The organism is Cupriavidus mimosae (assembly GCF_023952485.1).
Classification (GTDB): Bacteria; Pseudomonadota; Gammaproteobacteria; order Burkholderiales; family Burkholderiaceae; genus Cupriavidus; species Cupriavidus taiwanensis_C.
Window position 1 is genome coordinate 57,672 of sequence record NZ_JALHRY010000008.1, and the last position, 57,167, is coordinate 114,838.

General features: G+C 68.0%; 48 protein-coding genes and 1 tRNA gene (2 of these 49 cut by a window edge). 23 read left to right on the forward strand and 26 right to left on the reverse strand.

What is annotated here, in order from left to right; genetic code table 11:
- From MKD50_RS16310 to MKD50_RS16360, 11 genes are all read right to left on the reverse strand, one after another.
- Window positions 1–96, reverse strand: the start of a protein-coding gene (locus MKD50_RS16310) for a patatin-like phospholipase family protein (protein WP_252667735.1). It extends 801 nt beyond the left edge of the window; only the first 96 of its 897 coding nucleotides appear in the window; its start codon is at window positions 94–96; its stop codon lies beyond the left edge, outside the window.
- Between the two features lie 18 nt (window positions 97–114).
- Window positions 115–528 carry a PaaI family thioesterase gene (locus MKD50_RS16315; protein WP_115702774.1) on the reverse strand — a complete coding sequence of 138 codons (414 nt, stop codon included), beginning with the start codon at window positions 526–528 and terminating at the stop codon, window positions 115–117.
- 50 nt (window positions 529–578) lie between these two features.
- Window positions 579–1,637 carry an AbrB family transcriptional regulator gene (locus MKD50_RS16320; RefSeq protein WP_115702772.1) on the reverse strand — a complete coding sequence of 353 codons (1,059 nt, stop codon included), beginning with the start codon at window positions 1,635–1,637 and terminating at the stop codon, window positions 579–581.
- Between the two features lie 113 nt (window positions 1,638–1,750).
- Window positions 1,751–3,265, reverse strand: coding sequence for a tripartite tricarboxylate transporter permease (locus MKD50_RS16325; protein WP_115702770.1), 1,515 nt, complete (start codon window positions 3,263–3,265; stop codon window positions 1,751–1,753).
- A 28-nt stretch (window positions 3,266–3,293) separates the two neighbouring features.
- A complete protein-coding gene (locus MKD50_RS16330; protein WP_115702768.1) occupies window positions 3,294–3,767 on the reverse strand; it encodes a tripartite tricarboxylate transporter TctB family protein in 474 nt (157 codons plus the stop codon).
- A 248-nt stretch (window positions 3,768–4,015) separates the two neighbouring features.
- A complete protein-coding gene (locus tag MKD50_RS16335) occupies window positions 4,016–4,984 on the reverse strand; it encodes a tripartite tricarboxylate transporter substrate binding protein (RefSeq protein ID WP_115703055.1) in 969 nt (322 codons plus the stop codon).
- Between the two features lie 351 nt (window positions 4,985–5,335).
- On the reverse strand, window positions 5,336–6,175 hold the full coding sequence (locus tag MKD50_RS16340) for a ChaN family lipoprotein (protein ID WP_252667737.1): 840 nt from the start codon (window positions 6,173–6,175) through the stop codon (window positions 5,336–5,338).
- A gap of 10 nt (window positions 6,176–6,185) precedes the next feature.
- Window positions 6,186–6,533, reverse strand: a complete 348-nt coding sequence (locus MKD50_RS16345) for a DUF2149 domain-containing protein (protein WP_252667739.1) — start codon at window positions 6,531–6,533, stop codon at window positions 6,186–6,188.
- On the reverse strand, window positions 6,530–7,039 hold the full coding sequence (locus MKD50_RS16350) for a MotA/TolQ/ExbB proton channel family protein (protein ID WP_115678988.1): 510 nt from the start codon (window positions 7,037–7,039) through the stop codon (window positions 6,530–6,532). The genes MKD50_RS16345 and MKD50_RS16350 overlap by 4 nt, the downstream gene beginning before the upstream one ends.
- A 38-nt stretch (window positions 7,040–7,077) precedes the next feature.
- Complete coding sequence (gene cobN, locus MKD50_RS16355) at window positions 7,078–11,073, reverse strand: cobaltochelatase subunit CobN (protein ID WP_252667741.1); 3,996 nt, start codon at window positions 11,071–11,073, stop codon at window positions 7,078–7,080.
- 26 nt (window positions 11,074–11,099) lie between these two features.
- Entirely contained in the window at window positions 11,100–13,364 is a 2,265-nt protein-coding gene (locus MKD50_RS16360) for a TonB-dependent hemoglobin/transferrin/lactoferrin family receptor (RefSeq protein ID WP_252667743.1), read from the reverse strand.
- Window positions 13,365–13,650: 286 nt separating this feature from the next.
- On the opposite strand from MKD50_RS16360, the gene MKD50_RS16365 reads away from it, so the two are divergent.
- Both MKD50_RS16365 and MKD50_RS16370 read left to right on the forward strand, forming a co-directional pair.
- Window positions 13,651–13,908, forward strand: a complete 258-nt coding sequence (locus tag MKD50_RS16365; RefSeq protein WP_252667745.1) for a type II toxin-antitoxin system RelE family toxin — start codon at window positions 13,651–13,653, stop codon at window positions 13,906–13,908.
- The gene (locus MKD50_RS16370) at window positions 13,905–14,282 is read left to right on the forward strand and encodes a helix-turn-helix domain-containing protein (protein ID WP_240073178.1); all 378 of its coding nucleotides are present in this window, start codon (window positions 13,905–13,907) and stop codon (window positions 14,280–14,282) included. The genes MKD50_RS16365 and MKD50_RS16370 overlap by 4 nt, the downstream gene beginning before the upstream one ends.
- 21 nt (window positions 14,283–14,303) lie before the next feature.
- Here MKD50_RS16370 and MKD50_RS16375 read toward each other — a convergent pair whose 3' ends face one another.
- The 5 genes from MKD50_RS16375 to MKD50_RS16395 all read right to left on the reverse strand — a co-directional run bounded on the left by MKD50_RS16375 (window position 14,304) and on the right by MKD50_RS16395 (window position 22,152).
- Complete coding sequence (locus tag MKD50_RS16375) at window positions 14,304–17,501, reverse strand: efflux RND transporter permease subunit (protein ID WP_240073176.1); 3,198 nt, start codon at window positions 17,499–17,501, stop codon at window positions 14,304–14,306.
- A 3-nt stretch (window positions 17,502–17,504) separates the two neighbouring features.
- Window positions 17,505–18,740, reverse strand: coding sequence for an efflux RND transporter periplasmic adaptor subunit (locus tag MKD50_RS16380; RefSeq protein ID WP_252667747.1), 1,236 nt, complete (start codon window positions 18,738–18,740; stop codon window positions 17,505–17,507).
- Between the two features lie 261 nt (window positions 18,741–19,001).
- Entirely contained in the window at window positions 19,002–19,640 is a 639-nt protein-coding gene (locus MKD50_RS16385; RefSeq protein WP_252667749.1) for an MOSC domain-containing protein, read from the reverse strand.
- Between the two features lie 152 nt (window positions 19,641–19,792).
- A complete protein-coding gene (locus MKD50_RS16390; protein ID WP_240073172.1) occupies window positions 19,793–20,965 on the reverse strand; it encodes an MFS transporter in 1,173 nt (390 codons plus the stop codon).
- A 161-nt stretch (window positions 20,966–21,126) separates the two neighbouring features.
- The gene (locus tag MKD50_RS16395; RefSeq protein WP_115702750.1) at window positions 21,127–22,152 is read right to left on the reverse strand and encodes a D-2-hydroxyacid dehydrogenase family protein; all 1,026 of its coding nucleotides are present in this window, start codon (window positions 22,150–22,152) and stop codon (window positions 21,127–21,129) included.
- Window positions 22,153–22,690: 538 nt separating this feature from the next.
- Between MKD50_RS16395 and MKD50_RS16400 the strand changes: the two genes are divergently transcribed.
- Entirely contained in the window at window positions 22,691–24,547 is a 1,857-nt protein-coding gene (locus MKD50_RS16400; RefSeq protein WP_252667750.1) for a phosphoenolpyruvate carboxykinase (GTP), read from the forward strand.
- A gap of 129 nt (window positions 24,548–24,676) precedes the next feature.
- On the opposite strand, the gene MKD50_RS16405 is transcribed toward MKD50_RS16400, so the two are convergent.
- Window positions 24,677–25,366 (reverse strand): response regulator, encoded by a 690-nt coding sequence (locus MKD50_RS16405; protein ID WP_115702746.1) that lies wholly within the window; start codon window positions 25,364–25,366, stop codon window positions 24,677–24,679.
- The gene (locus tag MKD50_RS16410; RefSeq protein WP_115702744.1) at window positions 25,363–26,769 is read right to left on the reverse strand and encodes a cache domain-containing protein; all 1,407 of its coding nucleotides are present in this window, start codon (window positions 26,767–26,769) and stop codon (window positions 25,363–25,365) included. The genes MKD50_RS16405 and MKD50_RS16410 overlap by 4 nt, the downstream gene beginning before the upstream one ends.
- A gap of 405 nt (window positions 26,770–27,174) precedes the next feature.
- Here MKD50_RS16410 and MKD50_RS16415 point away from each other — a divergent pair, with 405 nt between their 5' ends.
- The 3 genes from MKD50_RS16415 (at window position 27,175) to MKD50_RS16425 (ending at window position 30,150) form a co-directional block, all read left to right on the forward strand.
- Entirely contained in the window at window positions 27,175–29,247 is a 2,073-nt protein-coding gene (locus MKD50_RS16415; protein WP_115702742.1) for a carbon starvation CstA family protein, read from the forward strand.
- 24 nt (window positions 29,248–29,271) lie between these two features.
- Complete coding sequence (locus tag MKD50_RS16420) at window positions 29,272–29,466, forward strand: YbdD/YjiX family protein (RefSeq protein WP_012354346.1); 195 nt, start codon at window positions 29,272–29,274, stop codon at window positions 29,464–29,466.
- 225 nt (window positions 29,467–29,691) lie between these two features.
- Entirely contained in the window at window positions 29,692–30,150 is a 459-nt protein-coding gene (locus MKD50_RS16425) for a hypothetical protein (protein WP_115678975.1), read from the forward strand.
- 257 nt (window positions 30,151–30,407) lie between these two features.
- Here the strand turns inward: MKD50_RS16425 and MKD50_RS16430 are convergent, their stop codons facing one another.
- Window positions 30,408–30,698: a hypothetical protein gene (locus MKD50_RS16430; RefSeq protein ID WP_115702740.1), complete on the reverse strand. Its 291-nt coding sequence runs from the start codon at window positions 30,696–30,698 to the stop codon at window positions 30,408–30,410.
- 200 nt (window positions 30,699–30,898) lie between these two features.
- Here MKD50_RS16430 and MKD50_RS16435 point away from each other — a divergent pair, with 200 nt between their 5' ends.
- On the forward strand, window positions 30,899–31,840 hold the full coding sequence (locus tag MKD50_RS16435) for a LysR family transcriptional regulator (protein ID WP_252667751.1): 942 nt from the start codon (window positions 30,899–30,901) through the stop codon (window positions 31,838–31,840).
- A 76-nt stretch (window positions 31,841–31,916) separates the two neighbouring features.
- Here MKD50_RS16435 and MKD50_RS16440 read toward each other — a convergent pair whose 3' ends face one another.
- The 4 genes from MKD50_RS16440 to MKD50_RS16455 all read right to left on the reverse strand — a co-directional run bounded on the left by MKD50_RS16440 (window position 31,917) and on the right by MKD50_RS16455 (window position 37,615).
- On the reverse strand, window positions 31,917–34,595 hold the full coding sequence (locus MKD50_RS16440; protein WP_252667752.1) for a DNA topoisomerase III: 2,679 nt from the start codon (window positions 34,593–34,595) through the stop codon (window positions 31,917–31,919).
- Window positions 34,596–34,753: 158 nt separating this feature from the next.
- Window positions 34,754–35,158, reverse strand: coding sequence for a thioredoxin family protein (locus MKD50_RS16445; RefSeq protein ID WP_252667753.1), 405 nt, complete (start codon window positions 35,156–35,158; stop codon window positions 34,754–34,756).
- Between the two features lie 80 nt (window positions 35,159–35,238).
- A complete protein-coding gene (gene dprA, locus MKD50_RS16450; RefSeq protein WP_252667754.1) occupies window positions 35,239–36,429 on the reverse strand; it encodes a DNA-processing protein DprA in 1,191 nt (396 codons plus the stop codon).
- Between the two features lie 7 nt (window positions 36,430–36,436).
- Window positions 36,437–37,615, reverse strand: coding sequence for a LysM peptidoglycan-binding domain-containing protein (locus MKD50_RS16455; RefSeq protein ID WP_252667755.1), 1,179 nt, complete (start codon window positions 37,613–37,615; stop codon window positions 36,437–36,439).
- A gap of 160 nt (window positions 37,616–37,775) precedes the next feature.
- Here MKD50_RS16455 and def point away from each other — a divergent pair, with 160 nt between their 5' ends.
- From def to MKD50_RS16515, 12 genes are all read left to right on the forward strand, one after another.
- On the forward strand, window positions 37,776–38,282 hold the full coding sequence (gene def / locus MKD50_RS16460; RefSeq protein WP_018005004.1) for a peptide deformylase: 507 nt from the start codon (window positions 37,776–37,778) through the stop codon (window positions 38,280–38,282).
- Window positions 38,283–38,436: 154 nt separating this feature from the next.
- The gene (gene fmt / locus MKD50_RS16465) at window positions 38,437–39,450 is read left to right on the forward strand and encodes a methionyl-tRNA formyltransferase (RefSeq protein WP_252667757.1); all 1,014 of its coding nucleotides are present in this window, start codon (window positions 38,437–38,439) and stop codon (window positions 39,448–39,450) included.
- A 181-nt stretch (window positions 39,451–39,631) separates the two neighbouring features.
- Complete coding sequence (gene htpX, locus MKD50_RS16470; RefSeq protein ID WP_115702727.1) at window positions 39,632–40,492, forward strand: zinc metalloprotease HtpX; 861 nt, start codon at window positions 39,632–39,634, stop codon at window positions 40,490–40,492.
- 141 nt (window positions 40,493–40,633) lie between these two features.
- Entirely contained in the window at window positions 40,634–42,064 is a 1,431-nt protein-coding gene (gene rsmB, locus MKD50_RS16475) for a 16S rRNA (cytosine(967)-C(5))-methyltransferase RsmB (protein ID WP_252667759.1), read from the forward strand.
- A gap of 9 nt (window positions 42,065–42,073) precedes the next feature.
- Window positions 42,074–42,919 (forward strand): DUF4390 domain-containing protein, encoded by an 846-nt coding sequence (locus MKD50_RS16480; protein WP_115702723.1) that lies wholly within the window; start codon window positions 42,074–42,076, stop codon window positions 42,917–42,919.
- On the forward strand, window positions 42,916–45,348 hold the full coding sequence (locus MKD50_RS16485) for a sensor histidine kinase (protein ID WP_115702721.1): 2,433 nt from the start codon (window positions 42,916–42,918) through the stop codon (window positions 45,346–45,348). Before MKD50_RS16480 ends, MKD50_RS16485 begins: the two co-directional genes overlap by 4 nt.
- Before the next feature lie 52 nt (window positions 45,349–45,400).
- Complete coding sequence (locus MKD50_RS16490; RefSeq protein WP_115702719.1) at window positions 45,401–46,111, forward strand: response regulator; 711 nt, start codon at window positions 45,401–45,403, stop codon at window positions 46,109–46,111.
- A 60-nt stretch (window positions 46,112–46,171) separates the two neighbouring features.
- Window positions 46,172–46,247 (forward strand) — tRNA-Phe (locus MKD50_RS16495).
- A 287-nt stretch (window positions 46,248–46,534) separates the two neighbouring features.
- Complete coding sequence (locus MKD50_RS16500; RefSeq protein ID WP_062795920.1) at window positions 46,535–46,822, forward strand: BrnT family toxin; 288 nt, start codon at window positions 46,535–46,537, stop codon at window positions 46,820–46,822.
- Complete coding sequence (locus MKD50_RS16505; protein ID WP_115702717.1) at window positions 46,788–47,138, forward strand: BrnA antitoxin family protein; 351 nt, start codon at window positions 46,788–46,790, stop codon at window positions 47,136–47,138. The genes MKD50_RS16500 and MKD50_RS16505 overlap by 35 nt, the downstream gene beginning before the upstream one ends.
- A gap of 201 nt (window positions 47,139–47,339) precedes the next feature.
- Window positions 47,340–47,831: a hypothetical protein gene (locus MKD50_RS16510; protein ID WP_115702715.1), complete on the forward strand. Its 492-nt coding sequence runs from the start codon at window positions 47,340–47,342 to the stop codon at window positions 47,829–47,831.
- Window positions 47,832–48,128: 297 nt separating this feature from the next.
- Window positions 48,129–48,845, forward strand: coding sequence for an aquaporin (locus tag MKD50_RS16515; protein WP_252667761.1), 717 nt, complete (start codon window positions 48,129–48,131; stop codon window positions 48,843–48,845).
- Here the strand turns inward: MKD50_RS16515 and MKD50_RS16520 are convergent.
- On the reverse strand, window positions 48,829–50,511 hold the full coding sequence (locus tag MKD50_RS16520) for a carbohydrate porin (RefSeq protein WP_252667763.1): 1,683 nt from the start codon (window positions 50,509–50,511) through the stop codon (window positions 48,829–48,831). The two genes, MKD50_RS16515 and MKD50_RS16520, sit on opposite strands and share 17 nt — an antisense overlap.
- A gap of 468 nt (window positions 50,512–50,979) precedes the next feature.
- On the opposite strand from MKD50_RS16520, the gene MKD50_RS16525 reads away from it, so the two are divergent.
- The 3 genes from MKD50_RS16525 (at window position 50,980) to dinB (ending at window position 54,312) form a co-directional block, all read left to right on the forward strand.
- The gene (locus tag MKD50_RS16525; RefSeq protein WP_018005015.1) at window positions 50,980–52,116 is read left to right on the forward strand and encodes a TRAP transporter substrate-binding protein; all 1,137 of its coding nucleotides are present in this window, start codon (window positions 50,980–50,982) and stop codon (window positions 52,114–52,116) included.
- 147 nt (window positions 52,117–52,263) lie between these two features.
- Window positions 52,264–53,169, forward strand: a complete 906-nt coding sequence (gene rarD / locus MKD50_RS16530; protein WP_115678956.1) for an EamA family transporter RarD — start codon at window positions 52,264–52,266, stop codon at window positions 53,167–53,169.
- Window positions 53,170–53,232: 63 nt separating this feature from the next.
- Window positions 53,233–54,312 carry a DNA polymerase IV gene (gene dinB, locus MKD50_RS16535; protein ID WP_252667765.1) on the forward strand — a complete coding sequence of 360 codons (1,080 nt, stop codon included), beginning with the start codon at window positions 53,233–53,235 and terminating at the stop codon, window positions 54,310–54,312.
- A 75-nt stretch (window positions 54,313–54,387) separates the two neighbouring features.
- On the opposite strand, the gene MKD50_RS16540 is transcribed toward dinB, so the two are convergent.
- Together MKD50_RS16540 and MKD50_RS16545 are read right to left on the reverse strand one after the other, a co-directional pair.
- A complete protein-coding gene (locus MKD50_RS16540) occupies window positions 54,388–55,398 on the reverse strand; it encodes a DUF2272 domain-containing protein (protein WP_115703051.1) in 1,011 nt (336 codons plus the stop codon).
- A gap of 239 nt (window positions 55,399–55,637) precedes the next feature.
- Window positions 55,638–55,916, reverse strand: a complete 279-nt coding sequence (locus tag MKD50_RS16545) for an HU family DNA-binding protein (protein ID WP_012354324.1) — start codon at window positions 55,914–55,916, stop codon at window positions 55,638–55,640.
- Between the two features lie 1,165 nt (window positions 55,917–57,081).
- On the opposite strand from MKD50_RS16545, the gene MKD50_RS16550 reads away from it, so the two are divergent.
- Window positions 57,082–57,167, forward strand: the beginning of a protein-coding gene (locus MKD50_RS16550; RefSeq protein ID WP_012354323.1) for an SET domain-containing protein. The gene runs 430 nt beyond the window's last position; 86 of the gene's 516 nt are visible here — the first part of the coding sequence; it begins with the start codon at window positions 57,082–57,084; the stop codon falls past the right edge of the window.

The window sequence follows — 57,167 nt, forward strand, 5'->3', positions numbered from 1 at the left end:
CGCGACCGTGTCCCACCAGCCCGCCTGCCACCAGCAGCGGTTGCCGCCGCCGGCAAACACGACCTGGTCGAAGGGATTGGCGTCACCGCTAGCCATGGGGAGATCCGGAGCGCGTCAGAGCAGGGCGTAGGTGGTGGTGGCCTGCACCGCCAGCTTGCCGTCGGTGCCGGTCAGCTCGATCTCGCCGAACACCACGGTCTTGCCCAGGCGCAGCACATTGGCGCGCACCAGCACGTCACCGTCGATCACCGGGCGCATGAAGTTGGTGGTCAGCGACACCGTGGTCATGGGCCGGAACGCGCCCAGCGCGCTGGCCACGGCGACGATCATGGCAGTATCCGCGGCGGACATCAGCACCTGGCCGCAGACCACGCCGCCCGCATGGCGGAACGATTCGCTGAACGGCAGACGCAGCGTCACGCCGCGCTCATCGACGGCTTCGGCGCGCAGGCCGAGCTGGCGCACCCACGGCGCCAGCACGCGCTCGAGCGTGGCGTCGATGTCGGCAAGGGTCATGGCTTCGGGCATGGTGTTCCTTGTTCTGTCGGGCCGCACCATGGCGATCCTGTGGCGGACCGCTATTCCGTCTCCTCCGGCGCGACGCGATGTTTGAGGCAATGATACAGGGGCCCGGTGGCCAGCACCACGAACGCCATCCGGATCACGTGGAAGGCGGTCACCAGCGGCACCCCGACCTCCAGCACCTTGGCGGTGATGCACATCTCGGCGATGCCGCCAGGGGTGGTGCCCAGGATCACGGTGGCCGGGTGCGCGCCCGACAGCGCCGCCAGCCCCCAGCCGAACAGCGCCGACACCACCAGCGCCAGCACGGTGTACAGCGCCACCCCGGACAGGAAGCGCGGCGCGGTATGCAGGAACTCGCGCGAGAAACGCACCCCCAGCGACACCCCGATCAGCAGCTGTCCGGCCCGGCTCATCCAGGTGGGAATCGCCGACAGCTCGATGCCGCAGGCGGTCAGCACCGCGGCCGCCAGCAGCGTGCCGATCACGAACGGGTTGGGCATGTTCAGCCGCTTCACCACCAGCGCCACGCCGAGCGTGATCGCCACCAGCGCCACCAGCCCGGGTCCGCTGACCACGCGCGGGCCCGGAATATAGGGGTCGAGTCCGTGGATGCCGCCGTACTGGAAGATCGCCGGCACCGTCACCACCACCATCAGCACCCGCAGCGAATGCGCGGCCGCCACCTGGTCGATGCGCGCGCCGTTACGCTCAGCCAGGTTGGCCATCTCCGAGGCACCGCCGATCGCGGTGGAGAAGAATGCGGTCTTGAAGGCGACTCCGGTGGTCCGCCGCAGCAGGAGCGCGCCGCCCACGCCCAGCGCCAGCGCGAACAGCGAGCCGGCGACGATGTACGGCAGGTATTCCACCAGCCGCGCCACCACGTCCGGCGTGAAATACAGCCCGAGCGAGGCGCCGATCACCCATTGGCCGGCGTTGCGCGCCTGCGCCGGCGCGCGCAGGTCGGCGCCGGCCATGCGCGCGGCGGCGACAGCCAGCAGCGGCCCGATCATCCACGGCAGCGGCGTATGCAGGAGGGTGCAGAGCAGGGCGGCGGCCAGCCCGAGCGCCAGCGTGGGCAGCGCGGACAGCCAGCGGTTGGCGGCAAGCGGCATCGGTCAGCGGCCTGGCGCGGGGCGCCGGCGCTTGTTGTTGTGACGAAGGAAAGCAAAGAGGCCCGCGCGCCATGGCGCCGGGCCCCGGAGAGACTATCGCATGCTAACGCGAATCACGCGGCGTTGTCTGCCTGCGCATGCGCGCTGCCGCGCCCGGCGTGCCAGCGCAGCAGGCGCGGGATCACCACCACCGCCACCGTCAGCGCCAGGATCGAGGCCGAGATCGGCTGGCGCAGGAACAGGCTCCAGTCGCCCTGGCCGATCGACAGCGCGTTGCGCAGCTGCTTCTCCGCCATCGGCCCGAGGATCATGCCGACGATCACGGGTGCGGTGGGGAAGTCGAAGCGGCGCATCACCATGCCCAGCAGGCCGATCAGGAACAGCAGCAGCAGGTCGAACCACGACTGGCGGATGCCGTACGCGCCCAGTCCCGCGAAGATCAGGATGCCGCCGTACAGCAGCGGCGTCGGCACGCGCAGCATGCGCACCCACAGGCCGATCGCGGGCAGGTTCAGCACCAGCAGCATGACGTTGCCGATATACAGCGACGCCAGCAGGCCCCACACCAGGTCGCCCGAGGTCTGGAACAGCATCGGCCCCGGCTGCAGGTTGTAGTTCTGGAACGCGGCCAGCAGGATCGCGGTGGTGTTCGAGGTGGGGATGCCCAGCGTCAGCAGCGGCGCCAGCGTCGCGGTCACGGCCGAGTTGTTGGCGGCCTCGGGGCCGGCCACGCCTTCGATCGCGCCGACCTTGCCGAACTCGTCCTTGTGGTCCGACAGCTTCTTCTCGGTGGCGTAGGACAGGAAGGTCGGGATCTCGGCGCCGCCCGCCGGGATCAGGCCGAACGGGAAGCCGATGAAGGTGCCGCGCAGCCACGCCGGCAGCGAGCGCTTCCAGTCCGACCGGTTCATATGGGTCGAGCTGAGCTTGTTGTAGGTGCTGGGCGGCTGCGGGAAGAAGGCGTTGAAGAGCGCCTCGCCCACCGCGAACAGGCCGACGGCGACCACCACGATATCGATGCCGTCGTACAGCTCCTGCACGTTCATCGAATAGCGGGTCTGCCCCGACAGCGAGTCCATGCCGATCAGGCCGATGCCCAGGCCCAGGAACAGCGCGGTCATGCCGCGCAGCAGCGACGAGCCCAGCACCGCCGAGACCGTGGTGAAGGCCAGCAGCATGATCATGAAGTACTCGCCCGGGCCGAACTGCAGCGCCACGTCGGCCGCCACCGGCGCGAACAGCGACAGCATCACGGTGGCAATGGTGCCGGCCACGAACGAGCCGATCGCCGCGGTTGCCAGCGCCGGGCCGGCGCGCCCGTTCTTGGCCATCAGGTTGCCTTCCATGGCGGTGACCATGGTGGAGGACTCGCCCGGCGTGTTCATCAGGATCGAGGTGGTCGAGCCGCCGTACATCGCGCCGTAGTAGATGCCGGCAAACATGATCAGCGCCGCGGTGGGCTCGACCTTGGCGGTCAGCGGCAGCAGCATCGCCACCGTCAGCGCGGGGCCGATGCCCGGCAGCACGCCGATGGCGGTGCCGAGGAAGCAGCCGACCAGGGCCCACATCAGGTTGATCGGCGTGATTGCGACGGCAAAACCGTGCATCAGCTGGTTCAGGGTATCCATGCGAAGACTCCTTGCGGGACGGGCGGGCTCAGAAGCCGGCGATGGGCAGCAGCGGCAGGTTGATGCCGAGCAGGAATTCGAACAGCGCCCACATCGGCACCGTGATGCACAGCCCGATGATCGCGTCGCGCACGATGCGGCGGCTGCCATAGCCGCGCGCCACGCAGACCATCAGCAGCGTAGACGCGAGCACGAAGCCAAGCGTGCCGATCAGCGCCATGTTCAGCACCAGGCCCGCGGCGACCCAGATGAAACCGCCGAAATTGTGCGGCGCGTTGGGCAGCTCCGCGTCCTCTTCCGGCATGTTGCGGAAACCGCCGCGCACGCCCTGCCAGGTCAGCAGCGCGCCGCACACCGCCAGGCCGATCGCCACCAGCGTGGGCACGAAGCGCGGCGACAGGCCCGCATAGCCCTCGTCGCCGGTGATGCCGGACAGCCCGAGGAAGAAGAACAGCGAAATCGCCAGCACGGCGATGCCGATAGCGAGGTGCGAGGGTTTCATGGAGACTCCTTGGCCATGGTCACACAGCCCCGGGGGGCTGCGTGCGCGACGCTGGCGGATGCGACCCGCGCGGCGGCGGAGCCCGGTGACAGATGTTGTTGTCTTCGGTATCGCAGGTGGACACCGGGCCCCGCGCCGTGTTTCCGGCCGCCGGGATCACCGGCGGCGTCGGCAGGCACGACAGGTAAAGCGAGAGGTTGCGTTAAGGCGGCATGCAGGGCGCTGCAGCCCTGCATGCCAGCATAGTGTTACTTGGCCACGCCCAGTTCACGCAGCGTCGCGCCCAGGCGGGTCGATTCGCTGTCGACGAACTTGCCGAACTCGTCGCCGGTCAGCAGGAACGGGGTCCAGTCGTTCTTCTGCAGCGTGTCCTTCCAGGCCTTGCTCTCGGTGGCCTTGACCACCGCGTCGATCATGGCCTTGCGCTGCTCCGGCGTGGTGCCCGGCGCGCCGTACACGCCGCGCCAGTTGTAGATCTCGACATTGACGCCTTGCTCCTTCAGCGTCGGGATGTCGGCAACGCGGTCCTTGGACGTGACCGCCAGGGCGCGCATCTTGCCGCTCTTGATAAAGGGCAGGAACTCCGACACGCCGGCGATGCCCACCGTCACGTGCCCGCCCATGATCGAGGCCGAGGCTTCGCCGCCGCCCTGGAACGGCACGTAGTTGACCTTCTTCGGGTCGACGCCGCTTTCCTTGGCGACCAGGCCGGCCAGGATATGGTCGATCGAGCCCTTGGAGCCGCCGCCCCAGCTGACGCTGCCCGGATTGGCCTTCAGTTGCGTGGTCAGGTCCTTGATCGACTTGATCGGCGAGCTGGCCGGCACGGTGATGACCATGGTGTCGGCGAACAGGCGCGCGATCGGGGTGGCGTTCTTGAGCGTGACCGGCGGCTTGTTGGTCTCGATCGCGCCGACCATCACCGCGCCCACCACCATCAGCGCATTGGGGTTGCCCTTGTCGGTGTTGACGAACTGGGTCAGGGCGATGGTGCCGCCGGCGCCGCCCTTGTTGTCGTACGAAGCGGCCTTGGCCTGGCCCGCGGCGATCATGGCCGCGCCCAGCGAGCGGCCGGTCTGGTCGAAGCCGCCGCCGGGGTTGGCGCCGATCATGACCTTGACGTTGTCCAGCGCGAACGCCGGCGCGGCCACGGCAGCGGCGGCGAGGGTGGCGGATGCCATCACTGCATGGGCGAAGCGGAAATAGGTACGGCGCATGGCGGTCTCCTTGGTAATACCGGTGATCGCTTGCCAGTCGATGGCGGCCGCGATCCGACCCGGGGTTCCGGCGGCCACGGCGTTGCGGGACGGGATGGCGCCCGGGGCGTGCGCATTAGCGCGGCCTCGGACTTGTCTCCTGTCCGGCGCGGCGGGGGCTGGCCGGGACTGTTCTTGGATTCTGGTGAACGTCAGGCCGGATCTTCCGGCCTTGGGGCGGATTCTAGGCGGGGGAAACTGTCAAAAGGCTGTCAAATCGGGGGAAAGGGGGGTGGGGTTTACGTGGATGGGGACAGGTGGGTATGCGGAGGGCGCGACTTCGTTGAGGCTCCGGCCCTCTGACAATCCACCTCACCCCGCCGGCTTCGCCTGCAGGCAAGGATCCTTGCGCTCGACCGCCGGCACCACCACCGCCCTATCGAACTTACCCTCTTCCGGCGCGTTTTCCACATAGCCGATGCTGAGCGCCTGCCCGGCGTCACCGCCCAGCCAGCGCGGCACCCCCACATCGCGCCGCACGTGACCGTTCCCCGCGATCAGCACCGCGCCGCGTCCGGCATAAGGCCGCAACGCCTGCGCCATCACCGCGTCGCGCGCGGCCTGTGCCGCCAGCATGCCGGGCAGCATCGCCTTGGGGAAATTGCCGCAGTGCCCGCGGTCGAGCACCGCGGTCTGCGCCGCCACCAGGTCCGGCGGCAACGCACCGGTCAGGCCCAGTTGCTGCCGCTCGTCCGCGGAAAACAGCCGGTCCAGCCCGCCGCGCACGATCTTGGCCGCATCGGCGCGCGACAGGTTGGCGGCGACCAGCGGCAAGTCATACTGCAGCGCCAGCGCCACCACCGGCTGGTACAGCGGCCACTGCCACGCGCCGCCGCCGGCCTGCGCGATCAGGTAGTCGGCATCGCGCGGGCGCTCGCGCCGGGCCCGGTCGATGTCGGCCTGGCGCTCGCGGTCGAACTGCTCCATGGCGATGGCCGGGCGCCAGCCTTGCTCGATCGCGCGCGTCAGCGCCTCCAGCCGCTGCTGCTGGCCAGCGGCGTTGTCGTGGACCTCGCCCAGCAACACGTAGGACTTGCCGGCGAAGGCGGCGCTGAGCGCGGATGGCGCCGGCCCCGGGGCCGCACAGCCGGCGCTCAGCACGGCAACGGCAGCGGCCAGCGTCGAGGCCGCGCACAAACGCAATGAGATCACGCGGTCTCCCTTATCTCGTTTCAGGGGCCGGCACCGACGCCTGCGGCGCCGGCTGCTCCGGCACGTACACCATCGATCCGTCCTGCATCCGGTACGCCACGCCGGCCTTGATGCCGTCGCCGCTGCCGACCTGGCCGCTGGCCTGGTAGCGCACCACCTTCTCGCCCTGGCGCGACACGATCTCCATGTTCGGCTTGCCGGGATTCCTGATGATGGTGACGTCATCATGGGTGAACGGGTTGGCCGGGTTCTGCGCGATCGCCACCAGCAGCGCGGCGATCACCACCAGGAACACGTCGATCAGGTTCACCACCGACAGTATCGGGTCGTCGGTCTCGCTCTCTTCCAGGAACTTCATTCGTCCACCTCCCACTGCGGCCGCGACTGCGCCAGCCACACCAGTTCCTCGGCCAGCCAGCGCCGGCGCACGTTGACCACCCAGAACGTGATGCTGGCCGCGATCAGCGCCAGGATCACCGCGGAGAAGGCGATGGTGAGATTCTCGCCCACATTGGCCAGGTTGCCACCCGACAGCCCCTTCAGCGCCGGCCCCATGGGGATCATGGTCGCCACCAGCCCCAGCATCGGCGCCACGCGCGTGGCAATGCGCGGGCGCTCCAGCAGGCGGTGCGCGGCGACGTCGAGCGCGTCGGCATCGGCCACCTTGTGCCTGCGCGCCCAGGCCACCAGCACGTAGCCGCGCCCGCTGGCGACCGGATGGCGCGCGCGTAGCCAGGCCTGCATGGCGAACTCGCCGAGCGCCCAGAAGGCGTAGAGAAACAGCAGCGCGATCAGCGCCAGCGTCGGGATCAGGAACAGCTGGCCGACGTCGTACATCAGGGTTTCGAGCAGGGTGGGTGTCATGTCTGGTCTCGTTGAATGCGATGGATATCCTGGTGGCCTCAGCGCCGTTCCGGCAGCCAGCTGCCGGATGCAGCGACCTGGCGCCGCCGCGCGCTGAGCGCGCCGCCCGCGATCGCCGCCGCCAGCGCGATGCCGCCGGCCAGCCACGACAGCGCCGGCACGATCTCGGCCGCGGGCGGCTTGCGCTCCACCAGCTTCATGCCTTGCACGGGCTGCGGCGGGTTCGGCGCGGGTACGGGTGCCGGAGCGGGTGCCGCGGCGGCAGGCTGCGGCGGCGTTGGCGCCGGCGCCGGACGCGGCGCCGCAGCGCGCGGCTGCAGGCCATAGCCCGGCGCGGCAGCCCGGGCCTGCTGCTCGCGATACTGGTTGAACGCGCGGTTGTGGCTGACGATGTCGTGCCGCTGCGCCAGGTCCTGATAGCGCTGCGCCAGCGTCTGCAGCAACTTGCTGTCGGCTTTCCAGTAGCCCTTGCGCGCGGCCTCGAGCATGCGTTCGATCACCTGTGCCTGGGCCTGCGGCGCGTTCGTTTCGAACCACTCGTTGAGGCCGAGCTTGTGCTTGTCGTTGACATAGACCTCGGCAAACTCGGTCCACTGGTCGTCGCGCACGATCTCGGGCGAGACCGCGGTCCAGCCCCAGAAGTTGTTGACGGTGTCGAGCACGTTCAGCGCGCCGCTGTAGCCCTCGGCCTTCATGCCCTCGATCCAGCCGGGATGGAAGTAGCGCGTGCGCAGCTCGCTGGCAAGGAAGCCGGCGGCGGTCTCTGTGCGCGCCTGGCTGGCATCGCGCAGGTTGGAGATCAGCAGCTCCGGCGCCTTGCCGGTCAGGTGGCGCACCGCCAGGCCGATGCCGCCGAGGTACTGGAACGGGTCGTCGGTGGTCAGCATGCCGTACAGGTTGGAACTGCGCGCCAGCAGCGCGCCGTCGACGCCCTTGAGGTTCTCGGCATACAGGTTGACCTGCGGCAGCGCCTCGCCCCAGTGCTGCTCGTCCGGGCCGTAGGCGTACTGCATGCGCGCCAGATAAAGCCTGGCCAGCTTGTCATCGGCCTGGCGGCCGCTGCCGAAGGTGTCGGTCGCCAGCGCCGCATCGTTCAGGCCGGTGCCATAGTTGCCCGATTCGCTGGCAAAGATGCGCGTCACAGCGAGCGCGTCGAGGCGGTCGGCGGGGACATTCAGCTTGCTTAGCCGTTCACGGACTGCGCGCGTATTTGCCGCGACGACGTTGCCTGCTTCCGCTTGCGCGGCGGCAAGCTTCACCGCCTCGGCCAGCCACTTCATCAGATTGGGGAAGTGATCGCGATACAGACCGGTGGCCGACAGCACCACGTCCACGCGCGGCCGCGCCAGTTCCGCGGCGGCAATCGGCTCGACACCGACCACACGGCCGCCGTCGTCCCACTTCGGCCGCACGCCGAGCGCCGCCATCGCCTGCGCTTCGAGCATGCCCTGGTGGCGCATGGTCTCGACGCTCCACAGCGAGAACGCCAGCTTGTCGGGATAACGTCCATGGCGCTTGCGCCAGTCGGCGATCATCGCCTCGGCCGCGGCCTGGCCGGCCTTCCAGGCTTCGCGGCTAGGGACCTTGGAGGGATCGAAGCCGTACAGGTTGCGCCCGGTCGGCAAGGTGTCGGGGTTGCGCACCGGATCGCCGCCGGTGCCCGAGTGCAGGTGGCGGCCGGCCAGCGCGGTCAGCAGCCCGGCGTTTTCCGGCGTGGCATCGAGGCTGGCATAGAGTTGCCGCGCGCGCTGCATGTCTTCGCGCTGGCGCGCATCAGGCAGTTCCTCCAGCGGCGCGCCCTCGGCCACGTAGCGCCGCACCATCGCATAGGGCGGCGTCTGCGCCAGCTGCGCGTAGTCGACCGCGAACAGCTCGTCCGGCTCGTCGGGGAACACGCGCCTGAGCCAGTCCTTGCCGAGCATCGCCATGGTCGTGTAGAGCCGCAACCCCGGGTCCTGCGACTGGCCGAAGGTGTGCAGGCCATAGGGCTGCAGCGCGCCGCCGAGTTCATGCAGGTGGATATGCAGCGCATCGAGGTAGCCGCTGAAATCCGTGCGCGCCCGTGCCGCGCTCCAGCCCATGTCTTCGAACAGATGCATCGACGCGCTGCGCGACAGGACCTGCTGGCGGATGGTGTCCTTCACCGCGCCTTCGTCCTGCTGCAGGTACGCGTGCAACTGGTCGTGCAGCGCGACCAGGTCGGCATGCAGCCCGGCCGGGCGGAACGGCGGCGTCTGGTGGCTGACGATCACGGCGCGGCCGCGGCGCTTGGCCTGGATCGCTTCGCCGACGTCATCGACGATATACGGATAGATCACCGGCACGTTGCCCAGCACCAGGTAGGGCTGGTCGGTGACCGACAGGCCGCGCTCCTTGCCCGGGGTCCATTCCTGCGTGCCGTGGGTGCCGTAGTGGACCAGCGCCTCGCGGTCCTGGCGCGCCCACAGGTAAGCCGCCATGTAGAAGTGGTTCAGCGGCGTGGTGGTGGAGTGGTAGAGCGCCTTCTCGTCCGACTCGTTGCGCTCGCCGCGCGGCGGCACCGGCATCAGCGCGACGTTGCCGAGCTGCAGCCGCGGGATCACGAAACCGGCCTCGCCGCGGCGCATGGTCGCCATCGCCGATTGCTCGGGATTGCCCCAGCGCTGCGCGACCGCGGCGCGGAACGGCGCGGGCTGCGCGTCGTACCAGCGGCGGTACTGCGACATCGGCATCCACACCGCGAGGCCGGCATCGAGCAAGGGCTCCAGCCTGCCGCTGCGATAGAAGGGCGCCAGCAGCGCGCCCAGGTCGCGCTGCAGCCGCGCTTCGTCGGCGGCCTCGGTGGTGTAGCCCGCCGCCCGCAGCGCCGCCAGTGTGCTGGCCAGGCTCTTCGGCAGGTTCAGGAACGACGCCGACAGGTTCTTCTCGCCGGCGGGATAGTTGTAGTACAGGATCGCCACGCGCTTGTCGGCGTTGGGCAGGTGACGCAGCCGCGCCAGCGCCAGTGCCTTGTCGGCCACCGCATCGAGCTGCGCCGGCAGGCCGACGATGGCGCCGTCGCCCTTGGCCGTGGCGGCGGCCAGCATGGGATCGATCACGCCGGCCAGCTCGGGCTGCACCAGATAGAACGGCGTGTCGGTCAGGCTGATGCCGTGCGGGTCGTCCTGCCATGCCTGCGCGTCGCCCTTGCGGTAGGGCATGACCTGCAGCACCGGCGCGTCGAGCTGCTCGAACTCGGCCTTGCGGCCATGCGGGTTCAGCATGATCTGGCCATTGATCAGCACGTCGACCAGGCGCTTGCCGCCGGGCATCGCCATGCGCGTGATGCCGTCCGCATCCATCACCGGGCCGTAGAACGTGAGCACGCGCGCGTGGCGGGCTTCGAGGCGGGCGATCAGGTCGTCGATAAAGGCGCTGTCGAGGCCGGACACATAGGCCTGGTGGATGGCGATGCCGATCACCGGGCCGCTGCTGCCGGAGGCCGCCAGCGCTTCCTGCGGCGAGGTAGTGATCACGCCGGCGAGCCTGGGGTGGTAATAGGCGGCCTTCGGGAACACCACGGGCGCCGGGATGCCATCGTCGCTGCGCAGGTGGAACTGCCTGGCCGCGATCGTGCGCATCATCGCGCCGAAGTTGCCGCGGCCGCCGTTGACGTAGTACGCCTGGAGCCGGGCGGCGAGCTCGTCGTCGACACCGTGCGCCTCATGGCGGTCGGTGGCGATCAGCACGCGCGGCACGCGCGCCTCGCGCCACAGCGGACCGAGGCGCTGCAGCATCGCGGTCACGATGTGGTCGCGCGGCGCATCGACGATCAGCAGGTCGGCGTTGTGGATAAACGGCGCGACCTCCTGCGCCGGCATGCGCTCCAGGTACTGCGCCTCCAGCGTCATGCCGTGCGCCTGTGCCAGTTCGCGCAGCGGACCGAACTTGCCCGCCGGCACCGGCGAGCTGGTCAGGATGGCGATGCGCGGCGCGGCAGCCTGCGCGGCGCCCGCCCACATCAGCAGGCACAGCAGCGCCCAGAGCCAGCGCGTAGTGATGGTTCGTGGGGACATGCGTCACCTCCTTGAGCCGGCGTGGCTCAGAACGACAGCTTCAGGCTGGCGGCAAAGGTGCGGCCCGGCTGCGTGTAGAAGTCCACGCCGGACTCGGTCGCCGAGACGCCGGTCTGCCGCACGTCGCCCCACAGCCAGTACTTCTTGTCGAACAGGTTGTTGACCGACAGCGCCAGGCTGACATGGCGGCTGAAGCGCCACCACGCCTGCAGGTCGACCACGCCGTAGCCGGCGGGCTTGAAGTAGGTGAACGACGAATCGTCGGTGCGCGTCACCGGCCGCGCGCCGCGCCAGCGGATCGCGGCGCCCTGGCCCTGCACGCGCTCCCAGGTCAGTCCGGCGCTGGCGCGCAGCGGCGAGACGCTGTTCAGCGGCTGGCCGGTCTGCTCGTTGTTGCCATGCGCGTACGCCACCGCGCCATCGATGCGCCATTGCGGCAGGAAGCGCCACACGCCGCGCCACTCGGCGCCATAGATGCGCACGCTGGTCTGGTTGCGGTACTGGTAGGTCGCGCGCAGGCCGGGAAGGCAGGCCGGGTCGGACGGGCAGGTGAGCTGCACCTGTTCGATGAAGTCGCGGTAGCGGTTGTCGAACAGCGCCACGCTGGTCTGCAGGTTGTCGCTGGTATAGCGCGCGCCGATTTCGAACGAGCGGCTCTTCTCCGGGTCCAGGTTCGCGTTTGGCGCCGCGCCATAGCCCTGCACGGGGTTGCGGAAGCTGCCGTTGACTTCCTGGTAATTGGGCGCGCGGTAGCCGAATACATACTGCGCCCACAGGTTGACGCGGTCGGTCGCCTGCCACAGTGCCGACAGCTTGGGCGACAGGTGCGAATCGCTCTTGCTCACTGCCGGGCGGCCGCCGGCATTGCTGTAGACCAGGTCATCGCCATCGGGCGAAAGCGAGTAATGGTCGAAGCGCAGGCCGGGCGTGAGCGTGAAGCGGCCATCGAAGAAGCGCATCTCGTCCTGCGCAAACAGGCCGGTCTGGCGCGTCTCGCCGGTGGGGAAGTCGTGGATCGGGAAATTCTCGCCGGCCAGCGTCTTGGTGGTGGTGCCGGTGGTCAGGTTGCGCACCGTGCCGTCGCGCGATTCCGACGAGCGCACGCGCATGAAATCGACGCCGCCGATCAGCCGGTGCTCGACGCCGCCGGTGGCAAACGACTTGTCCCCCTGCAGGTTGAAGCCGGTCTGCTCCTGCTTGAAGCCGAAGCCCAGCGAGACGTTGCACAGGCTGTTGCCGCGCGTGGTGGCCGAGCAGCCGGTGCTGGTGTTGCTGCGCACCTGGTTGGTCAGCGTGGTGGTCTCGGACTCCTGGTAATAGACCTGCGCGGCCAGGCGGTCGAGCACGCGGCTGGCCGGCTTCCACTCGTAGTCGAGGCTGACGCGGTCGCGGCTCAGGTCTTCATTGCCATTGGCGGCAGTGACGCGCGGCAAGGCCGTGGACAGTCGCAGCAGCTCGGTGTCGGTGTTGCCGTCGCGATGCTCGTAGGTGAACCCGAACTTGTGCGCCGGGCTGGCGTTGAGCAGGATCTTGCCCAGCCACGCCTGCGTGCGCACGTCCTGCGGGTTGGGCCGGGTGCGGTTGACCGAGTTGGAATCGTCGCTGCCCATGTTCTTCATCTCATGCGCGTTGCGGTTCGCGTACATGAACAGGCCCTGCAGCGTGTCGCTGCCGCCGGCCACGCCCGCGGTCTGGCCGAAGCCGTTGTCGATGCCGTTCCAGTTGAGCCCCAGCTCGCCGCCGACCTTGCGGCCCTGCATCAGGTCCGACGGATCCTTGGTCGCGTACGCCACCACGCCGCCGATCGCATCCGAGCCATACAGGCTCGACGCCGGCCCGCGCAGCACTTCGACCCGCTTCAGGAACGAGAACTCCGGCGCATCGCGCGTCGAGCTGGAGATGTTCGACGGCCCGCCGCCGTTGAAGAAATCCGGCAGCCGCACGCCGTCGACCATCTGCAGCACGCGGTTGTCCTCGATGCCGCGGATATTGATGCTGCCGGCGCCGAAGCGGCGGCGGTCGCGCGGCACGTCGATATCCGGCTCGTCGGCGAACAGGCCGGCCTCGTCGACCGGTTGTGCCCGCTCGACCTGGCGCGCATCGCGCGTGGTGATGGTGGAAGCGACGGCGTCGGCGCGCTCTGCGGTGCGGGTGGCGGTGACCACCACCTCATTGAGCGCAGCGAGCGTGGTGGCGTTGGCGATGGCAGGCGCGCACAGCGCCGCGCACACGGCGGCAACAGGCGTGACCCGGACGGTGGCGCGCAGGCGCGCCAGGCAGCGACGTTTCATTGATTCTCCCCAAATGAAAGCGGACGCTGGCTGGCTGGAAACGGGGGCGTATGGCTGGCTCGCGTGGAGGCGCTACCTGACGGCGGAATGCCATCGCAACTGGCGCCTCGTTTTTGTTAACGAGAATTATTATCGTTTACTGCGAACGCAGTAAAGCGCTTCACGCATAGGATGTGGTGGCTCTACCACATAGACGGCATGTTGTCGGCTGGATAGCCGTGCTCGGGGTAGCTCCCGGTGCGATGCAAACTTTGTTTGCAGAGAGGTTAGCAACCTACTAACATGCATGCATGCCATCGAATTCACCAGGCAGGCCGCGCAAGCGTTGAAGGCAATGCCGAGGAATGTCGCAGCAACGATCCGGGCGAAGATCGACGCGCTTGCCACGAATCCCTACGCACCCACTCCGAATGCGACCCGGCTCGCGGGGCGGCCCGGCTACCGGCTGCGGGTGGGAGATTGGCGCGTGCTGTACCAGATTGAAGACGGCCGGCTTGTCATCCTCGTGGTGGCGATCTGTCCGCGAGGAAGTGCCTACCAATGACCAACATCCAGTTCATCCAGCGCGACGGCCGTCGCGAGTTTGCCGTGGTGCCTATCGAGGTCTGGGACCGCGTCAAGCATCTGATCGAAGCGAGCGATGACGTCATCCTGTTTGACGCCGCCACGGAACAGGACGACGGCTTCCGCGTGCCGGCCGCCGTGCTCGACGCCGAACTGGCCGGCGATCATCCGGTCAAGGCGTGGCGCAACTATCGCCGGCTGACGCAGGATGCCCTCGCGCGGGCCGCGGGCCTGAGCAAGCCGTATCTCAGCCAGATCGAAAACCGCTCGCGCGCTGGCAGTGCCGAAGCGCTGCGCCGGCTGGCGCAAGCCCTGGACGTGCCTGGCGACAGCCTCGCGGAATCGGGCGCATAGCTGGTTTTCCAGCCATCGCCCTCAGTGCTGCTGCACCGTCTCCCCGGTCACCTTCTCCGGCAACCGGTTGCCATCGGCGTCGATCTGCAGCGGCCCGGTGCCGGAAAACCGGTCCAGCGCCAGGTAGATCACAGGCGTGATGAACAGCGTGATCACCTGCGAGAACAGCAACCCGCCCACCACCGCCAGGCCCAGCGGCTGGCGCAGCTCGGCGCCGGCGCCCAGGCCCAGTGCCAGCGGCAGCGCGCCCATCACCGCGGCGAAGGTGGTCATCATGATCGGCCGGAAGCGCAGCAGGCACGCCTGCCGGATTGCCCGGGCCGGGGTCATGCCCTGCTCGCGCTGAGCCGCCAGCGCGAAGTCGATCATCATGATCGCGTTCTTCTTGACGATGCCAATCAGCATCAGCACGCCGATCACCGCGATCAGCGACAGCTCGACGTTGAAGATAAACAGCGTCAGCAACGCCCCCACCGCCGCCGATGGCAGGCCCGCCAGGATGGTCAGCGGGTGGATGTAGCTTTCGTACAGCACCCCCAGCAGCGTGTAGATCACCGCGATCGCCGCCACCAGCAGCACGATCTGCGTCGCCTGCGACGACTGGAACACCGCCGCGTCGCCGCCCCAGCTGGTGAAGATCGAGGTCGGCATGGCGATCTCCTGCTTGTAGCGGTCGATGCGCGCCGAGGCGTCGCCCAGCGCCGCGCCCGGGGCCAGGTTGAACGACACCGTCACCGACGGCAGCTGCCCCTGGTGGTTGACGGCGATCGGGCCGACCCGGCGCTCGGTGGTGGCGAAGGCCGACACCGGCACCATCTGCCCGGTCTTGCTGCGCACATAGAGCTTGGAGAACGCGCTTTCGTCGGTGCGGTCGACGTCGGCCGCCTGCAGGATCACGTAGTAGTTGTCGATCGGCGTGTAGATGGTCGATACCTGGCGCTCGCCGAAGGCCGTGTACAGCGCGGTGCGCACGTCCTGCATCTGCACGCCCAGCGCATTGGCCTTGTCGCGGTCGATGGTCAGGTGGGCCTCCAGCCCTGACTGCTGCGAGTCGCTGGTGACGTCGCGGAACAGGCCGTCGGCGCGCATTTTCGCCATCAGCTGGTCGGAGTAGTCCTGCAGTTGCCCGGCCTTCACGCTCTGCAGCGTGTACTGGTAGCGGCTCTTGCTCTGGCGCCCGCCCAGTTGCAGGTTCTGCACCGGCGCGAAATACACCGCCAGGCCCGGCACGCCGGAGACATCGCGCCGCAATGACTCGATCACCCTGGGCATGGCCGCGCGCTCGCCGCGCGGCTTCAGTTCGACGAACATGCGGCCGGTGTTGATGGCCGGCGACGGGCCGCCGCCGATGGCCACCACGATGCTCTTGACCGCCGGGTTGGCGCGCATGCGCTCGGCCGCGTCGCGCAGGCGCTCCGACATGGCGTCGAACGAAATATCCTGCGGCCCTTCGGCGTTGACGCGGATCTGGCCGATATCCTCTTCAGGGAAGAAGCCCTTGGGAATGGCCACGAACAGCACCGCCGTCAGCACGAAAGTCAAACCCGCCGCCACCAGCACAGTGCGCCGGTGCGCCAGGCACCAGTCCAGCCCGCGCGCATAGCGGTGCAGCGTGAACTCGAACAGGTTCTCGAACCACTGCGTCGAGCGCATGCCAAGGGTCTGCTTCTGCGCCACGGCGGGCTGCGCCACCGGGTGGTCGCCATAGGCGTGGTGCGATTCGTCCACCGGCACGTTCTCGGCCGACAGGAAGCGCGCGCACAGCATCGGGATCAGCGTCAGCGACACCAGCGCTGACACCAGGATCGACAGCGACACCACCGCGGCGAATTCGTGGAACAGCAGCCCGATCACGCCCGGCATGAAGAAGATCGGGATGAACACCGCCACCAGCGAGATCGAGATCGACAGGATGGTGAAGCCCATTTCGCGCGAGCCCACCAGCGCGGCCTTCAGCGGCGCCACGCCGTCCTCGATATGGCGCACGATGTTCTCGAGCATGACGATGGCATCGTCCACCACCAGCCCCACCGCAAGCGTGATCGCCAGCAGCGAGACATTGTCCAGGCTGTAGCCGAACGCCTTCATCAGCGCCACCGTGCCGATCAGCGAGATCGGCAGCGACACCGTCGGGATCAGCGTGGCCGCGGCGCGGCGCAGGAACAGGAAGATCACCATCACCACCAGCGCCACCGTCAGCGCCAGCGTGAACTGCACGTCGTGGATCGATTCGCGGATCGAGCGCGAGCGGTCGTTGACCACCGACACGTTGATCGAGCCCGGCATCTGCTGGATCAGCCGGGGCAGGGCGGCATGGATCGCGTCGACCACCGCCACGGTGTTGGCGTCGGGCTGGCGCAGCACGGCCAGCACGATCGAGCGCTCGTTGTTGAGCCAGCTGCCGGTCTTGATGGTCTCGACGCTGTCCTCGACCTCGGCCACGTCGGACAACCGCACCAGCGCGCCGTTGGGCTGGCTGGCGACGATGATATTGCGGAACGCGTCGGCACTGGTCAGCTGCCGGTTGGCCTGGATCGTCAGGGTCTGGCGCGCGCTGTCGAGCGTGCCCACCGGGGTGTTGGCATTGGCGCGGTTCAGCGCGGTGGCCAGCTCGTCCAGCGTCAGGCCGCGTGCCGCGAGCGCATCGGGGTGCGCGCGCACGCGCACCGCAAAGCGCTTCTGCCCGAAGATCTGCACCTGCGCCACGCCCGGCAGCGTCGCCAGCGTTGGCGAGATCAGGTTGTCGCCGAAGGCGTTCAGGTCGGCCAGGCTCATCGCCGGCGAGTTGATCGCCAGCAGCAGCACCGGCGCGTCGGCCGGGTTGACCTTGCGGTACGACGGCGGCGTCGTCATCTCGATCGGCAGCGAACGCTGCGCCCGGAACAGCGCCGCCTGCACGTCCACGGCGGCGTCGTCGATATCGCGGTCGCTGTTGAATTCGATGGTGATGCTGGAGTTGCCGAGCGTGTTCGACGAGCTGATCACCGACACGCCCGGAATCGTCGCGAACTGCTTTTCCAACTGCGTGGCCACTGACGCGGCCATAGTCTCGGGGCTGGCCCCGGGCAGGGTCGCGGTGACCTGGATCACCGGCGAGTTGAAGCTGGGCAGTGCGGCAATGGGAATGGTCGGATACAGCACGATGCCGGTGACGACCACGGCCAGGCACAGCAGCACCGTCATCACCGGACGGCGGATGCAGAGTTCCGAGAGCGTCATGGCTCAGTGCCCCGCGCTGGCAGGGCGGGTGGCTGCGGCGCCGGAAGCGCCGCGCGCCGCCGCCTCGCGCACCAGCGCGCCGGGGCGCAGGTTCTGCGTGCCTTCCACCACCACGCGGGCGCCGGGCTGCACGCCCTCGACCACGGCCGCGGCAGCGGTGGTGGTCACGACCCGCACCGGCACGCGCGCCACCTTGCTGTCGGGCTGCACCACGTAGACGAAGCGGCCCTCGGGCCCGGTCACCACCGCCTGCGGCGGCACCGACAGCGCGTCCTTCAGGGTCTGCACCACGGCGTTGACGGTGGCATAGGTGCCCGGCCACAGCCGCTGCGCTTCATTGTCGAACTGGGCCTTGACGCGGATGGTGCCGTACTGCGGATCGACCGTGTTATCCACAAAGCTGATGCGGCCGGTCACCGGCGCCTGGTTGCCGTCGTTGGGCTGCGCGGTGACCTGCACCGGACCGGCGCGCAGCGCCTCGCGCAGGGCCGCCAGCTGGCGTTCGGGCAGGCTGAAGGTGACCGCGATCGGCTGCACCTGGGCAATCGTGACCATCGGCTGGGCGCTGCCTGGCAGCACCAGCGAGCCCGGGAAGGCGTTGATCACGCCGGTGCGGCCGCTGATGGTGGCGCGGATGGCGCCGTAGCTGACCGCCACGCGGCTGGCCTCGATCGCGGCCTGGTCGGCGCGCACGGTGGCGGCAAGGCCGTCGGCCCGCGCCTGCGCGGTATCGACCGCGCTCTTCGAGATGAAATTGCGCTGCAGCAGCTCCTGGCTGCGCGCCAGCGCGCGGCGGGCATCGGCCAGGTCGGCCTGGTCGCGCAGCAATTGCGCCTGCGCCTTGGCCAGGTTGGCCTCGTCCATGCGGGTATCGAGCGAGAACAGCAAGTCCCCGGGCTTGACGGTCTGGCCTTCCTTGATATGGACGGTGCGCACGGTGCTGGATACCTGCGGCCGCACCTCCACCGTGGACAGCGCGGTGACGTTGCCGTTGGCCGAGACCTGCAGCGGCACGTCGCCCTGCTGCACCGGCGCGGTCGACACCACCGCCGCCGCAGGCGGCTTGGGCGCGGGCTTCGGCGCCAGCCAGGTACGCCATGCGAACCAGCCCATGCCCGCGACGGCCAGCACCACCACCACCGCCAGCCACGGCGATACGCGGCCGCGACCGGTCCCGGCGGCCGCCCTCCAGTTGCTGTCGACGAAGCCCTTGGGCTGGTCGATCCTGTCAGTTTTCATATTGTGTGGACCCTCTGCCCCGCGTCTTCAGCGCCACTCCCCGTGTACCGCCCGGCTTGTTGTACGCAGATGTTGCCGGTGCGTGTCGCGCAAAGACTCTACTAGTACCGCGCTTCGCCCGCCGGAGCCAGCGCCGCGTATTACAGTCCGTTACAGGGGTGCAAGGGTCTGGTAATGCCCGGCGCCGGCAAACGCCGCCCGGGCCACAGGGGAGGCCGGTGATGTGTTTAGCGGGGCGCTTGTATGGTTAGACAAACATTATCAGAAAAGCTGCCGCCGGCCATCGCGGCGCCACTGATTTACGCTGTCGACCGACAATTCCCGTGGTCCGGCCTGCACAATCACGGCGTCGCCGGCACGCACTTCGCCCTTCAGCACCACGCTGAGATAAACCCCGGAGTACCCGCTCTGCACCATGTCCCGCATCGCATGGCGATACCCCAGCGCGGCGTTGAACTTGTAGCAGGGCTGGCGCGGGGCTTCCACGCGCAGCAGGGCGGTGCCGACCCGCACCAGGTCGCCGATCCATAGCGCGGACTCCAGCAAACCCTCCAGCGTCAGATTTTCCCCCATCGCGCCGTAGGGCAGCGGCGGCCCCGAGTCGGGCTGGGCGCAGGCGCGGCGGCGGGCATTCCACCAGGCGTAGTGCTCCGAGGGGTAGGCGTAGACCGCCTTGTCGAGGCCGCCGTGGACAGTCAGGTCGCCCTGCTCGTCGCCCGCCAGGCCCCGTTGCTGCACCTGGACCCGCAAGGGGTGGAGCAGCGTGCTGACCGGATGCTTGCGGATGCCCGACAGCACCACCGCCTCGGTGCCCGCGCCCGCCACCACCAGCGGGATGGCCTTGCCCAGGCTGACTGCCAGCACGCGTGCAAGGCCCGGCCGAGGTCTCGAATCGCTCACGTGCGCCCCCGCTTCGTGGTTGTGGAAAGGGATGTGGATAAGCTGCGGATATCCCTGAGGATAACGGGGCGGATAACGCTGTGGACAAGTGCTTGGTGCGGTTCCTCACAAGGCGCCCGCGGGGGGCTCGCAGCGTCCGTTTCAGACCGGAATCAGAGCTGCCTGGCCGCCTGCGCAGGCTGCCAGCGGCAGCCAAGCAGGCGCGCCCGCTGCGACACCGCCAGCGCCGCCAGCATCAGCGCCGCCGCGCCCCAGTGCAGGGTGTCGGGGCCCGCCAGGGTGTAAATCGCCGCACCCGCCATGGCGCCGACGGCCTGGCCCAGGTAGATCGAGGAGGAATTCAGCGAGATCGACACCGAGGCCCGCTCCGGCGCCAGCAGCACCAGCCGCGCCTGCTGGGCGCTGTTGGTGGCAAAGCCGCCCACGCCCCACAGCATGAACAGCGCGACCAGCGCGACGCTGCCCAGCCCCGCCAGCGGCCACAGCACCATCGCCGTGATCGACGTCAGCAGCGTCACCTGCACGATCCGGCTCGGCGTAACCCGGTCCATGCGCGACGCCGCCATGGCATTGCCGAACACCCCGCAGGCACCGTAGGCCAGGAACATCAGGCTGAGCGCGCCGCCGCTGATGCCATAGACGTCGCGCATCAGCGGCGCAATATACGTAAACAGCGTGAACATGCCCGCCGACGAGATCATGGTGGTCAGCACCACCAGCATCACCGGCTTGTGACGCAGCACCGCTGCCCAGGCCTCGCGCCCGGCCGGCGGCACCATCAGCCCGCGCGGCAGCGCGCGCCACACCGCCGCCGCCACCAGCAGCGCCATCACGCCGACCAGCGCCATGCTGACGCGCCAGCCCAGCGTGCTGGAAATCCACGTTCCCAGCGGCACACCCACCACGCTGGCGATGCTCCAGCCCAGGAACACGAAGCTGATGGCGCGCCCGCGGGTCTGCGCATTGACCAGCAGCGGCAGCGTGGCCGCGGTCTGCGGCGTATAGATGGCCGCCCCGATCGCGGTCAGGAAGCGGATCGCCATCAGCGCCGCAAAGCTCGGTGCCAGCGCCGCGGCCACGTGCATCACCCCATAGACCAGCAGCGAGCCCGCCAGCAGCCGCCGGCGGTCGATGCGCGAGCCCAGCGTGGCGAACAGCGGCGCGCCCACGCAGGTGGCCAGCGCGAACACCGATATCAACTGCCCGGCACTGGCCGCGCCCAGCCCGAAATCGCCGGCGATGTCGTTCAACATGCCGGTCACGATCATCGCACCGGTGCCGATGACGAAATTGCCGACGCAGAGCGTCACGAGCCTGGGGTCCATGCCGGCCTTGGGAGAGGGATCGGCGCGAGAGGGCGCCTTTTAGTTTTGTCGGGACTGCCGCCACGCCATTGCGGCCGGCGGCTGGGGAAGGCCCGAGTGTAGCGGGTTCGGAAAATTCGCGTTGGCGCCCGGGACGCGCGCCAACGGAAGCCCGAACCGGTTCAGCGCGTCAGCACCGGCGCCAGCGCCTTCGGGTTGACGATGCAGTCATGCTTGCCACCGAGCACATCCAGGATGTTCTGGAACGCCGTGCGGAAATACAGCTCGTAGCTGTCACGTTCGACATAGCCCAGGTGCGGCGTGCAGATGCAGTTTTCCATGCGCAGCAGCGCGTGGCCCTGGAGGATCGGCTCTGACTCGAACACGTCGATCGCGGCCATGCCCGGGCGGCCCCGGTTCAGCGCGGTGACCAGCGCGTTCTCTTCGAGCAGTTCGGCGCGGCTGGTATTGACGAACAGCGCGGTCGGCTTCATGGCGGTCAGGTCGGTCTGCTTGACGATGCCGCGGGTGTCGTCGTTCAGGCGCAGGTGCAGCGACAGCACATCGCTGTCGGCGAACAATTGCTCCTTGGATGCTGCCACGTCCAGGCCATCGGCGCGCGCGGCGTCCTGCGACGCCTCGCGGCCCCAGACCAGCACCTTCATGCCGAAGGCGCGGCCGTAGCCGGCCAGCAGCCGGCCGATCTTGCCGTAGCCCCAGATCCCCAGAGTCTGGCCGCGCAGCACCTGGCCCAGGCCGAAATTGGGCGGCATCGTCGTTGATTTCAGGCCCGACTGCTGCCACGCGCCGTGCTTCAGGCTGGCTACGTATTGCGGTATGCGGCGCTGGGCGGCCATGATCAGGGCCCAGGTCAGCTCGGCCGGCGCCACCGGCGAGCCCACCCCTTCCAGCACCGCCACGCCGCGGTCGGTGGCGGCATCCAGGTCGATATGGCTGCCGGGCCCCGCGCCGACCCGGCCGGTCTGGCTGATCAGCTTCAGTTTTGGCAGTTTTTCCAGCAGTTGGCGCGTGATACGGGTGCGTTCGCGTATCAGCACCACGGCTTCCACGTCCGAAAGGCGCGCCGCCAGCTGGCCCACGCCCTTGACGGTGTTGTTGAACACCTTGACGTCGTGCCCCTCCAGCAGGCTGAAGCAAGGCAGCTTGCGCACGGCATCCTGGTAATCGTCGAGTACGGCAATCTTCATCGGCAACCCTGGTTATCTTCGGGACGTTGTGCCAGTTGGTGCGGGCGCCCACCGAGGCGCGCGCCGGCCAACAGTATTGTTGTGAAACGTTTGCGAACCCCGCACCGGTGTGCCACCACCCTGGCGCCGCGCGGCGCAAATACCGCACCGGCCGACGCCGGCAATTGTTGCGCAGCAAAAAACAGGGGGGTGCGCCAGTGGTATCCTTGCCCGCTCCGGTGCCGCCGCGGATTGTCGGTCGAGCGTTGCTCCCGTCGCGCGGCTGCCCCCGGACAAAGCCCGGCCGGCATCTGCAGGCCACCCTGTGCGGGCGAAGCGCCACTGTAGCGCAGCCGCCGTGACCGCCGCGACCTTTTGCGCAAACCGGGCCGCAGCAGAGTTGTAACGGGATGTGACGCTATCGATGCGCCCCCTGGCGGCACACTGCAGGGACGAGCGCCAGTGACGGTTCCGCCCCGCGCCATGCATGACAACCCGCCGGCCAGGCTTTGCAAGGATTCCATCCCTTCCTTCCCTTTACAAACCTGGAGTTTGCAGTATGAACCACCCCACGATGCAAGGTACGGCAGCCGTCAATGCCCCGGCCTGGGTCAAGCACCCCAAGCTGATCGCCTGGGTCGCGGAAATCGCCGCGCTGACCAAGCCCGACAATATCTACTGGTGCGACGGCTCGCAGGAAGAATATGACCGCCTGTGCGAGCAGATGGTCGCCGCCGGCACCATGAAACGGCTGAACCCGGCCAAGCGCAAGAATTCCTTCCTGGCGTTGTCGGACCCGTCGGACGTGGCCCGCGTCGAAGACCGTACCTTCATCTGCTCCGAGCAGCAGGAAGATGCCGGCCCGACCAACAACTGGACCCCGCCGGCCGAAATGCGCCAGACCCTGGCCGGCCTGTTCGACGGCTGCATGCGCGGCCGCACCCTGTATGTGGTGCCGTTCTCGATGGGGCCGCTGGGTTCGCCGATCGCCCATATCGGCGTGGAACTGTCGGATTCGCCGTACGTGGCGGTCAACATGCGCATCATGACCCGCATGGGCAAGGCCGTGTACGAGGTGCTGGGCAGCGACGGCGCCTTCGTGCCGTGCGTGCACACGGTGGGCAAGCCGCTGGCCGCCGGCGAGAAGGACGTGGCGTGGCCGTGCAATCCCACCAAGTACATCGTGCATTTCCCGGAAACGCGCGAGATCTGGTCGTTCGGCTCGGGCTACGGCGGCAATGCGCTGCTGGGCAAGAAGTGCTTTGCGCTGCGGATCGCCTCGACCATGGGCCGCGACGAAGGCTGGCTCGCCGAGCACATGCTGATCCTCGGCGTGACCTCGCCCGAAGGCAAGAAATACCATGTCGCCGCCGCCTTCCCGTCGGCCTGCGGCAAGACCAACTTCGCCATGCTGATCCCGCCCAAGGGTTTCGAGGGCTGGAAGGTCACTACCATCGGCGACGACATCGCCTGGATCAAGCCGGGTAAGGACGGCCGCCTGTACGCGATCAACCCGGAAGCCGGCTACTTCGGCGTGGCGCCGGGCACCAGCGAGAAGACCAACTACAACGCGATGGCGACCCTCAAGGAAAACGTCATCTTCACCAACGTGGCGCTGACCGACGACGGCGACGTCTGGTGGGAAGGCATGACCAAGGAAGCGCCCGCGCACCTGATCGACTGGCAGGGCAAGGACTGGACCCCGGAGATTGCCAGGGCCACCGGCGCCAAGGCCGCGCACCCGAACGCGCGCTTCACCGCGCCCGCGTCGCAATGCCCGTCGATCGACGACAACTGGGACAACCCGGCCGGCGTCCCCATCGATGCCTTCATCTTCGGTGGCCGCCGCTCGACCACGGTGCCGCTGGTGACCGAGGCGCGCAACTGGACCGAAGGCGTCTACATGGCCGCCACCATGGGCTCGGAAACCACCGCCGCGGCGGCCGGCCAGCAAGGCGTGGTGCGCCGCGACCCGTTCGCCATGCTGCCGTTCTGCGGCTACAACATGAGCGACTACTTCGGCCACTGGCTCGCACTGGGCAACAAGCTCGAAGCCGCGGGCGCGAAGCTGCCGAAGATCTACTGCGTCAACTGGTTCCGCAAGGACGCCGACGGCAACTTCGTGTGGCCGGGCTTTGGCGAGAACATGCGCGTGCTGTCGTGGATGATCGACCGCGTCGAAGGCAAGGGGCAGGGCGCCGAGCACGTGTTCGGCACCTCGCCGCGCTACCAGGACCTGAACTGGAACGGCGTCGAGTTTTCGCCGGCGCAGTTCGAGCAGGTGACCTCGATCGACCGCGATGCCTGGCAGAAGGAGCTGGCGCTGCATGACCAGCTGTTCACCCAGCTGCAGCATCACCTGCCGCAGGCGCTGGCGCAGACGCGCGCGGCCTTGGGCAAGCGACTGGACGGCTGAAACAGGCCGCATCGCGCGGTTTGCTCCCCTCTCCCCATGAGGGGAGAGGGAGAACACCTTGCTTAGGCAAGTTCGGGCGGTTTGGGAGCACTCAAAACCGCTCTTCTCGCTTGTCTCCCGGGGCATCCATCACCCCGCCTCGCTGTCCCCCAGCGTCTCCACCGCATACTTCACCAGCCCGGCGCGCCCCTCTATCCCCAGCTTGCGCTTGAGGTTCAGGCGATGGGTCTCGACGGTGCGCACCGATACTCCCAGCTGCGCCGCAATCTCCTTGTTGGCCAGGCCGCGTCCGATGCCGCGCAGGATATCGCGCTCGCGCGGCGTGAGCGCATCGAGCGGGCCCGCCGCGGGGCTTTGCTCGGCGATGCCGCGCGCGATGCGGGCGCTGTAGAACACGCGTCCCGCCAGCACCGAGCGGATCGCCGCGATCAGCTCGTCGGCCGGGGCATCCTTGAGCACATAGCCGCGCGCGCCGGCGCGCACGGCCTGGCGCACGTATTCGAGGTTGTCGTGCATCGACACGATCAGCACCGCGAGTTCCGGATAGCGATCATGCAGCGCCGCCGCCAGCGCAATGCCGCCCATGCCGCGCATGCCGATATCGGTGATCACCAGGTCCGGCATCTCGGCCGCGCCGGCGCGCTCCAGCCACGCCAGCGCGGCTTCGCCGTCATCGGCTTCGCCCACCACGCGCAGCCCGGGCTGCAGCGCCAGGTGCATGCGCATGCCGTCGCGCACCAGCGCGTGGTCGTCGATCAGCAGCACGCGCGCGGGCGCTTCTTTATCTTCTTCGCGATCTTCGGCAAGAAACTGGATCATGACTGCGAGGGTCCTGCGGTAATGGCATCGCGCGCGGCGGCCGCCGTGCTGGCCAGCGGCAGCGAGGCGATGATCTGGGTCCCGCCCAGGCCGGAAAGGATGTCGAACTGCCCGCACAGCGCGGCGATGCGCTCGCGCAGGTTGCGCAGGCCAATGCCGCGCTGCGGGTCGGCCTGCATGCGCGCGACGTCGAAGCCGTGGCCGTCGTCGCGCACGGCCAGGCGCGTGGCATCGGCATCGAACGCGAGCGACACGGCAACGCGCCGGGCACCGGCGTGGCGCTCGACGTTGGTCAGCGCTTCCTGGGCGATGCGGAACAGCGCCGTGGCCTGCTCGTCGGGCAGTTCGCGCGGGGTGCCGCTTTGCGTCACCACGATCTCGAGGCCGCTGCCGCCCTGCATCTCGCGCGCCAGGTGCTGGAGCGCGGCGAACAGCCCCAGGTCATCGAGCAGCGCCGGGCGCAGGTTGCGCGCCACCCGCCGCACTTCATTGAAGACGGTGTCGAGCCGGTTCAGCGCCATGCCCAGCACCGGCGCCACCGCCGCGCCTTCGGACGGGGCCAGGCGCAGCCGGTTGGCGGCGGTTTCCAGCACCAGCTTGACCGAGACCAGCAGCTGGCTGATGCCGTCGTGCAGCTCGCGCGACAGCCGCGCGCGCTCTTCTTCCTGCGACTGCACCACGCGCTGCGCCAGCTGGCGCAGCTTGGCGTCGGCCTCGCGGTGTTCGCTGACGTTCAGCGCCAGGCCGCTGGCTGCCACCAGCAGGATGCTGATGCCGGCGATCACGCCGATCCACGCCATGGTTTCGCGGATATCGGTCTCGGCGCGCGCGTCGAGCTGGCGCAGCGTGCTTTCGACGTCATCCAGGTAGATGCCAGTGCCGAGCATCCAGCCCCATTCGGGCACCGCCACCACGTAGCCGAGCTTGGGCGCCAGTTGCTGCGACGAGGGCTTGCGCCACTGGTAGCGCACCGCGCCGCCGCCGCCCTTGGCCGCGGCGATCAGTTGCTGGATGGTGGGCGCGCCCTGCGGGTCACGCAGCGTCCACAAGTCCTGGCCGACCAGCTCGGGCTGGCGCGGATGCATCAGGTTGCGGCCCTGCAGGTCGTACAGGAAGAAGTAGCCGTCGGGACCATAGTCCAGCCGCGCCAGCGCTTCCATCGCCGCCTGGCGGGTGGCGGCGTCGTTGCGGCCGGAGCGCACCAGCGGCGCGATCGCGCTCTGCGCCAGTTCCACGTAGTGGCGCAGCTCGGTCTCCTTGCTCTGCAGGTAGGCGGCCTCGACCAGCGCACGTTCATGTTGCGCGAGCTGGGTGGCCTGGAACCGCACCGCCAGCGCGATGCCGAGCATCGCCACCGCGAGCGGCGCCACGGCGAGCAACAGGATTTTCTGGCGGAGTTTCATACAAGAGTCGGGGAACGGGGGTAAACACCGATGCCGCGCAGGCGGCATGCCACCGTCGACTTGCGTAGTACTACGCATAAGTGCTGCGTAGTTACGCGCTTGTGCCAGGTTTGGCGGCTGTCAATACTACACGCCGGACGCGCAAGCCGCCCCAACATGCGGCGCGGGTCCACGCAGTTGGTGCACCGCCTACCCGGTTGGTGCACCGCCTGCCTGCAAGACGAGATCCGGAAACGACACGAACCGGGCGCGCAGCAATTCATTCCAGCAGTCCAGGAGACCCCTCACCGCCGGATTGCCCTCGCTGCCCGCCCAGGCGCGCCCGCCGCCGACCCGCCCGTTGCCAGTTGCCAGTCCTTCGCCGCCGCAGGCTTTCCAAATCCCGGTCTGAGGAGACCCTTCACTATGAATCGCATCGGAGAACACCTGGTGTGGCTGGCCGTCGCCATCCTTGGCGCGTTTGCCTTCGGCACCGTCGCGCTGGCGCGCGGCGAAGCCGTCAGCGCGCTGTGGATCGTGGTTGCCGCGCTCTGCATCTACCTGATCGCCTATCGGTACTACAGCCGCTTTATCGCCGACAAGGTGATGCAGCTCGATCCCAAGCGCATGACGCCCGCGTGGCGCCATAACGATGGCCTGGACTACGTGCCGACCAACAAGGCAGTGCTGTTCGGCCACCACTTCGCCGCGATTGCCGGCGCCGGGCCGCTGGTGGGCCCGGTGCTGGCGGCGCAGATGGGCTATATGCCCGGCATGCTGTGGCTGCTGGCCGGCGTGGTGTTCGCCGGCGCGGTGCAGGATTTCATGGTGCTGTTCATCTCGACGCGCCGCGACGGCCGCTCGCTGGGCGACCTGGTCAAGTCCGAGATGGGCACGGTGCCGGGCATGATCGCGCTGTTCGGCTGCTTCATGATCATGATCATCATCCTGGCGGTGCTGGCGCTGATCGTGGTGAAGGCGCTGGCGGACTCGCCCTGGGGCACCTTCACCGTGGCGGTGACCATCCCCATCGCCATCTTCATGGGCATCTACACGCGCTACATCCGCCCGGGCCGCATTGGCGAGGTCTCGGTGATCGGCTTCGTGCTGCTGATGCTGGCCATCATCGGCGGCCAGTACGTGCATGAAAGCGCGACCCTGGCGCCGCTGTTCACCTACGACGGCAAGGCGCTGACCTGGATGCTGATCATCTACGGCTTCGTCGCCGCCGTGCTGCCGGTGTGGCTGCTGCTGGCCCCGCGCGATTACCTGTCGACCTTCCTGAAGATCGGCACCATCATCGCGCTGGCGGTGGGCATCCTGATCGTCGCGCCAGAACTGAAGATGCCGGCCTTCACGCAGTTCGCCGCGGGCGGCGGGCCGGTGTGGTCGGGCAACCTGTTCCCGTTCCTGTTCATCACCATCGCCTGCGGCGCGGTGTCCGGTTTCCACGCGCTGATCTCGTCGGGCACCACGCCCAAGCTGCTCGAGAACGAAACCCACGCGCGCTTCATCGGCTACGGCGCGATGCTGGCCGAGTCCTTCGTCGCCATCATGGCGCTGGTGGCCGCCGCGGTGATCGAGCCCGGCGTGTACTTCGCCATGAACAGCCCGGCCGCGGTGATCGGCACCACGCCGGAAGCGGTGGCGCAGGCAGTGTCGACCTGGGGCTTCGTGATCACGCCGGACGTGCTGGTGCAGACCGCCAAGGACGTCGGCGAAAACACCATCATCTCGCGCGCCGGCGGCGCGCCGACGCTGGCCGTGGGCATCGCCCACATCCTGCACCAGGTGGTCGGCGGCCAGGCCATGATGGCGTTCTGGTACCACTTCGCCATCCTGTTCGAGGCGCTCTTCATCCTGACCGCCGTCGACGCGGGCACCCGCGCCGGCCGCTTCATGCTGCAGGACCTGCTGGGCAGCTTCGTGCCGTCGATGAAGCGCACCGACTCGCTGCCGGCCAACCTGATCGCAACCGCCCTGACGGTGGCGGCCTGGGGCTACTTCCTATACCAGGGCGTGGTCGATCCGCTCGGCGGCATCAACACGCTGTGGCCGCTGTTCGGCATCTCCAACCAGATGCTGGCCGCGGTGGCGCTGGTGCTGGGCACCTGCGTGCTGGTCAAGATGAAGCGCGGCCAGTACGCCTGGGTCACGCTGGTACCGACGGTCTGGCTGCTGATCTGCACGCTGACCGCCGGCTGGCAGAAGCTGTTCCATGCCGACCCGAAGGTCAGCTTCCTGACCCACGCCGCCAAGTTCAGCGCCGCCATCGCCGAAGGCAAGGTGCTGGCGCCGGCCAAGTCGATGGAGCAGATGCACCGCATCGTCTTCAACGACTACCTGGACGCGGGCCTGTGCGCACTGTTCATGGTGGTGGTGCTGTCGATCGTCTGCTACGGCTTCAAGACCGCGCTGCAGGCCCGCGCCGTGAACCGCCCGACCGACAAGGAAACGCCGTTCGAGCCGCTGCCGGGCGCCGCTTCGGCGCAGTCCTGATCCTGACCTCGACAAGGAGCCGCCATGCTGGAACAACTTGGCACCATGGGCCGGTACCTCGGGCAGTCGCTGCGGCTGATGGTCGGGCTGCCTGACTACCAGACCTATGTGGCGCATATGGAAAGCACGCATCCTGACCGTGCGCCGATGAGCTACGAGGAATTCTTCCGCGAGCGCCAGGAAGCGCGCTACGGCGGCGGGCAGGGCAAGTGCTGCTGAAGCCATGCTGAGCAGCGCCGCCGAACCTTCTCCGGCGGCAGACAATGCAGACAGGCGATCACATGATCGCCTGTCTTTTTATTAAGTGTTGTATTTCCACCGCGTCTTTGTAATGGCCCGATACCGTTTCTGCAGGGGGTTACAGGGCTTTACAGGTGGTTACAGCAAGGCTGCGGCACCTTATCTACACTTGCGACACATCATGGCAATTCGAGGAAAAAACATATGACTCGCCATCCCGTTCGCAACCTGACCGTTGCCCTTGCCCTGGCGGCCTGCGCGCTGCCGGCCGTCGCGGGCGACATGAACAATGCCCTCGGCGGCGCGCTCGGCGGTGTCGCCGGTGCCGCGGTCGGCGGCGCGCTGGGCGGCAGCACCGGCGCGGTGATCGGCGGTGCAGTGGGCGGCGGCGCCGGTGGCGCGGTCACATCCAACCGCCGCGAGCGCACCGGCGCCATCATCGGCGGCGCGCTCGGCGGTGGCGCCGGCACCGCGGCCGGCAACGCCATGGGCGGTCGCACCGGCGGCCTGATCGGCGCCGGCCTGGGCGGCGGCGCGGGCGCGGCGCTGGGCGGCAATATCTCGCGCAACAACTCGTACGACGACGATCGCCGCTACTACAACAAGAGCCATTACAAGCGCAAGAAGCACAAGCACCATCATCGCCACCACTACGACGATTAAGTCGCAGCGGGGTCAGCAAAACGGGCCATCATGGCCCGTTTTTCTTTGGCGCCGCGACCGCCGGGTATCCACCAGCCCTGGTTGCGTTGCGGCGTCTGGCATAATCGACCAGAGTCCGGCCCGGATCTGCCAGCGCGTGAAACAAAGAAGCCCGCACCGGTCCCGGTGCGGGCTTCTTCTCCAATAAAGCGGGAGAGACGCGGGGCGCTCTCCTAAAGACCTGTGGAGACCAGGTTGTAGCGGTGGACCGTGCCGGCTCAGAGCGGCGCGCGATCGGTCGTGGTGTCGTACTTCGCGCCTTCCGAGAAGGTGTCGAACTTGCCGGTGCGGGCGCCGTCGGTGAAGGCATCGAACTTGCCGGCCTTGGCGCCGTCCGTGTACGGGTCAAACTTGCCGGCCCGGGCGCCGTCAGCATAGACATCGAAGCTGGCTACCTTGGCGCCGTCGGTGTAGACGTCGAACTTGCCATTCTTGGCAAAGGCGGGCGCGGCGGAGAGAGCAGCGGCGACGGTGGCGACAGCGATCAGGACGTAACGGTTGGTTTTCATGATTCAGGCCTTTCTGTAGCGTGGATGCCTGATCCGGCACCTTCAGGTGAAGGGCATGTTGCATTGCGGCATCCGATGGCTAGATATTAGGCATTTCCCTCATATCAATAAATATCAGAATCCACAATGATTAGTTTTGATTCGGACAATAAAATAAGCTGATTGCGTAAGAATTCAGCAAAGAAACCGGAGACTATGTCATGGATCGCCTGCAGTCGATGCGTGTGTTTTCCAAAGTGGTGGAGCTCGGCAGCTTCGCGCGTGCAGCGCAGCAGCTGGAAATGTCCAACGCGGTGGTCACGCGCTACGTGGCCGACCTGGAAAGCCACCTCGGCACGCGCCTGCTCAACCGGACCACGCGCAGCCTGTCGCTGACCGATGCCGGCGAGACCTATCTGCAGCGCTGCCAGCAGATCCTGGAAGACGTGGAGGAAGCGGAAAGCGTGGTCACGGCCCGCAGCCAGTCGCTGTCCGGCACGCTGCGCCTGGTGACGCCGGTGATGTTCGGCCTGCACCTGCTGCCTGACCTGCTGTCGCGCTTCCAGCGGCTTTATCCGGACGTAGTGTTCGACGTGATCCTGTCGGACCGCAATGTCGATATCGTCGAGGAAGGCCGCGACGTGGCCGTGATGCTGTCCGACCTGGGACTGGGCTCGCACCTGGTGGCGCGCCCGCTGCTGTCGGCCGAAGTCATCCTGTGCGCCTCGCCTGGCTATGTCGCGGCGCACGCGCCTATCCGCCATGCCCATGAACTGAGCCACCATCGCTGCATCGCCATGCGCCTGCCCAACGCCGAGCACGAATGGACGTTGCTCGGACCGGAAGGCGAGGTGACCGTGCCGATCCGCCCGGGGCTGCTGTGCAGCAACGCCGAGCTGGCGCACCAGGCCGCGCTGGCCGACATGGGCGTGGCCATGCTCTCGTCCTACCTGGCGCGGCCCAATATCGAATCGGGCCGGCTGGTGCACGTGCTGCCGCAATACCAGTTGCCGCGGCGCGATGTCAGCGTGGTCTACCCGAGCCGCAAGTTCCTGCCCACCAAGGTGCGCGCCTTTATCGATTTCCTGCTGGAAGAGGGCCAGGTGCGGGGCAAGGAGGAGCAGCCGGCCGTCAGCCTTGGCGCCCACGCCGTGCGCACTTGAACGGCGGCGCCCGCGTAGTGCCGCAGCAAACAAGAACGCCCGGCAATGCCGGGCGTTCTTGCATGGGCGGCTGCGCTTACTCGCCGGCCGCTGCCGCGCGCGTCTTCTTGGCCGCCGCGGTCTTGGCAGGCGCCTTCTTTGCCGCGGCCTTCTTCGCCGGCGCCTTGGCCGCGGCGGTCTTGGCCGCAGTCTTGGCGGTTGTCTTGGGCGCCGGCGCCGCTTCGGCTTCCGCCGTGCCGCGCGAGGCCGCCTTGGCCGGGGCCTTGGCCGCGGTCTTGGCGCCCGCCTTTGGCTCGCGCGCCTCGAACTCGAAGCCGATCTTGCCGTCCGGCTGCTTGACCAGGAAGGCCTTGAAGTTGCGGCCCGTGCGCGACGACTTGAAGCCGGTCAGCAGGTCGGTCTTGCCTTCGTTGAGCAGCTTGCCGATCTGCTCGCGGCTGATTTCCTGCTGCAGGATGATCTTGCCGGTGGTGAAGTCGCAGCTCTTGGGGCTGGTGGTGCTGTTCTCGCAGACGTACTTCATGCCGTGTTCGAACACCGAGCCGCCGCACTTCGGGCAGGTTCCCACCGGCTCCTGGCCGCTGAAGTCGACCGGCTCGCCGTCGTTGTCGTCGTCGTTCTGGCCAAAGTCGAATTCCATCTTGTAATGGCCTTCGTCGTCCTTGCCCAGCTTGAGGATGGCGGCGAACGGGCGGCCCATCTTGCTGCGGAAACCCTGCAGCGGACCGATCTCCTTCTTCAGCAGCAGTTCCTCGACTTCGTCGATCTCGAACTGGCGGCCACCCGGGATCTTGCTGATCGAGAATTCGCACGCGGTGCAGGCAAAGCGGCGGTAGTTCTCCTTGACCTGCCCGCCGCACTGCGGACATGGCGTGTCCAGCGTGGCATAGTCACCCGGGATGGTGTCGCTGTCGTATTCCTTGGCGCGCTTGACGATCTGCTGCGTCATCTGCGCGATCTCGCGCATGAACTCGTCGCGCTTGAGGCGCCCGCGCTCGATCTGCGAGAGCTTGTGCTCCCACTCGCCGGTCAGTTCCGCCTGGGTCAGTTCCTGCACGCCCAGGCCGCGCAGCAGCGTCATCAGCTGGAACGCCTTGGCGGTGGGAATCAGCTCGCGGCCTTCGCGCACCAGGTATTTCTCGGTCAGCAGCCCTTCGATGATCGCCGCGCGCGTGGCCGGCGTGCCCAGGCCCTTGCCGGCCATGGCTTCGCGCAGTGCGTCGTCGTCGACCAGCTTGCCGGCGCCTTCCATCGCTGACAGCAGCGTGGCTTCGTTGTAGCGCGCGGGCGGCTTGGTGGTCAGGCCGACGCCCTCGACCTTGTCGGTCTTGACCTTTTCATCCTTGGCCACCGGCACCAGGTTGGCGGCATCTTTGTCGCCTTGCGCTTCGCGGCCGTAGATCACCAGCCAGCCCGGGTTGACCAGCACCTTGCCTTCGGTCTTGAAGTGGTGGCCGGCGACTTCGGTAATGCGCGTGGTGACCTGGAACTCGGCCGCCGGGAAGAACACCGCCAGGAAGCGGCGCACCACCAGGTCGTACAGCTTCTGCTCCGGCTCGGACAGGTTCTTGGGCGCCTGCAGCGTCGGGATGATGGCGAAGTGGTCGCTGATCTTGCTGTTGTCGAAGATCCGCTTGTTGGGCTTGACCCAGCCCTGCGCCAGGATCTTCTTGGCGTGCGGCAGGTAGTTGGGCGAGCTGTCGGCGAGCATGTCCATGGTCTGCTTGACCGTGTCCAGGTAGTCCTCGGGCAGCGCGCGCGCGTCGGTACGCGGGTAGGTCAGGACCTTGTGCTTTTCATACAGCGCCTGCGCCAGGCCGAGCGTGTTCTTGGCCGAAAAGCCGAAGCGCGAGTTGGCCTCGCGCTGCAGCGTGGTCAGGTCGAACAGCGCCGGCGACTGCTGCGTCGACGGCTTGGATTCCTCGGTGACGGTGCCGGGCTTGTCGCGGCAGGCGGCGACAATGCTCTTGGCCTCGGCCTCGCTCCACAGCCGCGAATCGCGCGCCTCGGGGTCGAACTCGTTCTTCTTGAACTTGGGATCGAACCAGCGGCCTTCGTACAGGCCGGCTGCGGCGATGAACTCGGCGCGCACCTCCCAGTAGTCGCGCGGCACGAAGTGCTTGATCTTCTCTTCGCGCTCCACCACGATCGACAGCGTCGGCGTCTGCACGCGGCCCACGGTGGTCAGGAAGAAGCCTCCGCCCTTGCTGTTGAACGCGGTCATGGCGCGCGTGCCGTTGATGCCGACCAGCCAGTCGGCCTCGGAGCGGCAGCGCGCGGCATCGGCCAGCGGCAGCATGTCTTCGTCTTCGCGCAGGGCGGCAAAGCCGTCGCGGATCGCCTGTTGCGTCATCGATTGCAGCCACAGCCGGCGCACCGGCTGCTTGGCCTTGGCCTGCTGCGCGATCAGGCGAAAGATCAGTTCCCCTTCGCGCCCCGCGTCGCAGGCGTTGATCAGCGCGGTCACGTCCTTGCGCTTGATCAGCCGGTTCAGCACCTTCAGGCGCGACTCGGTCTTGGCGATCGGGCGCAGGTCGAAGTGCGGCGGAATCACCGGCAGGTTGGCGAAGCTCCACTTGCCGCGCTTGACCTCGTATTCGTCCGGCGCGGCGATCTCGACCAGGTGGCCGACGGCGGAGGACAGCACGTAGTCATCGTTCTCGAAATACTCGTCGTGCTTGGTAAACCCCCCGAGGGCACGGGCGATATCCGCCGCGACCGACGGCTTTTCCGCGATGATGAGGGCTTTTGACATGGGAAGGGTCCTTGCGGGCTGCATCCGGCAACCCGCTAATTGCACTGCAAACGTAGTAATCAGAACGCCGGGGGGCTTTGAGGCGCCAATAATAAGCGCGGTTTCGACGGCGGTGCAAGCCAGGCTGACGGCGACCCGCCTGCCGTCGCATGCGCGGCCTAGGCGCCTCCGCGCCCCCCGCCAAGCAACCACTCCAGCACCTCCGGCACGTCTTCCGCGGGCGCCGGCATGGCCGCACCACGCGTGAGCATGCGCTCCAGCACCTCGATATGCGGAAGAAGGGTGCCATAGAACTGCGGCGTGCCACCAGCGGCCGGCTGCACCAGCACGGTCGGGAAATTCTCGATATCGGTATCGCCAAGCACATCCGCATGGGTCTCGATATCGATCCAGACAAAGCAATCGTCCGGATGGCGCGCGGCCAGGGCCGTCAGCGCCACCAGGTAGTCCCGGCACGTGCCGCACCACTGCGCGCACAGGCAGGCCACCAGGCGGCCCTGCGGCCGTGCCGCCAGGCGGTCGGCGATGGCGCCGGCATCACGTTCAGGAAAGTAAACGGTCATGGCATCGGAAACATGAGGTGCCCGCGACACACGGACAGCCGGCGATTGTATCGGTATTGCGCACCGCCCCGGCGCTGCCTTCACACCAGGCGTCGGAACAGGTTTCCCGGTAGACGCTCGGCATGCCCGGCCAGTTCCAGCTCCAGCAGCCGCGCCGCGGCGGCGTCCGGGGACTGGCCGCTGCGCTCGCACAGCGCATCCAGCGTAACCGGATCGTAGCCGAGGGCGGCCAGCAGGGGGTCGGCGGCATTGGCAAATTCAGACTGGTCCGAAGCCCGGGCCGACGCGGGAGGCTCGCCACGGACCGCTGCGGCCGGCCCCAGGTTGATTTCCTCCAGCACGTCCTCGGTGCGCTCCACCAGCTTGGCGCCCTGGCGCAGCAGCAGGTGGCAACCCTGCGACAGTGGCGCGTGGATCGATCCCGGCACCGCGAACACCTCGCGCCCGAGCTCCGCGGCCAGCCGCGCGGTGATCAGTGAGCCCGAGCGCGCCGCGGCTTCCACCACCAGCACCCCGTGTGCCAGCGCCGCGATAATGCGGTTGCGGCGCGGGAAATTGGCCGGCAGGCCCTGCATACCAAGCGGAAACTCGGTAACCACGGCGCCGCGCTGGGCGACCTCATGGGCCAGGGCCAGGTTGTCGGCGGGATAGACCCGGTCAGCCCCCGTCCCCGTGATTGCGATGGTGCCGCCGCAGCCAAGCAGGCCGCCGGCATGGGCGGCGGCGTCGATCCCCAGCGCCAGGCCGGAGATCACCGTCAGGCCCGACTCGGACAGCTCGCGCCCGAACGCCTGCGCATCGCGCTTGCCCTGCTCGGTGGCATTGCGCGCGCCGACGATGGCGACCGCGGGACGGGCCAGCAGCGCGGGATCGCCTTTGATATATAGCAGCGGTGGCGGATCGTGCAGGTCGAACAGGCGGCGAGGGTAGGCGTCATCGGCTAGCGTCAGCAGATGGTTGCCGGGCGTGCCGAGCCACGCCAGCGTGCGTTCGACCAACGCCGGCAGTCCTGCCCCCGGCCTGGCCAAAACCGCGCGAGCGAGCTTGACCGGGACCACGGCCGACAGCGCCGTCACGCTCTGCGCCAACACTTGCCGCGGCAGCCCGAACGCCGCCAGCAGCAAGCGCAGCGCGACCGGGCCGACGCCGGGGGCACAGGCCAGTTGCAGCCAGGCCTGCAGGTCGTCGGCATCGCGGATGGCGGCTGGCGCGCCGGCGCCGGCATGGCAAGGGGATGCGGCGCCGACAGGCGCCGCCGGAGATGTCACCAAGAGCGGCTCAGCGCGGCGAGGTGGCGCGGTCGCCGACCGCGATCACGTTGGAAGCGTCGGTGACCAGCGCATACGAGACGCCGGGGAACACGCGGAAGACAAAGGCCAGCCCGTAGCGCTCGTCCGGCAGCCGGATGGCGCGGTTGCTGTCGGTCTTGTCGGTCACGGTTTCGCCGGTGCGCGACAGGGCCAGCACATGGCCCGGTTCCACCCCGGCCTGGCTGCCGAGGTTGAGTACCACCACCTGCCTGGCGCCACCGAATTCCACCCCGCCATAGACCTTGGCGACGCGGCCGTCGAGCTGGGCATCGGGCGCGTGCGGCACGTAGCGCAAGGCTTCGCGCGCGGGCTGCGGCATCAGCAGCGTGCCAACGCCCATCTCCTGCCTGGCCTGCGTGACCTGCATGGTCGAGACCGCGTCCGGGCCCTGCGCGCCACGTGCCAGGCGCACATTGCCTTCATATTCAGCCTCGTAGCCGAGCACGGCCTGGGTCACGGGATCACGCACCGGGGTGAGCGGGCGGTAGGCCTGCCAGTCGCTGCCCTGCGGCACGTCCGCGGGGATGCCGCGTGCGTAGCCGGTGTCGTCGCGGCCCAGGATCACGCGCGATTCCGACACCGCGACGATGCGCGCCGAGGTGTCCAGCGTGCCCTGGTCGACCACCAGCGGCCGGATCAGGAAGGGCTCGATCTCGGCGGCCGGGATGCTCAGGATGGCGGCGCCGTCGGCGGCGCCGCTGCGCATCTGCGGCGACAGGCGCACGGTGTCGCCGCCGCCCGGCGTGGTCGACAGCCAGGCGCGCCCGTCGCGCTGGATCAGGTACAGGATCTGGCCCGGGTAGATCAGGTGCGGATTGCCGATCTGCTGCCGGTTCATGCCCCACAGCTCGGGCCAGCGCCACGGCTGGCGCAGGAAGCGGCCCGAGATGCCCCACAGCGTGTCGCCGGGGCGCACCGCATATTGCGATGGCGCGTTGGCGGCAAGATCAGCCACGGGAATGCCGTGCCGGGCGCTACGCTGGGCTTCGGCCTGCTGGGCCGGCGTGACCGTCAGGTCCGCCGCCGGCGCCGGCAGCGCGGCGGTGAAGGCCGCGGCACTCAGTAACGGATAAGCAAGAAATCTGGGGATGAACGCGTGCAGCCTGCGGCCCGACGCCGCCTGGTGTTCTTTGGTAAGATCGCGCATTTTCCTGACCGGCCGGTGGTTCGGCCGGATTGACCCGGGAGAGCGTGCCTGTTGCGGCGCGCCTTGAATTTTTGTACTTGCGCCCCGATTCTGCATGTAAACATCCGCCGCCGCAACGCGGCCCGGTTGCCGGCAGCAGCCGGCGTTGCGCCCCAGCATCATGGCAAAACTCGACATCCTGACCTACCCCGATCCCCGCCTGCACACCGTCGCCAAACCCGTGGCCGCGGTGGACGACCGCATCCGCCAGCTGGTCAAGGACATGGCGGAAACCATGTACGAAGCGCCCGGCATCGGCCTGGCCGCGACCCAGGTCAACGTGCACGAGCAGGTGGTGGTGATCGACGTATCGGAAACGCGCGACCAGCTCCAGGTCTTCATCAACCCGGAGATCGTCTGGGCCAGCGACAATCGCAAGGTGTGGGAAGAGGGCTGCCTGTCGGTACCCGAGGTCTATGACCGGGTCGAACGCCCAGACCGCGTGCGCGTGCGCGCGCTCAATGAGAAAGGCGAAAGCTTCGAGCTCGATGCCGACGACCTGCTGGCGGTCTGCATCCAGCACGAGATCGATCATCTGCGCGGCAAGGTCTTCGTCGAGTACCTGTCGCCGCTCAAGCTCAACCGCATCAAGAGCAAGCTGCAGAAGCGCGAGCGCACCCGCATGTAAGTCGCCGATGCGGCAATAAAGATGTAACAGGGCGCCGGAATCCGGCCCCGCGCGTGTGGCACCGGCGCGGGGTCTGTTATCTTTATGACTTCCGAAGAACCACGATACCGGCCGCTACAGCGGCCGGTGCCATTTCAGGCCACGGAAACCTGCCATGTCCCAAGCCAGCCCCTTGCGTGTCGCCTTTGCCGGCACGCCCGAGTTTGCGCGCGTCGCGCTGGAAGCCATCCACGCCGCCGGCTTTCCGGTGGTCGCGGTGCTGACCCAGCCCGACCGGCCCGCCGGCCGCGGCATGCAGCTGCAGGCCAGCCCGGTGAAGCAGTTCGCCGTCGCCCATGGCCTGGCGCCGGTGCTGCAGCCGCGTTCGCTGCGCCGCCAGGGCAAGTATCCCGAAGAGGCCGCGGCGGCCATCGAAACGCTTACCGGCATCGCACCGGATGTCATGGTGGTGGCGGCCTACGGCCTGATCCTGCCGGCCGAGGTACTGACCCTGCCGCGGCTGGGCTGCCTGAATATCCATGGCTCGCTGCTGCCGCGCTGGCGCGGCGCGGCGCCGATCCACCGCGCCATCGAGGCGGGCGACGCCGAGACCGGCATCACGCTGATGCAGATGGACGAGGGCCTGGACACCGGCGACATGCTCACGCGCGAGGCGGTGCCGATCGGCGCGGACGACACCACCGGCACGCTGCACGACACCCTGGCCGCGCTCGGCGCGCGCATGATCGTCGACGCGCTGCGGCAACTGGATGCCGGCCGGCCGCTGCCGGCCACACCGCAGCCGGAACAAGGCGTCACCTACGCCGAGAAGATCGCCAAGGACGAAGCGCCGCTGGACCTGCGCCGCCCGGCCACCGAACTGGCCAACCAGGTGCGCGCCTTCAACCCGTTCCCGGGCGCAACGGTGCAGGTAGGCGACACCGTGATCAAGTGCTGGCAGGCCGTGCCGCTGGCGGCGGCCAGCAGCCTGCCGCATCCGCCCGGCACGGTGCTGGCGGCCGACGCCGCCGGCATCCTGATCGCGTGCGGCGAGGGCAGCGCGCTGCAGATCACCGAGCTGCAGAAGCCGGGCGGCCGCCGCCAGCCGGCGCAGCAGTTCCTGCAAGCCTTGCCGCTACCGCCGGGCACGCGCTGCGTGGTGCCCGGCAACGGCGCCGCGGCGGCGTGAGCAGGCAGCCCTTTGCCGCACATGACGCTTGATGTGCCGCGTACGGCGCCCCTCTGCCTGCGGGTGGGCAACATTGCAATGGCCGTTGGACGGCCGTTGAATTTTCTGCGATCGGCCCCTATCTAACGGGCATCGCGTCAGCTTTTCCGGGGCGCGTCACGATTTCACGGAGATCACCGCAATGTTCAACTGGGTCAAGACCTTCATGCTGATGGCGGCCATCACGGCGCTGTTCATCGTCATCGGCGGCATGATCGGCGGGCGCAGCGGCATGATGTTCGCGCTGCTGATCGCGCTGGGCATGAACTTCTTCTCCTACTGGTTCTCGGACAAGATGGTCCTGCGCATGTACAACGCGCAGGAAGTCGATGCCGGCAGCGCGCCACAGTTCTACGGCATGGTGCAGGACCTGGCGCAGCGCGCCGGCCTGCCGATGCCGCGCGTCTACCTGATCAACGAAGATGCGCCCAACGCCTTTGCCACCGGCCGCAACCCGGAGCACGCCGCGGTGGCGGCGACCACCGGCATTCTGCGCGTCCTGTCCGAGCGCGAGCTGCGCGGCGTGATGGCGCATGAGCTGGCGCACGTGCGCCACCGCGACATCCTGACCTCGACCATCGCCGCCACCATGGCCGGTGCGATCTCGGCGCTGGCCAATATGGCGATGTTCTTCGGCGGGCGCGACGAGAACGGCAACCGCACCAACCCGATCGCCAGCATTGCCGTCGCGATCCTGGCGCCGCTGGCAGCCTCGCTGATCCAGATGGCGATCTCGCGCGCGCGTGAATTCGAAGCCGATCGCGGTGGTGCCGAAATCAGCGGCGACCCGCAGGCGCTGGCCAGCGCGCTGGACAAGATCCACCGCTACGCGCAGGGCATCCCGTTCCAGGCAGCCGAGGAGCATCCGGCCACGGCACAGATGATGATCATGAACCCGCTGTCCGGCGGCGGCATCGCCAACCTGTTCTCGACCCATCCGGCCACCGAGGAACGCATCGCGCGCCTGATGCAAATGGCACAGACCGGCACCTACCCCGCCTGACCCCCCGGAAATCCGGGGCGCGGCCCCGTCACAAGGTAAACTGCCCGCTGTTCCGCGTGGACCGGCGGGCTTTTTTTGGCCCGTGCTCCGCGCCTTCCCGATTCACGCCTTACCCGCTGCCTGATCCGCCGCCTGACCGATATGCGCCTGCCTCCCGATTCGCTTGCCTTCCAGATGCTTGGTGCCGCCACTGCGGTGCGCGCCGTCAGCGAAGGCACGGCCTTGCCTCAGGCGATCGAGGATGCCGCCGCGCAACTGAAGCTGGACCGCGTGCGCGACGCCGCCACGCGCGGCGCGCTGCAGGACATCGCCTACCGCACCATGCGCCAGTTTGGCACCGCGCGCGCGCTGGTGACCAAGCTGGTGACGCGGCCGCCCGGCGCGCAGGTCGATTCGCTGCTGGCAGTAGCGCTGGCGCTGTTGCTGGAACACGGGCCGGGCCCGCGCGAGCGGCACGATGGCGCCGACCCGGCGCGCCACGATGCCGAAGCCAGCCGTCCGGGCTACAGCACCTTCACGGTGGTCGACCAGGCCGTGAGCGCGGCCGCTTCCGAACCCAAGACCGCGCATGCGCGCGGACTGGTCAACGCGGTGCTGCGCCGTTTCCTGCGCGAACGCAAGGCGCTGCTGGCCGAGGTCAACCGTGACGAGCAGGCGCGCTGGAACTTGCCCCCGTGGTGGCTGCGCATGCTGCGCGAGGCGTACCCCGACCAGTGGATGGCGCTGGCCGCCAGCGCCAACGTGCGCCCGCCGATGACGGTACGCGTCAACACCGCGCGCGTGTCGGTGCAGCAGTACCGCACCGACCTCGCCAACGCCGGCCTGGCCGGGCACGTCGTCGGTCCGCAGGCCGTGCGCCTGGTGCGCGCGGTGCCGGTGAACCAGCTGCCCGGCTTTGCCGAAGGCGCGGTCTCGGTGCAGGACGCCGGCGCGCAACTGGCCGCGCCGCTGCTCGAGGTGGCCGACGGCATGCGCGTGCTCGATGCCTGCGCGGCGCCCGGCGGCAAGACCGGACATTTGCTGGAGTTGGCCGATATCGAAGTGACCGCGGTCGAAAGCGATCCGCAGCGCGCCACCCGCATCGGCGAAAACCTGGCGCGGCTGGGCAAGTCGGCAAAGATCGTGGTCGGCGATGCCAGCCGGCCCGCCGACTGGTGGGACGGGCAGCTCTTCGACCGCATCCTCGCCGACGTGCCGTGCTCGGCTTCGGGCATCGTGCGGCGCCATCCCGATATCCGCTGGCTGCGCCGCGAAACCGATATCGCCAAGCTCATCACCGAGCAGCGCCGCATCGTCTCGCAACTGTGGCCACTGCTCAAGCCGGGCGGCATCCTGGTCTATGTCACCTGTTCTATTTTCCCAACGGAGGGCGAGGAGCAGGCGCGCTGGTTTGGTGAGCAACTGGCAGATGCGATACGATTGCAGGCGCCGGGACAGCTGCTGCCCGGCACCCATGCAACGCTTGCCGCGGGCGCGGACGGTGACAAGGCCACACTTGACAGCACCAACCGTACCAGCCTGCCATCCGATCACGATGGCTTCTTCTACGCCCGCTTCCAGAAACGCGCCTGATCTGATCCGATGCCGAGCACGCCGCGCCTGTCAGGCCTTCGCGTTGAAGTGGACCTCCGCTGCAGAGTTCTGGCGCGCTGGGCACTCGCGCTGGTGCTGGCGCTGGCCGCCGCGCTGTGGCTTCCACGCGCCGCACAGGCGCAGGTCATCGAGGCCACCGAAGCCCGCGTCGAATACCAGGACGGCGGCTTCGAGCTTGCCGCCAGCTTCGACTTCGACCTGCCGCCCGCGCTCGAAGACGCGCTGCACAAGGGCATCTCGCTGTATTTCGCGGTCGACTTCCAGCTCTCGCGCTCGCGCTGGTACTGGTTCGATGACAAGCCGGTCAACACCACCCGCAGCGTGCGCCTGTCGTACCAGCCGCTGACGCGCCAGTACCGCATCTCCACCGGCGGCCTGCAGCTGCCGTTCACGCGCCTGAAGAGCGCGCTGCAGTTTATCCAGCGCGTGCGCGGCTGGCGCGTGTTCGAGCGCAACGCGGTCAAGCCCGGCGAGACCTACAACGCCGAAGTGCGCATGCGGCTGGACCTGTCGCAGTTGCCCAAGCCGTTCCAGATCAATGCCGTCAACACGCGTGACTGGAACCTGGCGTCCGACTGGCGGCGCTTCACCTACACCGTGCCGACCGACCTGAGCGCGCCGCCCGCGCCACCGCCGCAGCCTCAGCCGCCGGCACCGCCACCGGCATTGCCTGCGTTGCCGGCCTCGCCCGCCATGCCTGCCCCGGCTGCGGCCTCGGCACCCGCCGCGGCCAATGAGCGTGGCCCGATGGAAGGGCGTGGCCTTTACGTGCAGGCCGTGTCGTACGCGTTGTCGCCGGCGATGCTGGCGCAGCCGGCCCCGAGCCAGCCATGAGCACTCCATTGTGGGACAGCCGGTTCCGGCGCGTACTGTCCCGCGTCGTGGCCGGCATCATCGTGTTCCTGGCACTGGTGCTGGTGGGGCTGCTGGCCGGCGCGTCGGCCAATACCGAATTCTTCGATCGCTATTTCACGCTGCTGTTCAAGGTGAACCTGGTGATCGGCGCGCTGCTGGTGCTGACCGTCGGCGCGCTCGCGGTCACGCTGTGGCTGCGCTATCGCCGCGGCAAGTTTGGCACGCGGCTGATGACCAAGCTTGCCGTGTTCTTCGGCGTGGTGGGCGTGCTGCCCGGCGTGCTGATCTACTTGGTGTCGCTGCAGTTTGTCTCGCGCAGCATCGAGTCCTGGTTCGACGTGCGCGTGGAAACCGCGCTCGAGGCCGGACTGAACCTGGGGCGCGCCACCATCGACAGCTCGCTGGCCGACCTGCAGGTCAAGGCCCGGCTGATGTCCGAACAGCTGGCGGGCGCTTCGGGCGTGGCCACCTCGCTGCAGCTGAACCGGCTGCGCGAGCAGTACGGGGTGCAGGAAGCCGCCATCTTCACCGGCAGCGGCCGCGTGCTGGCATCCGCTTCCAGCAACTATGCCTCGCTGGTGCCGGACCTGCCTTCCGGCGTGCTGGCGGAACAGGCACGGCTGGCCGGTGGCTATGCCGCGGTGGAGGGCGGCACCGATCCGTCGAGCGATATCGGCCAGGCTGCCGAGCGTGTCGACAGCAGCCACCTGTATCGCCTGCGCGTGATCATTCCGCTGGGCGCTGCGCCGGGGCCGGCACACGATACGGTCGGCGCCGCCAGCGCACCGCGTGCGCTGTCACGCTCGCCGCGCTGGGCCGGCTCGGGCCTGTCGGTGGAGCGCAGCCCGGAAGATTCGCCGTCGAGCGGCTTCGGCCTGGTCGGCGAGACCGTGCGCGAAGAGCGCTACCTGCAGGTGCTGCACCCGGTGCCGGCCGTGCTCGCGCGCAATGCCGACGAGGTCCAGCGCGCGTACCAGGAGTACCAGGAGAAGGCGCTGGGCCGCACCGGCCTGCGCAAGATGTATATCGGCACGCTGACGCTGACGTTGTTCCTGGCGGTGTTTATCGCGGTGATGCTGGCGCTGCTGCTCGGCGGCCAGCTGGCGCGGCCGCTGCTGATGCTGCTGCAGGGAACCAAGGAAGTCGCCGAGGGCGATCTGTCGCCCAAGCGCGAGCTGAAGAGCCGCGACGAACTTGGCATGCTCACGCAGCAGTTCAACCAGATGACGCGCCAGCTGGCCGAGGCGCGCCTGGCGGTCGAAGAAAACCGCGCCGCGCTGGAGCAATCGAAGGCCTACCTCGAAAGCGTGCTGCAGAACCTTACCGCCGGCGTGCTGGTGTTCGACCGCCGCTTCGTGCTGATTACCGCCAACCCCGGCGCCGAGCGCATCTTCCGCCAGCCCTTCGGCGCGGTGATGGGCCTGCCGATGGAACAGATCGCTGGCATGGGCACGTTCGGCGAGATCGTGCGCCAGGCCTTCTCGGACCAGAACACCAGCGAGGTGCTGGGCGGCGCCGAGCACTGGCAAAAGCAGATCGAACTGCCGCAGGGCGAGGAGCAGCCGCTGACGCTGCTGGTGCGCGGCGCGCGCCTGCCGGGCGGCGAGCGCGACGAGCCCGGCTATGTGATCGTCTTCGACGATATTTCCGATGTGATTTCCGCTCAACGCTCGGTGGCGTGGGGCGAGGTGGCACGGCGCCTGGCGCACGAGATCAAGAATCCGCTCACGCCGATCCAGCTCTCGGCCGAGCGCCTGCAGATGAAGCTCTCGCCCAAGCTGGAGGGCACCGATGCCGACGTGCTCAAGCGCGGTGCCGCCACCATCGTCAACCAGGTGGCGGCGATGAAGCGCATGGTCGATGATTTCCGCGACTACGCGCGCACGCCGCCGGCGGTGCTGCAATCGCTGCAGCTCAACAGCCTGGTGGCCGAGGTGCTGCACCTGTACGGCATCGACGATCCGGCGGTGCACGAGCACCCGGTGATCCATCCGACGCTGGGCAGTGCACTGCCCGATATCAAGGGCGATCCCACGCAACTGCGCCAGGTCATCCACAACCTGCTGCAGAACGCGCAGGACGCTGCCGCGGAGAACGTCGCGGCCGGTAGGGCGGCGCCCCATATCACTCTGCACACCGAGACTGTAGAATACAAAGATTCTGCCGGCGAGAACCGGCAGGCCGTCAAGCTCACCATTGCGGACAATGGTCCCGGTTTTGCACCACGCATCCTGAGCCGTGCGTTCGAGCCTTATGTGACCACCAAAGCCAAGGGCACGGGTCTCGGGCTCGCGATGGTAAAGAAGATCATTGACGAACACGGCGCGCGCATCGAACTGCGCAATCGCATGGAAGGTGCCGAGATCGTCGGTGCGCAGATCTCGATCCTGTTCGTTAAACTGGCATAGTCAACATTGGCGTCCGGTCCCGGAACGCTGCGGTGGGGTTAAGAGGGGAAGTATGGCAACCATCCTCGTAGTCGATGACGAAATGGGAATCCGGGAGCTGCTCTCGGAGATCCTCAGCGACGAAGGCCATGTGGTCGAACTCGCGGAAAACGCGCAACAGGCGCGCGATTACCGTGCGGCGGGCACGCCCGATCTCGTGCTGCTCGATATCTGGATGCCCGATACCGATGGCGTCACGCTGCTCAAGGAGTGGTCCGCGCAGGGACAGCTGACCATGCCCGTGATCATGATGTCGGGCCACGCCACCATCGATACCGCGGTCGAGGCCACCAAGATCGGCGCGCTCAATTTCCTGGAAAAGCCGATCGCGCTGCAGAAGCTGCTGTCCGCGGTGGAGCAGGGCCTGGCCCGCGGCATCGAACGCCCGCGCAGCACCACCACGGCCGCCGCCGCACCCGCCATCGCGCCGGCGGCGGAACCCGGCTCGGCCGCCGCTACGCCCGAGGCCACTGCCGAAGCCGCACCCAACGGCAACCCGGCGCGCGTGCCCGAAGCCGAGATGCAGTTCTCGTTCGACATGCCGCTGCGCGAAGCGCGCGACCTGTTCGAGCGCGCCTATTTCGAATACCACCTGCTGCGCGAACACGGCAGCATGACCCGCGTCGCCGAGAAGACCGGCCTGGAGCGTACCCACCTGTACCGCAAGCTCAAGCAGCTCGGCGTCGAGCTGGGCCGCAACAAGCCGGAGCCGGCCGAACACTGAGGCAGTGCCCTACATGACGCTTGACTGGCCCAAAAAGACCAGTTATAGTTTCGCTTCTTTGGCCCGGTAGCTCAGTCGGTAGAGCAGAGGATTGAAAATCCTTGTGTCGGCGGTTCGATTCCGTCCCAGGCCACCAGAACAGGAAAGCCCGGCTCTTGCAGCCGGGCTTTTTGCATTGGTCGGCTCACTCTCGTGAGCCGTGCCAGGCCTTCCGCGCCGCCCGGCGACATATCTGCATCCCACCCACGTCGCATTTCTCCGAACCGCTAGACACGGCTGACCGAAGTCAAGGTTGCCTTGCGCGTGCCCGCACATCGTGACGCTCTCGTCAGCAGGAAACCCTTGCCGGCTGCAGCCGACAGGGAATTTTTGTATTGGCAAATACTCCTTGTCCCGCCTATTTAACGTCTATACAATAAATTGATGCCGCTCGTGTTTGATCCGGTCAAGGATCTCGCCAACCAGATCAAGCACGGGGTACCGCTCGCGTTGGCCGAAGCGTTCGAGATGGACGGTGCGCTGATACGCGACGACCTGCGGTTTGCATACGGTGAAGGGCGGGTGATCGCGACCGGGCTGATCGGCACCCGTGTGTTTGTGATGGTCTACACGATGCGAGGCGAGACGATGCGCGTGATCAGCCTGCGCAAAGCCAATCGCCGCGAGGTATTGAAGTATGTCAACGAAACGCAGAATCCATATCCCGACTGACGCCGAAGACAAGGCCCTGACCCGCGCAGCGCAGGCCGATCGCGACAACCCGCCGCTGACCGATGCCGAGCTGGCGCGCATGCGTCCGGCGCGTGAAGTACTGCCCCGGCTGATCGGCGAAAAGGCAGCGCAGGCGCTGCTGCGGCCCCGCGGACGTCCAGCGCTGCCGGAAGGCCAACGCAAGGTGACGCTGAACATGCGTTGCGACCGCGATGTGGTTGAGGCCTTCAAGGCCACTGGCGATGGCTGGCAGACGCGCATCAACGATGTGCTGCGTGCCTATGCCAAGTCGCACCGCATGCTGCCAGGCCGCTGATGCGGCCGTCGTTTTGCCCGGCGCGCAACACCCAATCCAGAAGTAAAAATCTTCTACTTGGCAGCCGATCCATGTCTCTCTAGGATGCCCTCACGCACCGCCGCCAGGCGGGACGGGCCAGGCCGGCCAAGCCGCATTGCAATGCGCACCCATAACGCGGATACCCCGGCCCCAGGCCCATACTTTGTTACCGGGGGTTGGATGGACACACTGATCGGGACCGACAAGCACTGGCCGCCGCAGACCGCGGCGGGCGAGCGCGGCTTGTGGAAGAGCACCATGGCGGCGGCCAGCCAGGCGCTGGGGGCGGCAGGGCGGATGCAGCAGGCGGTGTCGCAGACCCTGAAGCTGCAGCACAAGATCCGCGCGCTGCGCGACGAGTTGCATCAGATGGAAGCCGAGCGCGATGTCTACCGCGAGCTGCACGCGCGCACGGTGGAAGAGCTGCACCAGGCCATCGACCGCAGCCCGGCCGAGATCAAGCGGCTGCGCGCCGAGACCGAGGCCATGCAGGTGCGCCATCGCGCCTACAAGCTGCTGGTGCAGCACTACATGCGCCTGGGCACGCCGATCGATCCGACCGTGTTTGCCGAGCAGCGCAGCCGCGTGCAGCAGCACATCCTGTTCCAGCGCCGCAAGGGCATCCCGGTGGCGAATATCGTGGTCGAGGATATTGCCTTCCTGTTGCGCTGAATGGCGCTGAACGGGGCGATTCGAAACCCGGCGTCAGCACACAACATCGCCAGCGCGCATTGACGCGCCCGGACCGCGGCGGAACACTGTCGCGACCGCGCGCGCAGGCGCTGCGCCGCGGCGTTGCCATGCTCGTGGCAACGACCTGCCACCGTTCGAGGCGTCGTCTCAGGCGACGTTGTCCATCTTGCTGCTGCACGCTGTCTCCCCCGTTTCCGCCACCAGCCCTGACACAGAGCCACGGGCCGGCCTTGGTCCCGCCCATGCTTCGCGCCGCTGCGCCGGCGCAGCGCAGCGATGAGTACGCTGGCACGCCGCCTGGTGGCGGAAGGACTCGGCACCGCGCTGCTGGTGGCGATCGTGGTCGGCTCGGGCATTCGTGCCCAGCGCCTTGCCGCCGGCGATACCGCGCTCGCGCTGCTGGCCAATTCCCTGGCCACGGGCGCCGGACTGGTGGCCTTGCTGGTGTCGCTGGGGCCGGTTTCGGGGGGGCATTTCAACCCGGTGGTAAGCCTGTCGGCGCTGGTGCAGGGCACGCTGACGCCGCGCGATGCGGTGCGCTACGTGTTGGTGCAGCTGGCGGGCGGCGTTTGCGGCGTGCTTGCGGCGCATGCCATGTTCGGCGAGCCGGCACTGGCGTGGTCGGCGCAGAGCCGCACCGGGCCGTCAATGTGGTGGAGCGAGTTCGTGGCCACCTTCGGCCTGGTCGGCGTAGGCATCGGCACGCTGCGCAGCCGGCCGCAACTGGTACCGTTCGTGGTGGCCGGCTACATCACCGCGGGCTACTGGTTCACGTCGTCGACCTCATTTGCCAATCCCGCGCTGACGCTGGCCTGCGCGCTGACCGATACCTTCACCGGGATCCGGCCGCAGGACGTGCCGGGCTTTGTGCTGGCGCAGATCGGCGGCGCGCTGGCGGCCACGCTGCTGTTCCACTGGCTGTGCCGCAAACCCGCCGCGGTGACATCGGTCCCGGTCAGTAGCCTGGGCGGCGCAACTACCAGCGCCGATTGAGCTGCACGCCGAAGACCGAGCCGCTCGGCTGCGACGCCCAAGCGTCCGCCGGCGCGGTGTAGCCGATGCCATCCACATCGCTGGCGCGGCTGTAGGTGTAGAAGGCACGCAGGTTGGCATTGCCGGCCGACTTGCCCAGTGTCAGCGTCGGCGCCACCGTCAGCGCGGTGCGCTGGCCGCTGACACCGAAGCCGGACGAGATCTGGTCGTGCGACACCTCGAAGTTCAGCCGGAACTGGCTGCTGGCGACGTACGCGGGCCGCAGGCGCGTGGTGGTCCATTGCAGCGTGCCGACCGGCGAACGGTCGAACTGCAGGCTTTGCTCGACCGCGCCGCTCAGCCCCCAGCGGCTCTTCCATTCGATCGAGTCGGCCACGCGCGTGCGCGACAGCGACGGTCCCATGCCGGTATAGCCGGTCATGGCGTTGCGCGAACCCGAGCCGAACTGAACCCCAAGCCGGTTGGTGCCGAACAGCACGCCTTGCTGCTCGTGCAACGCCGATGCCCACCACGCCCCGCCCGAGTCCTCCACCAGCGGCTGGGCTTCCACCCGTGTAAAGCCGAGCTGGACCGATCCCTGTTCATTGGTGGGGATCGGCGCGGTGCGCAGCGAGTGGTAGCTGGGCAGGTTCTGGCCGTTCTGGTCGGCGCGCGCGGTGTACTGGTAGTTCAGGCCGATATCGCCGATCAGCCTGGCGTTGTCCACGCCGAAGCGCATCGCGGTCGAATTGGGCGGCAGCAGGCCGGACGACATCAGGAACGGCGCGTTGTCGCGCCGGCCGGCCCACATGGTGGCGCCGTCCAGCACCGACAGCCCGCTCACCGCCGTATAGAACTGCGGCACCAGCGCATAGGGATCGATCGCCGCCGGGCGGCCATTGACGGTGGTGGCGTCCGTGCCGCGCGCCTGCGCGATCAGCATCACCTGGGCGCCGCCGTCGAGGTCCAGCACCGACTCGCGGATCCGGACCTCGCCCGCGCTGCGGCAGGCCAGCCCGCTGCCGATGCCGGTGGACAGCGCGCCGCCGGGGCAGGCGCGCATGGTGGCCGGACGATCCTCGACCGCGGCGCGGCCGCTGTAGCTCAGGCGCCACACGGACTCCCCGGCCGGGTCATCGGCGGGCAACTGGGAATGCAGCGCCGGCGGCGCGTCCGAGGGGGTGCCGGCGTCCGCAGCGCCTTGAGCCGGGGCAGGGGGCGCCTCGGCCTGGAATTCGCCAAGCCTGGGCGGGAACAGCACCAGCGGCGGTGGCGGCGGGGCCGGCGGTTCGGGCGGGCCGACGAAGTCGGGATCGACCGGCGGCAGGGACGCGGCGACGCTGGTGTCCGCCGAAGCGGGTACGGTGACGCTTGCCGCGGGCGCCGCTTCGCCGGCGATCAGCGCGGCGAGCGGGTCCTCGGTGGTGGCCGGTGCCGGCGATTGCGCTGTTGCGGCGGTCGCCGCTGCCACCGCTGGGGCGGGTGCCGCCGCTGACGCGGTGACGGTTGCCGGCACCGCCGGCCGCGGCGCGATGCGCGGCGGCTGCAAGGCTGCCGCGGATTGGTCAGCGCCCGTCGCCGGAGCGCCGGTCTGCGCGCACGCAGCCAGACCCCAGGCGGTCAGCACGGCAAAGCCGAGGCGGCGCAGCGGCACGCGGCGGCCGGCGCAAGCGCCAGGCGGCTTCACGGGGAGTCGACGAGAACAAGCAGGCAATTGGTACGGCAACGAGGCGATTCAGCGGGCAACCACGATATCCGGCAGGCAGGGCTCCGGAGGCGGGACTGTTTTTTATCAGCCGAGACCATTTGACCGCAAGCCGGGTTACAAAATCCATCACATCGTGCGGCGTCTCACAATACGAAAAACAGCGGAAATGACGCAATCGACTAGCGAAAACCCGCACTTGCGCAAGGCCCCGTGCCGAAAGGGCCACCGCTATAATCGGCTGGCTTGTCTTTCGGGTAAGACAGCCCTCGGCCGTGGGCGCGGTTCCGGCGTCCGGCATGCAGGGCACGCCGCCGTGCCCGTTCGCAACAGGCACTGCGCTGCGCAGGCCGCCGTACCCCGGCGGCCGGTGCGTGACGGTCCGGCGCGCGGCCTCATGCAAGCCGTGCGCCCGCATCCGAATCAATATCTATAAGAGGAGAAGTGGAGATGGAACGTCGTTCCTTTCTGTTGAAAGCGTCGGCCGTGGCTGCCACCGGGGCACTGGCCGCGTGCGGCAAGGGTGAAGAGAAGGCAGCGCCTGTCGCCGCCAGCGGCCCGGCCGCGCCGGCCGTGGTGGGCAGCAACCCTGCCGTGGAATGGCGCCTGGCCTCGAGCTTCCCCAAGTCGCTCGACACCATCTACGGCGGTGCCGAGCTGCTGTCGGCCCGCGTCAAGGAACTGACCGACGGCAAATTCAACATCAAGGTCTTTGCCGCCGGTGAAATCGTGCCGGGCCTGCAGGTGCTGGACGCGGTGCAGAACAACACCGTGCAGATCGGCCACACCGCCGGCTACTACTACTTCGGCAAGAACCCGACGCTGTGCTTTGACACCACCATCCCGTTCGGCCTGACCGCACGCCAGCAGAACGCCTGGATGATGCAGGGCAACGGCATGAAGCTGATGCGCGAGTTCTTCAAGGAATACAACGTCGTCAACTTCCTGGGCGGCAACACCAACGCGCAGATGGGCGGCTGGTTCCGCAAGGAAATCAAGACCGTGGCCGACCTGCAGGGCCTGAAGTACCGCATCGCGGGGTTTGCCGGCGTGGTGCTGTCGCGCCTGGGCGTGGTGCCGCAGCAGATTGCCGGCGGCGACATCTACCCCGCGCTGGAGAAGGGCACCATCGATGCGGCCGAGTGGGTGGGCCCGTACGATGACGAGAAGCTGGGCTTCTACAAGGTGGCGCCGTTCTACTACTACCCGGGCTGGTGGGAAGGCAGCGCGCAGCTGTCGTTCTACGCCTCGGCCAGCGAGTTCGAGAAACTGCCCGCGCTGTACAAGCGCGCGCTGGAAACCGCCACCATCGAGGCGCACACCAACATGATGGCCAAGTACGACACGGTCAACCCGCAGGCGCTGGCGCGCCTGCTGGAAAACGGCGTCAAGCTGCGTCCGTTCTCCAAGGAGATCATGGAGGCCTGCTTCAAGGCGACCCAGGAGTCCTACGCCGACGAAACCGCGAAGAACCCGTCGTTCAAGAAGATCTACGACGACTGGCGCGTGTTCCGCAACAACCAGGCGGCCTGGTTCAACGTGGCCGAGCAGGGCTACGCCCAGTTCAGCTTCGCGCGCAAGCTGTAAGCCGCGTGGCGCCCGGGCAGCCGGGCCCGCCGCAAACCCCATGGTCCTTCGGGAGCATGGGGTTTTTTGTTGGCGGCCTCCGCACGCGGCGCACCGGCGGGGATGGCGCGGCCCCGGTAGAATCGCCGGCATCGATCGGAAAACCCTATGCAACTCGGCATTCTCTACGCCCTGCTGGCGTACCTCATCTGGGGCCTGCTCCCGCTCTACATCAAGTCGCTGCCCGGCATCGCCCCCATGGAGATCCTGCTGCACCGGATGGTGTGGTCGCTGGTCTTCCTGGGGCTGATCCTGGCCTGGCGCCGCCAGTGGGCGTGGCTGGGCCAGGTGGTCAGGGACCGGCGCCTGTTGCTGTCGTTTGCCGCCAGCGCGGCGCTGCTATGTGCCAACTGGTTCCTGTACATCTGGGCGGTGTCGGCCAACCGCGTGGTCGACGCCAGCCTGGGGTATTTCATCAATCCGCTGTTCAGCGTGCTGCTCGGCGTGGTGTTCCTGCATGAGCGCCTGCGCCGGGTGCAATGGCTGGCGATCGCGGTGGCGGCGGCCGGCGTGGCCTGGCTTACGGTAGCGGCGGGGCAGCTGCCATGGATTGCGCTGGGCCTGGCCGCCAGCTTTGGCGGTTACGGGCTGCTGCGCAAGACCGGTGCGCTGGGCGCGCTGGAAGGGCTGTCGCTGGAAACGCTGCTGCTGTTCCCGCTGGCCGCGGCGGCGCTGGGCTGGCTGTTCGCCACTGGCCAGGACAGCTTTACCCACGCAGCGCCGGGCACGCAGTGGCTGCTGTTGCTTGCCGGGCCGGTGACGGCGGTGCCGCTGCTGTTCTTTGCCGCCGGCGCACGGCGAATTCCGCTGTCGCTGCTGGGCCTGCTGCAGTACACCGGTCCGACCCTGCAACTGCTGCTGGGCGTGTGGCTGTGGCACGAGCCGTTTCCGGCGCAGAAGCAGGTGGGGTACGCGCTGATCTGGCTGTCGCTGGCCTTGTATGCGGCCGAAGGGTTGTGGATGAATGCACGGCAGAAGCCCGCCGGCATCCAATCGATCAATGAGACGACATGAAAATCGATATCGGCCATTCGTCCCACTGATAACCCGAAGATAGCCGCTCCCCGTCCCGGCCCCATGTCCGCCCCGCCTGATGCCAGTGCCGCGGTCCAGCGCAAGATCATCCATTGCGACTGCGACTGCTTCTACGCCTCGGTCGAAATGCGCGACGACCCGTCGCTGCGCGGCCGGCCGATGGCCGTGGGCGGCGCGCCCGACCGGCGCGGGGTGATCGCCACCTGCAACTACGAGGCGCGCGCCTACGGCGTGCGCTCGGCGATGGCGTCGGCACAGGCGCTCAAGCGCTGTCCTGAGCTGCTGATCGTGCGTCCTGCGATGGACAAGTACCGCGAGGTCTCGCGCCGCATCTTCGCGATCTACCGCGAATACACCGCGCTGGTCGAGCCGCTCTCGCTGGACGAGGCCTACCTCGATGTCAGCCTGTGCCCACACCATGCCGGCAGCGCCACCCGCATCGCCGAAGAGATCCGCCAGCGCGTGCGGGAGGAGGTCGGGGTGACCGTGTCGGCCGGCGTCGGCCCCAGCAAGTTCGTCGCCAAGATCGCCAGCGACTGGAACAAGCCCGACGGCCTGTTCGTGGTCAGGCCGGCCGCGGTCGACGCCTTTGTCGCCGCGCTGCCGGTGGAACGCATCCATGGCGTAGGCAAGGTCACCGCGGCCAAGCTGCGCCGGCTGGGGGCCGAGACCTGCGGCGACCTGCGCCCGTGGTCGCCGGACCGCCTGCATCGCGAGTTCGGCGTGTTCGGGGCGCGCCTGTACAAGCTGTGCCGCGGCGCCGACGAGCGCGCGGTCACGCCCGAACGCGAGCGCAAGTCGATCAGCGTGGAGGAGACCTATGCCGACGACCTGCCCGACCTGCAGGCCTGCCTGGCCGAGCTGGAGCCTCTGATCGCCATGCTGGAGGCACGCATCGCGCGCGCCCAGGCGCACGACACCATCGACAAGCTCACGGTAAAGCTGCGCTTCTCGGACTTCCGGCAGACCACGGTGGAATGCCGCGGCCATGCCCCGGACCGCAGCGTCTATGCCCGGCTGCTGGCCGAGGGCCATGCGCGCCGGGGCTTGCCGGTGCGGCTGCTGGGAGTTGGGGTGGGCACGAGCGATCGGGATACCGCTCAGCTGGAGTTGTTCGACTGATCGCCGCTGTATTTACCAGATTTATCAGAGGAAAAAAATAGAGTAGCCACTGATAAATCGCATTGATCAACCGGCCTACTGCAAGTCGTTGCGCATCACCAGCAACCACGGCATATGCGAGTTAGTGATCCCGTCGAGCCGGCCCGAATCGCCCAGCTCGATCTCTTCCATCGATACCGATTGCTGGACGTTGCCGCCGATGGCGCGCACCATGCGCGCGGCCGGATCCACGGCGACCACGATGTCGCAATGCATCGGCGTGGTACCGAAACCGATCTCTGCGATGTCCTCGAGATAGCGGTCACGGCCGCGGCCGGCGCAGATGATGTCACCGGGGCGGGGCATCGCCGGCACCGGCTCGATGCGGAATGCGGGGCGGGGCAGGATGCCGTCGCGGGCATCGACCACGTACATCGAGTGCGACTGGCCGGTGAGGAACTGGCGCTCGTCCAGCCCGGCCTTGCGCAGCACCCATGACACAAAGACCGCCGACCAGGCCCACGCGCCCTGCGTGACCTGCCTGCAGCCGGGCGCTTCGCCCACGATGCCCCAGTAGCGGCGCGCCAGCGTGCAGCCCAGCGGCGTGGCCTCCATGCCGGTGCCGTCCGGGAAAGAAAGGCAGCTGGCTGCCGGCGGCGGGTTGCCGTTGGTCTTGGACTCGGTATCGGTGGTGGCCACGGCTGGCGCGGCGGCGTCGGTCGGGGACGCCAGCGGCAGCTCGGGGGGTAGCTCAGATGGCAATTCCGGCGCTGGCACCGGGCTGTAGGTCACGCAAGAGGTGTCGTCGCGGCCCAGCCGCACCACCTGTCCGCCCCAGCGGGCCCACTCCTGGATGGCGATCTCGACGATGCGCTCGCGCGGCGTGGCGCCCGGGCTCGTCGCCGGCCACTCGCCGTCTGGCAGCGCCCTCGCCTGCGGCCGGGCCGGTTGGATGACCGTGGTGCAGGCGCTCAGCAGCGCCAGCAGCGCGGCCGCGCAGGCGGCGCGCAGCGGCGCACGCGCCTGTGGAGAACGCTGTGGAATCGGCTGTGGAAAGCGCTGTGCATAACGCTGTGGAGATCTGCGGCGCTGCGGACGGGCAAACATGTTGGCCCCACGTGTCACGGCGCCCGGCATGGCGCTCTGGCCGAGGCTGGACGCCTGTTGGAAGACTTGGCGCGCCATCGCCCAGGCGCGGAGCGGGCGATGCGGCGGATACTGCAGGAGATTCAGATCACGACTGTGGATAACGTCCCCCGCCTGGCGCGCGCCTGCGCCCTCGGGCACCGGGGCGGCGGCATGGCGGGGTCAGGCAATACCGGGCCCTGCAGTGCAGCCCGTCAGGATCACTGGTTGACAGCGTCCTTGAACTTCTGGCCAGCCTTGAACTTCACGGTCTTGGCGGCTTCGACCTTGATTTCTTCACCGGTACGCGGGTTGCGCGCCATGCGCTCGCCACGCTCGCCCTTGCTGAACGTGCCAAAGCCGATGAGGCTCAGCGTGTCACCCTTGGCCACTGCGTCCATGATGGCCGACAGGGTCACGTTCAGTGCCTGTTCCGCCTTGGCCTTGGTCAGACCGTCCACCCCGGCTGCGATAGCGTCGATCAGTTCGGTTTTCGTCATGCTTCACTCCGTATCGAGTTGATAAAACACAGGCGTCCGCGGCCGGGCGGCCAGGCTGGCACCGCTCCGGCAAAGACGCCGCGGGCCACATGATACCGTGTCGGACAAGGCGCACCGGGAACAGATTGTTACCTGGCAGTTTGCGCGAGGCCGCGCCAGCACGGGGCTGGAGGCAAATCGAGCTCGCTGCAAGGGGATCCGCCGCAGGCGGAATAGCGGCGTAAACGGCAAATGCCCGGCAAAGGCCGTCAGTCACGCGACGCGGCTGCCGCGATCGGTGTAGCACGGTATACCCGCATGCCAGGCGCCATCAGAAGGCCGCTGACAGCCCCGAGATCCGCTCTGGGGGGCTGGGCACCCTTGAGCTCCTGAACGGACTGGAGGCGCTGTACGCATGCAACGCGTCCGACTGCACTATGGTGCATGGCCTTGGATCGGCCACCTCCAGCGTTACCCAGCGTTATTCGGCGCATGCATGGGACCCTTGGCCAACGCACTGCACCTTGATCCGCCGGCATTCGCGTATACCGCAGGGATAGCTGTGTTCCGGCCCGTATACGTCGCGTCGGTTTACGTCACCGGTATACGCATCGCCCGAACAGGCAAAACAGAAAGTCTCCCGCAAACCCACTTTTTACGCCTGTCGCCTTTCGGATGAGGCCTCGGGCCCGGGGTGTTCTTTCGGTTTACCTTTTTCTTTCATGTATACAGATAGTAGTAGTAGGTAAACACCCGCGGCCGCTGTGGAAAACTCCGTAAACATCTTTGCCTTCAAGGGTTTACGTAAACGAGAAGTGGTCTCATCGAATGTTGGCTGAAGTGGAAGACTCAGCCCAATGGATGAGGCGCGAGCCGAACCCCCTCCGACTTATGCCCGAGGCATCCCCATGCCAGCCCCAGGCAGCCCACACCCAATCCGCGTGCTTGTCCACAGATCCGGGCGGTGTTATCCACATGCGTGGTGGTAAACGGTCGCGGCGTATACCGCGCACGGTGATGGCAAGGTGGGCGCGAGGTGGGCATATACGTCGTTTGGACTGATGGGCCCCCCACAACGAAGTGTTGCCACGTATACGTGTCGCGGCCGCCCCGGTATCATCCCCGATCGCGCCGGGCGGCCGGCACCGGTCACCCAGGCACAACAGGCGAAAGCACGGACAGGCAAATGGCGGACAAGGCAAAGCGCAAGGCGGCGGGCGAGGGCAGCAAGAAAACGGCGAGCGACCGGATCGAGGTGCGCCAGTCAGGCGT

Coding starts and splice junctions, on each gene's coding strand:
- MKD50_RS16315 (WP_115702774.1), bottom strand. CDS start 528: ATGCCCGAAGCCATGACCCTTGCCGACATCGACGCCACGCTCGAGCGC.
- MKD50_RS16320 (WP_115702772.1), bottom strand. CDS start 1,637: ATGCCGCTTGCCGCCAACCGCTGGCTGTCCGCGCTGCCCACGCTGGCG.
- MKD50_RS16325 (WP_115702770.1), bottom strand. CDS start 3,265: ATGGATACCCTGAACCAGCTGATGCACGGTTTTGCCGTCGCAATCACG.
- MKD50_RS16330 (WP_115702768.1), bottom strand. CDS start 3,767: ATGAAACCCTCGCACCTCGCTATCGGCATCGCCGTGCTGGCGATTTCG.
- MKD50_RS16335 (WP_115703055.1), bottom strand. CDS start 4,984: ATGCGCCGTACCTATTTCCGCTTCGCCCATGCAGTGATGGCATCCGCC.
- MKD50_RS16345 (WP_252667739.1), bottom strand. CDS start 6,533: ATGAAGTTCCTGGAAGAGAGCGAGACCGACGACCCGATACTGTCGGTG.
- MKD50_RS16350 (WP_115678988.1), bottom strand. CDS start 7,039: ATGACACCCACCCTGCTCGAAACCCTGATGTACGACGTCGGCCAGCTG.
- cobN (WP_252667741.1), bottom strand. CDS start 11,073: ATGTCCCCACGAACCATCACTACGCGCTGGCTCTGGGCGCTGCTGTGC.
- MKD50_RS16360 (WP_252667743.1), bottom strand. CDS start 13,364: ATGAAACGTCGCTGCCTGGCGCGCCTGCGCGCCACCGTCCGGGTCACG.
- MKD50_RS16365 (WP_252667745.1), top strand. CDS start 13,651: ATGCATGCCATCGAATTCACCAGGCAGGCCGCGCAAGCGTTGAAGGCA.
- MKD50_RS16370 (WP_240073178.1), top strand. CDS start 13,905: ATGACCAACATCCAGTTCATCCAGCGCGACGGCCGTCGCGAGTTTGCC.
- MKD50_RS16375 (WP_240073176.1), bottom strand. CDS start 17,501: ATGACGCTCTCGGAACTCTGCATCCGCCGTCCGGTGATGACGGTGCTG.
- MKD50_RS16380 (WP_252667747.1), bottom strand. CDS start 18,740: ATGAAAACTGACAGGATCGACCAGCCCAAGGGCTTCGTCGACAGCAAC.
- MKD50_RS16390 (WP_240073172.1), bottom strand. CDS start 20,965: ATGGACCCCAGGCTCGTGACGCTCTGCGTCGGCAATTTCGTCATCGGC.
- MKD50_RS16395 (WP_115702750.1), bottom strand. CDS start 22,152: ATGAAGATTGCCGTACTCGACGATTACCAGGATGCCGTGCGCAAGCTG.
- MKD50_RS16400 (WP_252667750.1), top strand. CDS start 22,691: ATGAACCACCCCACGATGCAAGGTACGGCAGCCGTCAATGCCCCGGCC.
- MKD50_RS16405 (WP_115702746.1), bottom strand. CDS start 25,366: ATGATCCAGTTTCTTGCCGAAGATCGCGAAGAAGATAAAGAAGCGCCC.
- MKD50_RS16410 (WP_115702744.1), bottom strand. CDS start 26,769: ATGAAACTCCGCCAGAAAATCCTGTTGCTCGCCGTGGCGCCGCTCGCG.
- MKD50_RS16415 (WP_115702742.1), top strand. CDS start 27,175: ATGAATCGCATCGGAGAACACCTGGTGTGGCTGGCCGTCGCCATCCTT.
- MKD50_RS16420 (WP_012354346.1), top strand. CDS start 29,272: ATGCTGGAACAACTTGGCACCATGGGCCGGTACCTCGGGCAGTCGCTG.
- MKD50_RS16425 (WP_115678975.1), top strand. CDS start 29,692: ATGACTCGCCATCCCGTTCGCAACCTGACCGTTGCCCTTGCCCTGGCG.
- MKD50_RS16430 (WP_115702740.1), bottom strand. CDS start 30,698: ATGAAAACCAACCGTTACGTCCTGATCGCTGTCGCCACCGTCGCCGCT.
- MKD50_RS16435 (WP_252667751.1), top strand. CDS start 30,899: ATGGATCGCCTGCAGTCGATGCGTGTGTTTTCCAAAGTGGTGGAGCTC.
- MKD50_RS16440 (WP_252667752.1), bottom strand. CDS start 34,595: ATGTCAAAAGCCCTCATCATCGCGGAAAAGCCGTCGGTCGCGGCGGAT.
- MKD50_RS16445 (WP_252667753.1), bottom strand. CDS start 35,158: ATGACCGTTTACTTTCCTGAACGTGATGCCGGCGCCATCGCCGACCGC.
- MKD50_RS16455 (WP_252667755.1), bottom strand. CDS start 37,615: ATGCGCGATCTTACCAAAGAACACCAGGCGGCGTCGGGCCGCAGGCTG.
- def (WP_018005004.1), top strand. CDS start 37,776: ATGGCAAAACTCGACATCCTGACCTACCCCGATCCCCGCCTGCACACC.
- fmt (WP_252667757.1), top strand. CDS start 38,437: ATGTCCCAAGCCAGCCCCTTGCGTGTCGCCTTTGCCGGCACGCCCGAG.
- htpX (WP_115702727.1), top strand. CDS start 39,632: ATGTTCAACTGGGTCAAGACCTTCATGCTGATGGCGGCCATCACGGCG.
- rsmB (WP_252667759.1), top strand. CDS start 40,634: ATGCGCCTGCCTCCCGATTCGCTTGCCTTCCAGATGCTTGGTGCCGCC.
- MKD50_RS16480 (WP_115702723.1), top strand. CDS start 42,074: ATGCCGAGCACGCCGCGCCTGTCAGGCCTTCGCGTTGAAGTGGACCTC.
- MKD50_RS16485 (WP_115702721.1), top strand. CDS start 42,916: ATGAGCACTCCATTGTGGGACAGCCGGTTCCGGCGCGTACTGTCCCGC.
- MKD50_RS16490 (WP_115702719.1), top strand. CDS start 45,401: ATGGCAACCATCCTCGTAGTCGATGACGAAATGGGAATCCGGGAGCTG.
- MKD50_RS16500 (WP_062795920.1), top strand. CDS start 46,535: ATGCCGCTCGTGTTTGATCCGGTCAAGGATCTCGCCAACCAGATCAAG.
- MKD50_RS16505 (WP_115702717.1), top strand. CDS start 46,788: ATGTCAACGAAACGCAGAATCCATATCCCGACTGACGCCGAAGACAAG.
- MKD50_RS16510 (WP_115702715.1), top strand. CDS start 47,340: ATGGACACACTGATCGGGACCGACAAGCACTGGCCGCCGCAGACCGCG.
- MKD50_RS16515 (WP_252667761.1), top strand. CDS start 48,129: ATGAGTACGCTGGCACGCCGCCTGGTGGCGGAAGGACTCGGCACCGCG.
- MKD50_RS16525 (WP_018005015.1), top strand. CDS start 50,980: ATGGAACGTCGTTCCTTTCTGTTGAAAGCGTCGGCCGTGGCTGCCACC.
- rarD (WP_115678956.1), top strand. CDS start 52,264: ATGCAACTCGGCATTCTCTACGCCCTGCTGGCGTACCTCATCTGGGGC.
- dinB (WP_252667765.1), top strand. CDS start 53,233: ATGTCCGCCCCGCCTGATGCCAGTGCCGCGGTCCAGCGCAAGATCATC.
- MKD50_RS16540 (WP_115703051.1), bottom strand. CDS start 55,398: ATGTTTGCCCGTCCGCAGCGCCGCAGATCTCCACAGCGTTATGCACAG.
- MKD50_RS16545 (WP_012354324.1), bottom strand. CDS start 55,916: ATGACGAAAACCGAACTGATCGACGCTATCGCAGCCGGGGTGGACGGT.